The 55,797-nt window shown below is 47.9% G+C and carries 61 protein-coding genes, 2 pseudogenes and 2 riboswitches (2 of these 65 only partly in view); of the genes and pseudogenes, 44 read left to right on the top strand and 19 right to left on the bottom strand.

Annotation, left to right across the window (positions count from 1 at the left end):
- The 6 genes from C7R92_RS07495 to C7R92_RS07470 form a co-directional block, all read left to right on the top strand.
- Positions 1–1,293, top strand: partial view of an ABC transporter ATP-binding protein gene (locus tag C7R92_RS07495; protein WP_106833760.1) — the 3' portion only. 765 nt of this gene lie to the left of the window's left edge; 1,293 of the gene's 2,058 nt are visible here — the last part of the coding sequence; the start codon falls outside the window, past its left edge; it ends in the stop codon at positions 1,291–1,293.
- A 79-nt stretch (positions 1,294–1,372) separates the two neighbouring features.
- Positions 1,373–1,699 (top strand): DUF1904 family protein, encoded by a 327-nt coding sequence (locus tag C7R92_RS07490; RefSeq protein WP_106833759.1) that lies wholly within the window; start codon positions 1,373–1,375, stop codon positions 1,697–1,699.
- Between the two features lie 249 nt (positions 1,700–1,948).
- Positions 1,949–2,521, top strand: coding sequence for an RNA polymerase sigma factor (locus C7R92_RS07485; RefSeq protein ID WP_106833758.1), 573 nt, complete (start codon positions 1,949–1,951; stop codon positions 2,519–2,521).
- Positions 2,499–3,476: a DUF4367 domain-containing protein gene (locus C7R92_RS07480; protein ID WP_106833757.1), complete on the top strand. Its 978-nt coding sequence runs from the start codon at positions 2,499–2,501 to the stop codon at positions 3,474–3,476. The genes C7R92_RS07485 and C7R92_RS07480 overlap by 23 nt, the downstream gene beginning before the upstream one ends.
- A gap of 131 nt (positions 3,477–3,607) precedes the next feature.
- Positions 3,608–4,174, top strand: a complete 567-nt coding sequence (locus tag C7R92_RS07475) for an RNA polymerase sigma factor (protein ID WP_106833756.1) — start codon at positions 3,608–3,610, stop codon at positions 4,172–4,174.
- Entirely contained in the window at positions 4,155–5,135 is a 981-nt protein-coding gene (locus tag C7R92_RS07470) for a hypothetical protein (RefSeq protein ID WP_106833755.1), read from the top strand. The genes C7R92_RS07475 and C7R92_RS07470 overlap by 20 nt, the downstream gene beginning before the upstream one ends.
- 61 nt (positions 5,136–5,196) lie before the next feature.
- Here the strand turns inward: C7R92_RS07470 and C7R92_RS07465 are convergent, their stop codons facing one another.
- Positions 5,197–6,123: a DMT family transporter gene (locus C7R92_RS07465; protein ID WP_106833754.1), complete on the bottom strand. Its 927-nt coding sequence runs from the start codon at positions 6,121–6,123 to the stop codon at positions 5,197–5,199.
- A gap of 111 nt (positions 6,124–6,234) precedes the next feature.
- Here C7R92_RS07465 and C7R92_RS07460 point away from each other — a divergent pair, with 111 nt between their 5' ends.
- On the top strand, positions 6,235–7,662 hold the full coding sequence (locus C7R92_RS07460) for an aminotransferase-like domain-containing protein (protein WP_106833753.1): 1,428 nt from the start codon (positions 6,235–6,237) through the stop codon (positions 7,660–7,662).
- A gap of 45 nt (positions 7,663–7,707) precedes the next feature.
- Here C7R92_RS07460 and C7R92_RS07455 read toward each other — a convergent pair.
- Positions 7,708–8,421: pseudogene (locus tag C7R92_RS07455) on the bottom strand (alpha/beta fold hydrolase).
- Positions 8,422–8,599: 178 nt separating this feature from the next.
- Here C7R92_RS07455 and C7R92_RS07450 point away from each other — a divergent pair.
- On the top strand, positions 8,600–9,259 hold the full coding sequence (locus C7R92_RS07450) for a Crp/Fnr family transcriptional regulator (RefSeq protein ID WP_106833752.1): 660 nt from the start codon (positions 8,600–8,602) through the stop codon (positions 9,257–9,259).
- Between the two features lie 179 nt (positions 9,260–9,438).
- Here the strand turns inward: C7R92_RS07450 and C7R92_RS07445 are convergent, their stop codons facing one another.
- The 4 genes from C7R92_RS07445 to C7R92_RS07430 all read right to left on the bottom strand — a co-directional run bounded on the left by C7R92_RS07445 (position 9,439) and on the right by C7R92_RS07430 (position 12,637).
- Entirely contained in the window at positions 9,439–9,639 is a 201-nt protein-coding gene (locus tag C7R92_RS07445) for a cold-shock protein (RefSeq protein WP_007721941.1), read from the bottom strand.
- Positions 9,640–9,826: 187 nt separating this feature from the next.
- Positions 9,827–11,095: a threonine synthase gene (gene thrC, locus C7R92_RS07440; protein WP_106833751.1), complete on the bottom strand. Its 1,269-nt coding sequence runs from the start codon at positions 11,093–11,095 to the stop codon at positions 9,827–9,829.
- Between the two features lie 189 nt (positions 11,096–11,284).
- Positions 11,285–11,971 (bottom strand): 23S rRNA pseudouridine(2604) synthase RluF, encoded by a 687-nt coding sequence (rluF, locus tag C7R92_RS07435; protein ID WP_017249969.1) that lies wholly within the window; start codon positions 11,969–11,971, stop codon positions 11,285–11,287.
- A gap of 24 nt (positions 11,972–11,995) precedes the next feature.
- Positions 11,996–12,637 (bottom strand): MOSC domain-containing protein, encoded by a 642-nt coding sequence (locus C7R92_RS07430; RefSeq protein ID WP_106833845.1) that lies wholly within the window; start codon positions 12,635–12,637, stop codon positions 11,996–11,998.
- 145 nt (positions 12,638–12,782) lie between these two features.
- Here C7R92_RS07430 and C7R92_RS07425 point away from each other — a divergent pair, with 145 nt between their 5' ends.
- The 10 genes from C7R92_RS07425 (at position 12,783) to C7R92_RS07375 (ending at position 23,744) form a co-directional block, all read left to right on the top strand.
- Positions 12,783–14,231 carry a nicotinate phosphoribosyltransferase gene (locus tag C7R92_RS07425; protein WP_106833750.1) on the top strand — a complete coding sequence of 483 codons (1,449 nt, stop codon included), beginning with the start codon at positions 12,783–12,785 and terminating at the stop codon, positions 14,229–14,231.
- 198 nt (positions 14,232–14,429) lie between these two features.
- Positions 14,430–15,689, top strand: coding sequence for a Glu/Leu/Phe/Val family dehydrogenase (locus tag C7R92_RS07420; protein ID WP_106833749.1), 1,260 nt, complete (start codon positions 14,430–14,432; stop codon positions 15,687–15,689).
- Between the two features lie 142 nt (positions 15,690–15,831).
- Entirely contained in the window at positions 15,832–16,749 is a 918-nt protein-coding gene (gene metA / locus C7R92_RS07415; protein WP_106833748.1) for a homoserine O-acetyltransferase MetA, read from the top strand.
- A 138-nt stretch (positions 16,750–16,887) separates the two neighbouring features.
- Positions 16,888–18,075, top strand: coding sequence for an ROK family transcriptional regulator (locus C7R92_RS07410; protein WP_106833747.1), 1,188 nt, complete (start codon positions 16,888–16,890; stop codon positions 18,073–18,075).
- Between the two features lie 93 nt (positions 18,076–18,168).
- Positions 18,169–19,281, top strand: a complete 1,113-nt coding sequence (locus C7R92_RS07405; protein WP_069846922.1) for an Ig-like domain-containing protein — start codon at positions 18,169–18,171, stop codon at positions 19,279–19,281.
- Between the two features lie 111 nt (positions 19,282–19,392).
- The gene (locus C7R92_RS07400; protein WP_017249976.1) at positions 19,393–20,289 is read left to right on the top strand and encodes a LysR family transcriptional regulator; all 897 of its coding nucleotides are present in this window, start codon (positions 19,393–19,395) and stop codon (positions 20,287–20,289) included.
- Between the two features lie 114 nt (positions 20,290–20,403).
- Positions 20,404–20,793 (top strand): CidA/LrgA family protein, encoded by a 390-nt coding sequence (locus C7R92_RS07395; protein ID WP_017249977.1) that lies wholly within the window; start codon positions 20,404–20,406, stop codon positions 20,791–20,793.
- Positions 20,771–21,469: an LrgB family protein gene (locus tag C7R92_RS07390; RefSeq protein WP_106833746.1), complete on the top strand. Its 699-nt coding sequence runs from the start codon at positions 20,771–20,773 to the stop codon at positions 21,467–21,469. The genes C7R92_RS07395 and C7R92_RS07390 overlap by 23 nt, the downstream gene beginning before the upstream one ends.
- 147 nt (positions 21,470–21,616) lie before the next feature.
- A complete protein-coding gene (locus C7R92_RS07385) occupies positions 21,617–22,528 on the top strand; it encodes a DMT family transporter (RefSeq protein WP_167403192.1) in 912 nt (303 codons plus the stop codon).
- Between the two features lie 385 nt (positions 22,529–22,913).
- Complete coding sequence (locus tag C7R92_RS07375) at positions 22,914–23,744, top strand: protein-glutamine gamma-glutamyltransferase (RefSeq protein ID WP_069846911.1); 831 nt, start codon at positions 22,914–22,916, stop codon at positions 23,742–23,744.
- 63 nt (positions 23,745–23,807) lie between these two features.
- Here the strand turns inward: C7R92_RS07375 and solA are convergent, their stop codons facing one another.
- Complete coding sequence (gene solA, locus C7R92_RS07370; protein ID WP_106833743.1) at positions 23,808–24,941, bottom strand: N-methyl-L-tryptophan oxidase; 1,134 nt, start codon at positions 24,939–24,941, stop codon at positions 23,808–23,810.
- Positions 24,942–25,118: 177 nt separating this feature from the next.
- Here solA and C7R92_RS07365 point away from each other — a divergent pair, with 177 nt between their 5' ends.
- The 9 genes from C7R92_RS07365 (at position 25,119) to motB (ending at position 32,674) form a co-directional block, all read left to right on the top strand.
- Positions 25,119–26,846, top strand: a complete 1,728-nt coding sequence (locus C7R92_RS07365) for a methyl-accepting chemotaxis protein (RefSeq protein ID WP_106833742.1) — start codon at positions 25,119–25,121, stop codon at positions 26,844–26,846.
- A gap of 304 nt (positions 26,847–27,150) precedes the next feature.
- Positions 27,151–27,705: a hypothetical protein gene (locus C7R92_RS07360; protein ID WP_244195680.1), complete on the top strand. Its 555-nt coding sequence runs from the start codon at positions 27,151–27,153 to the stop codon at positions 27,703–27,705.
- Between the two features lie 49 nt (positions 27,706–27,754).
- Positions 27,755–28,528, top strand: coding sequence for an ankyrin repeat domain-containing protein (locus C7R92_RS07355; RefSeq protein ID WP_106833741.1), 774 nt, complete (start codon positions 27,755–27,757; stop codon positions 28,526–28,528).
- Between the two features lie 103 nt (positions 28,529–28,631).
- Positions 28,632–29,234, top strand: a complete 603-nt coding sequence (locus C7R92_RS07350; protein WP_106833740.1) for a flavin reductase family protein — start codon at positions 28,632–28,634, stop codon at positions 29,232–29,234.
- Between the two features lie 111 nt (positions 29,235–29,345).
- Positions 29,346–29,588 carry a helix-turn-helix domain-containing protein gene (locus C7R92_RS07345; protein WP_106833739.1) on the top strand — a complete coding sequence of 81 codons (243 nt, stop codon included), beginning with the start codon at positions 29,346–29,348 and terminating at the stop codon, positions 29,586–29,588.
- 4 nt (positions 29,589–29,592) lie between these two features.
- Entirely contained in the window at positions 29,593–30,108 is a 516-nt protein-coding gene (gene def / locus C7R92_RS07340) for a peptide deformylase (RefSeq protein ID WP_106833738.1), read from the top strand.
- Between the two features lie 125 nt (positions 30,109–30,233).
- A complete protein-coding gene (locus C7R92_RS07335; RefSeq protein ID WP_017249988.1) occupies positions 30,234–30,965 on the top strand; it encodes a ZIP family metal transporter in 732 nt (243 codons plus the stop codon).
- Between the two features lie 91 nt (positions 30,966–31,056).
- On the top strand, positions 31,057–31,872 hold the full coding sequence (gene motA / locus C7R92_RS07330) for a flagellar motor stator protein MotA (protein WP_017249989.1): 816 nt from the start codon (positions 31,057–31,059) through the stop codon (positions 31,870–31,872).
- Positions 31,865–32,674 (top strand): flagellar motor protein MotB, encoded by an 810-nt coding sequence (gene motB / locus C7R92_RS07325; protein WP_017249990.1) that lies wholly within the window; start codon positions 31,865–31,867, stop codon positions 32,672–32,674. The genes motA and motB overlap by 8 nt, the downstream gene beginning before the upstream one ends.
- 573 nt (positions 32,675–33,247) lie before the next feature.
- Here motB and C7R92_RS07315 read toward each other — a convergent pair.
- Positions 33,248–33,640 (bottom strand): winged helix-turn-helix transcriptional regulator, encoded by a 393-nt coding sequence (locus C7R92_RS07315; protein ID WP_106833736.1) that lies wholly within the window; start codon positions 33,638–33,640, stop codon positions 33,248–33,250.
- A 203-nt stretch (positions 33,641–33,843) separates the two neighbouring features.
- Between C7R92_RS07315 and C7R92_RS07310 the strand changes: the two genes are divergently transcribed.
- Complete coding sequence (locus C7R92_RS07310) at positions 33,844–34,662, top strand: alpha/beta hydrolase family protein (protein WP_106833735.1); 819 nt, start codon at positions 33,844–33,846, stop codon at positions 34,660–34,662.
- 26 nt (positions 34,663–34,688) lie between these two features.
- Here C7R92_RS07310 and C7R92_RS07305 read toward each other — a convergent pair whose 3' ends face one another.
- Positions 34,689–35,159: a low molecular weight protein-tyrosine-phosphatase gene (locus C7R92_RS07305; protein WP_106833734.1), complete on the bottom strand. Its 471-nt coding sequence runs from the start codon at positions 35,157–35,159 to the stop codon at positions 34,689–34,691.
- Between the two features lie 147 nt (positions 35,160–35,306).
- Positions 35,307–35,410: riboswitch (guanidine-I (ykkC/yxkD leader) on the top strand.
- A 143-nt stretch (positions 35,411–35,553) separates the two neighbouring features.
- Here C7R92_RS07305 and C7R92_RS07300 point away from each other — a divergent pair.
- The 3 genes from C7R92_RS07300 (at position 35,554) to C7R92_RS07290 (ending at position 37,328) form a co-directional block, all read left to right on the top strand.
- Complete coding sequence (locus tag C7R92_RS07300) at positions 35,554–35,907, top strand: DMT family transporter (protein WP_106833733.1); 354 nt, start codon at positions 35,554–35,556, stop codon at positions 35,905–35,907.
- Positions 35,904–36,218, top strand: coding sequence for a DMT family transporter (locus C7R92_RS07295; protein WP_017249996.1), 315 nt, complete (start codon positions 35,904–35,906; stop codon positions 36,216–36,218). The genes C7R92_RS07300 and C7R92_RS07295 overlap by 4 nt, the downstream gene beginning before the upstream one ends.
- 132 nt (positions 36,219–36,350) lie before the next feature.
- On the top strand, positions 36,351–37,328 hold the full coding sequence (locus C7R92_RS07290; RefSeq protein ID WP_106833732.1) for a cation diffusion facilitator family transporter: 978 nt from the start codon (positions 36,351–36,353) through the stop codon (positions 37,326–37,328).
- Between the two features lie 97 nt (positions 37,329–37,425).
- Here C7R92_RS07290 and C7R92_RS07285 read toward each other — a convergent pair whose 3' ends face one another.
- From C7R92_RS07285 to sspK, 6 genes are all read right to left on the bottom strand, one after another.
- Positions 37,426–38,763 carry a hemolysin family protein gene (locus tag C7R92_RS07285; RefSeq protein WP_017249998.1) on the bottom strand — a complete coding sequence of 446 codons (1,338 nt, stop codon included), beginning with the start codon at positions 38,761–38,763 and terminating at the stop codon, positions 37,426–37,428.
- Positions 38,764–38,980: 217 nt separating this feature from the next.
- Positions 38,981–40,093 carry a site-2 protease family protein gene (locus C7R92_RS07280; RefSeq protein WP_106833731.1) on the bottom strand — a complete coding sequence of 371 codons (1,113 nt, stop codon included), beginning with the start codon at positions 40,091–40,093 and terminating at the stop codon, positions 38,981–38,983.
- Positions 40,094–40,166: 73 nt separating this feature from the next.
- On the bottom strand, positions 40,167–40,463 hold the full coding sequence (locus C7R92_RS07275) for an iron-sulfur cluster assembly accessory protein (protein WP_106833730.1): 297 nt from the start codon (positions 40,461–40,463) through the stop codon (positions 40,167–40,169).
- 142 nt (positions 40,464–40,605) lie between these two features.
- Positions 40,606–40,962 carry a DUF3905 domain-containing protein gene (locus C7R92_RS07270; RefSeq protein WP_069847490.1) on the bottom strand — a complete coding sequence of 119 codons (357 nt, stop codon included), beginning with the start codon at positions 40,960–40,962 and terminating at the stop codon, positions 40,606–40,608.
- 426 nt (positions 40,963–41,388) lie between these two features.
- A complete protein-coding gene (locus tag C7R92_RS07265; protein WP_007724734.1) occupies positions 41,389–41,568 on the bottom strand; it encodes a hypothetical protein in 180 nt (59 codons plus the stop codon).
- Positions 41,569–41,939: 371 nt separating this feature from the next.
- Positions 41,940–42,071, bottom strand: coding sequence for a small acid-soluble spore protein K (gene sspK, locus C7R92_RS07260; RefSeq protein ID WP_007724732.1), 132 nt, complete (start codon positions 42,069–42,071; stop codon positions 41,940–41,942).
- Between the two features lie 98 nt (positions 42,072–42,169).
- Here sspK and C7R92_RS07255 point away from each other — a divergent pair, with 98 nt between their 5' ends.
- The 3 genes from C7R92_RS07255 to C7R92_RS32275 are packed head-to-tail and all read left to right on the top strand — an operon-like array spanning position 42,170 to position 42,813.
- Positions 42,170–42,442 carry a DUF3886 domain-containing protein gene (locus tag C7R92_RS07255; protein ID WP_106833729.1) on the top strand — a complete coding sequence of 91 codons (273 nt, stop codon included), beginning with the start codon at positions 42,170–42,172 and terminating at the stop codon, positions 42,440–42,442.
- Positions 42,442–42,588 carry a hypothetical protein gene (locus C7R92_RS32280; protein ID WP_007724729.1) on the top strand — a complete coding sequence of 49 codons (147 nt, stop codon included), beginning with the start codon at positions 42,442–42,444 and terminating at the stop codon, positions 42,586–42,588. Before C7R92_RS07255 ends, C7R92_RS32280 begins: the two co-directional genes overlap by 1 nt.
- 48 nt (positions 42,589–42,636) lie before the next feature.
- On the top strand, positions 42,637–42,813 hold the full coding sequence (locus tag C7R92_RS32275) for a hypothetical protein (protein ID WP_007724726.1): 177 nt from the start codon (positions 42,637–42,639) through the stop codon (positions 42,811–42,813).
- A 44-nt stretch (positions 42,814–42,857) separates the two neighbouring features.
- On the opposite strand, the gene C7R92_RS07250 is transcribed toward C7R92_RS32275, so the two are convergent.
- From C7R92_RS07250 to C7R92_RS07240, 3 genes are read right to left on the bottom strand one after another with little or no spacing between them, the layout of a single operon-like run.
- Positions 42,858–44,045, bottom strand: a complete 1,188-nt coding sequence (locus C7R92_RS07250) for an ABC transporter permease (RefSeq protein ID WP_106833728.1) — start codon at positions 44,043–44,045, stop codon at positions 42,858–42,860.
- Entirely contained in the window at positions 44,042–44,761 is a 720-nt protein-coding gene (locus C7R92_RS07245) for an ABC transporter ATP-binding protein (RefSeq protein WP_007724719.1), read from the bottom strand. The genes C7R92_RS07250 and C7R92_RS07245 overlap by 4 nt, the downstream gene beginning before the upstream one ends.
- Before the next feature lie 26 nt (positions 44,762–44,787).
- Positions 44,788–46,065, bottom strand: coding sequence for an efflux RND transporter periplasmic adaptor subunit (locus C7R92_RS07240; protein ID WP_106833727.1), 1,278 nt, complete (start codon positions 46,063–46,065; stop codon positions 44,788–44,790).
- Positions 46,066–46,275: 210 nt separating this feature from the next.
- Here C7R92_RS07240 and C7R92_RS07235 point away from each other — a divergent pair.
- From C7R92_RS07235 to C7R92_RS07190, 10 genes and pseudogenes are all read left to right on the top strand, one after another.
- Positions 46,276–47,625 (top strand): annotated as a pseudogene (locus C7R92_RS07235) (glucose-6-phosphate isomerase); the annotation flags it as partial.
- Positions 47,620–47,865, top strand: coding sequence for an excisionase family DNA-binding protein (locus C7R92_RS33260; RefSeq protein WP_318533228.1), 246 nt, complete (start codon positions 47,620–47,622; stop codon positions 47,863–47,865). The pseudogene C7R92_RS07235 and the gene C7R92_RS33260, both read left to right, overlap by 6 nt.
- A gap of 64 nt (positions 47,866–47,929) precedes the next feature.
- A riboswitch (TPP riboswitch) is annotated at positions 47,930–48,046 on the top strand.
- Between the two features lie 636 nt (positions 48,047–48,682).
- The gene (gene thiO, locus C7R92_RS07225) at positions 48,683–49,786 is read left to right on the top strand and encodes a glycine oxidase ThiO (protein WP_106833724.1); all 1,104 of its coding nucleotides are present in this window, start codon (positions 48,683–48,685) and stop codon (positions 49,784–49,786) included.
- A gap of 88 nt (positions 49,787–49,874) precedes the next feature.
- Positions 49,875–50,666: an LSm family protein gene (locus C7R92_RS07220; RefSeq protein WP_106833723.1), complete on the top strand. Its 792-nt coding sequence runs from the start codon at positions 49,875–49,877 to the stop codon at positions 50,664–50,666.
- Between the two features lie 151 nt (positions 50,667–50,817).
- Positions 50,818–51,216 carry a YugN-like family protein gene (locus C7R92_RS07215; RefSeq protein WP_106833722.1) on the top strand — a complete coding sequence of 133 codons (399 nt, stop codon included), beginning with the start codon at positions 50,818–50,820 and terminating at the stop codon, positions 51,214–51,216.
- A 96-nt stretch (positions 51,217–51,312) separates the two neighbouring features.
- Positions 51,313–51,762 (top strand): NUDIX domain-containing protein, encoded by a 450-nt coding sequence (locus tag C7R92_RS07210; RefSeq protein ID WP_106833721.1) that lies wholly within the window; start codon positions 51,313–51,315, stop codon positions 51,760–51,762.
- A gap of 102 nt (positions 51,763–51,864) precedes the next feature.
- Complete coding sequence (locus C7R92_RS07205) at positions 51,865–52,662, top strand: NAD kinase (protein ID WP_106833720.1); 798 nt, start codon at positions 51,865–51,867, stop codon at positions 52,660–52,662.
- A 25-nt stretch (positions 52,663–52,687) separates the two neighbouring features.
- Positions 52,688–53,425, top strand: a complete 738-nt coding sequence (locus C7R92_RS07200) for an MOSC domain-containing protein (RefSeq protein WP_106833719.1) — start codon at positions 52,688–52,690, stop codon at positions 53,423–53,425.
- On the top strand, positions 53,422–53,910 hold the full coding sequence (locus C7R92_RS07195; RefSeq protein ID WP_106833718.1) for a YbaK/EbsC family protein: 489 nt from the start codon (positions 53,422–53,424) through the stop codon (positions 53,908–53,910). Before C7R92_RS07200 ends, C7R92_RS07195 begins: the two co-directional genes overlap by 4 nt.
- Entirely contained in the window at positions 53,907–54,494 is a 588-nt protein-coding gene (locus C7R92_RS07190; protein WP_106833717.1) for a hypothetical protein, read from the top strand. Before C7R92_RS07195 ends, C7R92_RS07190 begins: the two co-directional genes overlap by 4 nt.
- Positions 54,495–54,562: 68 nt before the next feature.
- On the opposite strand, the gene C7R92_RS07185 is transcribed toward C7R92_RS07190, so the two are convergent.
- A protein-coding gene (locus tag C7R92_RS07185) for an MDR family MFS transporter (protein ID WP_106833716.1) crosses the window boundary here: on the bottom strand, positions 54,563–55,797 show its 3' portion. The gene runs 19 nt beyond the window's last position; 1,235 of the gene's 1,254 nt are visible here — the last part of the coding sequence; its start codon lies off the right edge, out of view; the stop codon is at positions 54,563–54,565.

Below are 55,797 nucleotides of genomic sequence, written 5' to 3'. Positions count from 1 at the left end.
CTGGTCATTCTGCCAATCATGGTCGTGTGGATTTACTTATACCGCAAGTACGCTTCTGCATTTAACCATGTCATTCGGGCACGCATCAGCGACATCAACGGGATGATTAACGAGTCGATCCAAGGGATGCCGATCATTCAGGCATTTCGCAGGGAAAAGGAAACGATGCGGGAATTCGGCGAACTGAACGAAGAGTTATTCACCTATCAAAATAAAATGCTACGGCTCAATGCGACCGCTTCGTTTAACCTCGTTCAGTTCATCCGCAATATCGCGTTTGTTTTATTCATCTGGTATTTCGGTGGTGCCTCCCTCGGGATAGGTACACTGCTATCGCTTGGTGTCCTCTATGCATTCGTCGATTATCTCAATCGCTTGTTCCAGCCGATGACACAGATCGTCAACCAACTGGCGAACCTGGAGCAATCTCTCGTCGCGGCGTCGCGCGTGTTTGAACTGCTCGATGAAGAGGGCATTGACGTTGATCCAGCAAAAGTTCCCTGCTATCAGGGGAATGTCCGCTTTGACGATGTTTCTTTTGCCTACAAAGACGATCAATACGTGCTGAAAAACATCTCATTCGAAGCATGGCCCGGAGAGACAGTGGCACTGGTTGGTCACACGGGATCGGGAAAAAGCTCGATTATCAATCTGTTACTCCGCTTCTATGATGTAAACAGTGGAGCGATTATGATTGATGGGCGCAATGTGCAGGCGTTTTCCAAACAGCAGCTTCGTCAGCATATGGCGATTGTTTTACAGGACCCGTTTTTATTTACAGGAACGATTCGTTCGAATGTGAGTCTGGATGATCCGTCGATTTCGCCTGAAAAAGTAGAGAAAGCTCTGTGTGATGTAGGGGCAGACCAACTGTTCCGCAGTCTTCCGCAAGGATTCGATGAACCTGTTATCGAGAAGGGGAGCACGCTTTCACTCGGGCAGCGTCAATTGATTTCGTTTGCGCGTGCTCTCGCGTTTGACCCGGCTATCCTCATTCTGGATGAAGCGACTGCCAGCATCGACACGGAAACAGAGGGCATTATTCAAAATGCTCTTGAGGTGTTGAAAAAAGGGAGAACGACCTTCATCATTGCTCACCGCCTGTCTACGATCAAAAATGCAGATCAAATTCTCGTACTGGATCGAGGCAGAATCGTAGAGCGAGGAAAGCATGAAGACTTGATGGAGAAGCAAGGCAGGTACTATCAGATGTATCAATTGCAGCAAGGGAAAAAAGAAGCGCAGAAACAAGAGGTAGTAATCCAACAAGGAAGTACCGCAGCATTGACCTAAGCGTGAGATTGGTCTACTCATTTTGTCTTCAGAACGGTAAGATAGATCATAGAAGAACGGACAAACAGGAGGAGTTACTATGCCACATCTTATCGTTCGAGGCATCCAAGCTGAACAAATGGCCACGATTAGCGAACCACTTGCAGTCGAGCTTGCTGCACTATGCCAATGCGGTACGGACAATTTCACGATCGAATGCTTGCAGACGACAGGCGTTTTTGGTGGGAAGATCGTGGAGACGTTTCCTTTTATTGAAGTAGCATGGTTCGAGCGGGGGCAAGAAGTTCGTGACCAGTTTGCCCAGATCGTAACCAAGCATGTCTTGTCGCTCGGTATCCCAGAAGTAGAAATGGCATTTGTCGCTTATCAAAAAGAAAGCTATTATGCCAACGGAGAGCATTTCTAAAGCACAGCCGACAGGTGCTGTCGATTTCCCGGGAAAGAATCAAGACATTCGACAAGAGCACGGATAAACAAATGAATACAAGCGTGGAATAAGGGTGTTCCTTCTGTAAGTACGAGATTTTTCGTGCGAGACGGGTGGAGCACCTTTTTTATTTTGAGCGAATTTTTACTCGTGCAACCAAAAATTTCTAAAATAGGTGTCACAAATGAAAGTTCTCAATTGTTATTCATAGTGAGAGGAGGGCAAACAGTGGAAAAAACAGAAATAGAGCGCCTGTTGAACGAAATAAAAGCAGGTTCTCTTGAGCAATACGAAATCATTATCGATCACTATCAACAACCGATCTTTACATACTGCTACCACATGCTCGGTCATCGCCAAGATGCAGAAGACGCTGTCCAGGAAGTCCTGTTTCGTGCCTACGAGCATCTGGGACAGTATACGTACTCGCTGTCATTTTCTGCATGGCTGTACCGAATCGCTTTCAACCATTGTGCGAATGTGCTAAAGCGCAGGAAATTAAGCCGCGTGTTGCCCTTTTTGTACAACCGGGATCAAGACGGACGCAATTATGTCGAGGAGAGCATTGACAGCAACCATTTTGGGGAGCCGCTTGAACGCATCTGGAAACGACTGTCCGCCGAAGAACGAACACTCATGTTCCTGCGGGTGCTAGAGGAAAGAGAGTACGAGGAAATTGCAGAACTGATGGACAAAAAGCCTGCGACTCTCCGCAAACAATTCGAACGCGTTTTGAAAAAATGCAAACGTTATTTGCCAACGACGGGAGGGGTGCGAAATGATGGACAAAAATCCGTTTAAGCACATGCGAGACATGCTGGCAGCGAAGCCCGTCCCGAAAGTCGATGTCAAACATAAAGTTATGGCCGCAATTCGTGCCAAGGAAAACAAGGAGGAGAAAGTCGTGAAAAAGAAAATAGGTTTGCTCGTCACTGTAGGTATGCTGGTCGGAGCGTCGTCCGTATGGGCGGGGATGGAAATGATCCAGTTGAAAAATGAGAAGGGGGAAGTGGTGTTAGAGCTTGAACAAATGAGTATGCAAGAACAGCAACAAATGATGCAGCAGCTATCCCCTGACACCAAGGATCAGATCAAGAATGAAAGTGCAGAGATTTTTAAACAGTTGGATACGGGGGAACAAATCGTCAATGGATTAAAACCAGGAGAAGCGGTTGCCATTTATTGGCCGCTGACAAAGCTTCAGTTGGAATCAAATCCAAACAGCAAGCCTTTTGTAGATGTACGCTCCAAGCCTTTTACCTATACAACGTGGAAGGACATGGAACAAAAGGTTGGCCATCTGTTCAAGGTCCCGGCAGAGATGGGGACGGACTTCAAATTTGCAGCAGGCGAAGCGATCTATCTCCCAAGTGACAAGTATGATGAGAGAGCGATGAAAGAGGAACAAGAAAGAACGAAAAAAGAATACGTGGTACAACCAGTTCCGTTATCGGACAAGCTTCGTAATGCAGAGATTGAGTACAAGGGCCAAAAAGGGAGTGCTTTCTTAGAAGTGTCCATCCTGGATGACAAGAATAAAAGTGGAGGTACACTTGCGGAGAATCTGGAGAAGGTCATGATTGGCGACAATGAAGCCGTGTACTCCACTTTCGCACCTGAAAATGGGGAAACTGTGCACTCTTTGCAATGGGTGAAAAATGGGACAAAGGTGGACTATAGCCTGAGAGCCAATATGAGTGTGAGCACGAAAGAAGAGCTGCTGAAAATGGCGGAACAAATCAATCAAGCGAAATAATGAGAAATTCCCTCATCGTGGGTGCTAAACCATGATGGGGGTTTTGTTAGGAAATAGTTTTTAAATAATTTTTAAAAAATGTCACATTAAGGAAACTTTGATTGTTATTCACAGTGAAAGGAGGGCAAAGCGTGGAAAAAAAGGAGATAGAGCTTTTGCTGCAAGCAATAAAAAACGGCTCTCTCGAACAGTTCGAAATCATCATCGATCACTATCAGAAACCGATCTTTACATACTGCTACCATATGCTCTCCCATCACCAAGAAGCAGAAGTGGCTGTACAGGAAGTTCTGCTTCACGCCTACGAGCATCTGGAACAATATACGACCGCCCTATCTTTCTCGACATGGCTCTATCGAATTGCTCACAACTATTGTGTGAATGTGCTAAAGCGCAGAAAGCTAAGCAGATGGTTGCCCTTTTTGTACAAACAGGATCACGGTGGAAGTGTGAAGGAGCACAGCGATCGCCCTAATAGAGAAGAGTCTTTGGAGCGGATCTGGAATCGGCTGTCGGCTGAGGAACGGACACTCGTTTTTTGGAGGGTGCTGGAGGAAAAAGAGTACGAGGAAATTGCAGAGCTCCTGGATAAACCACCTGAGGCCCTGCGCAATCAATTCGAACGTGTCTTGAAAAAGTGCAAACGTTATTTGCCAACGATGGAAGGGGTGGCCGCTAATGGACAAAAATCCGTTTAATCGCATGCGAGACATGTTGAGAGCGAAGCCAGTCCCGAAAGTCGATGTCAAACATAAAGTCATGGCAGCGATACGTGCCAAGGAAAACAAGGAGGAGAAAATCGTGAAAAAGAAAATAGGTTTGCTCGTCACTGTAGGTATGCTGGTCGGAGCGTCGTCCGTATGGGCGGGAGTAGAAATGATCCAATTGAAAAATGAGAAGGGTGAGGTGATCTATGAAATAACGCAGCATACGGATCAAGAACAACAGCAATTGTTTAAGCAAATGCCTCCAGAGGAACAAAAGAAAAGGGAGGAGTTGAATAAAAGGTATGAGTATCAGGATGAAGTGGTTAATGAAATTATAGATGGCTTGAAGCCTGGAACCTCAGTTGCTATATACTTCAAGCCGACAAAAGAAGAGGAAGAAAGACAAAAAAACATTACCTGGTCAAGATACAAACAACCGTATATTACGATGGTGTCTACACCGTTAACGTATAAATCCTGGAAAGAGATGGAGCCGGTTGTAGGGAAGATGTTCACACTTCCAACTGAGCTTGCTGGAGGATTCCGTTACGATGAAGGTGACGTACACTATGAGGAAAACTACGAGTACGAAGTGGATCTTGAAGCACTGAAGGCAAAAGCCATCAAAGAAAACAAAGATTACGCCTTTACAGAAATCCCGTCAAGCAACAAGTACGATTTTACCAGTGTCGCCTATAAGTCTGAGAAAGGCAAAGTAAGGGTAGAGGTACGCATAGCTGACGGAGGCAAAGCGGGAACAAACGCAGAGGCAATGGAAAAAATCATGATTGGCAACAATGAAGCGGTTCTCACGACGCACACTTCTAATTTCCATTGGATCACCTGGGTAAAAAATGGGACCAAACTGAAATACTCTGTGCGTGCAGGCGAGGATGTTGTATCAAAAGACGAGCTGATCAATATCGCCAAGCAGATCAACGAAATCAAATAATCGTAGATAAAATAGAGGAGTACCACAAAGCGCTAAGCTTTCTTGTGGTACTCCTTCTTTTTCATGAATGGCTTACGTCTCGTAGCTTGTTTGCCTTTTTACCCATCAACTGCTTCAAGCCATCCCTATTAATCAGGATAATGCCGACAATAATCGTAATTCCCCCTACCAACGACAGGAGATAAAGCGGCTCATTGTACACAATGACGCCCAAGCTTAAGGCAATCAACGGAGAGATATAGAGCCACGTGGATGGAAACACAGGGTTGGTCTTGGCCACGAGCCAATAGAAAATGGTGTGCCCCATCATGGAACCAACGACGATCAAGTACAGGAGCGAGAGGATCGCATTAGCCGTGAGCATCGATTCGATATGCACTTGCTCTGTAAATAACGATAAGACAAGTAGCATGGCTCCTCCATACATCATCTGTGCCGCATTCAAAGCGATGGGTGAGGTATCTTGAAACCGTTGGATGACGCTACGGGAGTAAACTGCACCAGCAGAATAAAAGATTTGCCCGAATATGACTGCCATGCACCCTGTAAGCCAAAGGAGACTGAATGAGATGGTCACACCCGGTAAAATCAGCAAAAAGACACCGACAAAGGCAACCAAGCAACCCGCCCACGCAATACCGGGGAGCTTTTGCCGAGTAATAATTGTCTGAAGCAGCATGACCATGAGAGGTGCTGTTGCCGATAGAATCGCTGCAATTCCTGAACTTACATACTGCTCCGCCCAATACAAGGGAGCAAATGTCCCAAACGTTAAACCAATTCCGGTAAGAAACATCTCTTTATGAAGCAGCAGCGATAGTTGCGCCTGTTTTTTCCAGAGCATAAATGAAAACAAAATGACACCTGCCAGAAAGAACCGAAGTCCTCCTGAGAAAAACGGCGGCGCTCCGGCATCAATCCCGACTTTGATTGCCAGAAAAGTCGTTCCGAATATCAAGCACATGACCACATAGTTGAGTAGTACCATTATGATTCCTCCCTTTTCCTCATCATAAAGGGTAGGGAATAGAACAGATGAAGTGGAATAGAACAGATACGAAGATCAATCCATTATTATGGGGGAAAGGGGGGAGCTTGCATGAAAAGGGAGGCTCTTTCAAACAGTCATTCTGATAAGCTGTTCGAGCAAGTGTATGAATTTCTGTTGGACCGGATCAGACGCGAAGAATGGAGGGCACATGAAAAGCTTCCTTCTATTCGAACGTTGGCGTTGGAATTGAAGGTGCATCGCCTGACGGTTTTTAAAGCATTTCAATTATTAAAGCAAAACCGCCATGTGTATGTGAAGGATAAGTCGGGGTATTATGTACAACCGAGCAGCCTGCTACCAGTAGAGTCGATGGATGATCCAATCGTTTCTGCTTATGTACACAAGAGTCACCTTTCGGAAATACATCAGGTGCAGGCGACTTATCAATTTTCCAAAGCATTAATCGATCCGAATTTATTGCCCAATCTTTATTTTTCCGAGTACGTGAAGAAAGTGTTTGATTTGTATCCAAAGGTACTGGGTACCTACTCAACCACACAGGGAGATCAGGAGCTACGGGAAGCACTGTGCAGTTATTATATCAGCCGTTATCATTTTCACCTGTCACCTGATGAGCTGATGATTACATCTGGTTCGCAGGAAGCGATTGATTTGGTTGCCAGAGTCCTTGTAAAGCCGCGTGATGTCGTGTTGATTGAGAGACCTACTTACAGTCCTGCCATTGATGTATTCAGAAGACAGGGCGCCAATATGATTCCCATCGAGATTACGCCGCATGGATATGATTTGGAGCAGGTTGAACGGTTGATGCAAAAAGAAAAACCGCGCCTGTTTTATCTCAATCCGACCTTTCATAATCCAACGGGTTATACAGTTCCGGCTGAACAACGGAAGAGACTGGTGGAGCTGGCTGCGAAGTATCAGTGTCTAATCGTAGAGGATGATCCGTGCCGCGATATTTACTTCGGCGATGAGCCTCCACTGCCGTTTTTTTCTTACGACACGGCGGGCTATGTCATCTATCTGCGCAGCTTTAGCAAGTACATCGCACCGGGGCTAAGCATTGCAACTGTGGCATGTCGGCCATCTATTATGAAGTATTTGATTCAAGCGAAATCACTGTCTGACAGTGGAGCGCCTCTGTTGAATCAAAAGATTTTTTTGCATTATTTCTTCTCCGAACGGATGCAGCAGCATTTGGCGAAGCTGCGGATTGCACTGGCCATTCGCCGGGAAATCATGGAGGAAGAACTGTCTATGACCGACTGGGAGTGGACCAGCCCACCAGGGGGCTTTAATTTATGGGTGAAGCTTCCTGATTCCGTCCCGATAGAAAGTCTTTTGGGCAAATGCATAGAGCAATCCATTACGTTTGTACCCGGTGCGATCTGTGACCCGCTGCGAGAGTTAAGCTCTTGGATACGCATCAGTTATTCTTATTTGAATGAACAACAGCTGCGGGATGGATTGCAAAGGCTCGTCCGTACGGTTCGCCTGTTGGATAGAAAGGAATGAAGAAAGGCTGCCGACATGATGGTCGACAGCCTTGTTTTCCTTACCTTATGATTTGCTTACTTGATCGAGATGATTCACCAGTTCTTCTGGTTTGGACAAGAAAGGCGCATGATCGGCTTCCAGTGTAATGACTTTGCTGCAAGGTGTTTCTGTGTTCATTCTGCGTTGGAAATCGATTGGGATCGCGTTGTCTAAAGTTGTTTCAATATAGACGCGATCAACGCTTCCGAATTTCTCCTCGGTAATTTGCACTGGTTGTGTAAACGGAGCCAGCGCTTGCGGACGGCAACGCTTCATCGACGCCAGCCTCAGTGCCTCATCTTCAACCGCGTTGAAAAATGTCCCTTCCACAGTCTCGAGCTTCGGAGCCAGCGTCATGTCGGCTTCATTCAATTCGAATTCCGGGCCTTTTTCTCCTTCAGACTTGCTTATGAGACTTTCCCCGTTTTTCGGCAAGAATGCGCAAAGGTAGACGAGCTTATCAATTTTGTCATGTACTTTTTCAGCTGTTTGCGTAATGACGACGCCACCCATGCTGTGTCCGACAAGGATTACTTTATCGTTTTGTTGCTTGATCAGGTCAGATACTTTCTCGACGTAGATATCCAGTGTTACCTGCTGAGGAGGTGTCATGTCTTGTCCACTTCCAGGCAAGTCCAACGTCGCGACCTTGTGTCCCAATGCTTCCAGCGCAGGTTTTACTTTTTCCCATACCCATTCACCTTGGCAAGCTCCATGAACCTATACAAAAGTACTCATTTACATACATCTCCTTCGTTTCATGATGATCGTTCGGTAGTGTTAACGAAGCGATTTCTGATTAAACAGGGTGTTCTTGTGTTCGTGCCTCTTGAGTGCAATAATAATAAAAATCTGTATCGGTAATCTGTGACTTTGTCACCAAGTTATTTTTTTCACAAGGAGGTTCTTCGTCCATATGCAAAAGGAGCAGATTGCGGAAGTCCTTGCACGTTTTCCAAGTCTGGCAGCACTTACTCTAGAAGAGTGGCAAGAGGAGGGAATCTCCATCACTACGGTTCCAGCCAACTTTACCATTGATGAAGGCGAGTTTTTGGAGAATGCGCCATTAATCTTGGATGGGCTGGTTCGCATTTTCAAACTGAGCAGCGATGGAAGAGAGGTTACGTTGTACAGGCTATCGACTGGCGAGTGCTGCCCACTCATCGCGTCTAGTATATTGGGAGAAACGGTGTATGAAGCTTCGGCCTGCGTGGAGAAGCCGAGTATGGTCTTGAACGTCCCGACGAAGATTTATAAGAAATGGATCGAGAAGCATCAAGGCTTTCGCCAGTATATTTTTCAATCATTTGCGCGGCGATTGATTATCATGTCGAACTTGATTGACGATATTCATTTTAAATCCATTCGGGTTCGGATTTCCGAATATTTGATCGAGCATACAAGTGCGGAGGATGATTCGCTCGCCATTACACATGATCAGTTGGCAATTGAGCTGGGGACTGCTCGTGAGGTGATTAGCCGGACACTAAAGAAAATGGAAAAAGAAGGGCTGCTGCGTGTAGCACGGGGGCAAATTACAGATATTCAACGTTCTAGACTGCCTGCGGTTCAATAATCTATATTTGAAAATATAAAAATTTTAGGAAGCGATAGGTACTGTGTTATACTGAGTCTACCATTTACTGTTCTGTAGCATTCCCTACTCCGTTTACGTGAGTAGGGTTTTTTATTTGTGTTTCAAACAACCAAAAAACAGACCCCCTTACAGGAGTCTGTTTTTTGTGTATGGCTATATTAAACTTTTTGAACGTTAGTAGCTTGTGGTCCGCGTTGGCCTTGTTCTACGTCAAAAGTAACTTTTTGACCTTCGTCAAGGGATTTGAAACCGTCGCCTTGGATAGCAGAGAAGTGTACAAATACGTCTTCTTTACCTTCGCGCTCAATAAAACCAAAACCTTTTTCTGCGTTAAACCATTTTACTGTACCTTGTTCCATTGTTATTGCCTCCTAGTGTGTAACACACATGTATTACTATCCTTGCTCGCAGGATCATCTAGACGAAAATTTGTTATCTACGCTATCCGTTGCTTCGAACAAAAATAATTCTCTACTAGCATAACAGGATATTGAAAGGATAGCAAATAATTCGCGTATGTTGACGAAAGAAAATACAGATGAGCTGTTACGAAAGCATGGCGCCAATCTCTTTCAACGTAAGCTGTGACGAGATAATTTTATTTGGATAGCTCGCTTGTGCCGATTCCCCCAAATGATACTCTTGCAGTGCATCAGTGTCCTTCAGCATGTTTCCTGTCAAAATACACACGGCTGTTTCGTCCTTGTCGATTACTTGTCCTGCGATGAGCTTGCGCAATCCGGCGACCGTAGCAGCAGAGGCAGGCTCGCAGCCGATCCCGCTCTTATCCACCCATGCTTTGGCGTCGAGAATCTCTCGATCAGTCACGGAGCAGGTAACACCATTTGTTTCTTCTAAAGTACGTAGTGCCTTTTTCCAGCTGGGTGGATTGCCGATGTTGAGCGCAGAGGCACGTGTATATGGATTCGGTTCAGGTGTCAGCTCGGTGTGTCCGCCTGCGACCATGCGATGGAATGGACTAGCACCTTCCGCTTGTACGAGCGCCACCCGAGGAACTTTTTCGATAAAGCCGAGGTTTTTCAAATCCTGCAAGCCCTTTCCGAGAGCCGTCACATTGCTCAATGCTCCTCCAGGGATGACCACCCAATCGGGAAGGTTCCAGTTGAGGTACTGCGCAATTTCGTACACGATACTCTTCTGCCCTTCAATGCGGAATGGATTGATCGAATTGCAGATGTAGAGGCCGAGCTCTTTGCTGTATTGCTCATAAAAACGGATGCCATCATCGTAGGTACCATCAAAGCTGATGACCTTTGCTCCGTAGGCCAGTGTTTGCATGACTTTATTCAAGGAAATGTTTTTGTTCGGGACAAACACGTACGATTCGTGATGGGCGAGTGCAGCATACATGGCGAGAGAGGAAGAGGTATTGCCAGTCGATGTGCAGGTGAAGCGTTGATAGCCTAGTGAACGCCCGTGTGACACGGCGACAGTCATCCCGTTGTCTTTGAATGAACCACTCGGATTCTCGCTTTGTGCCTTCAGCCATACCTTGCTGTTGCTTCCTACATAGGATTGGATGAGTGCAGATGCGTATAGCCCTGTATTTCCTTCGTACTTAGTCGTGATGTACTCTTCAGGAAGCTCGGGGAAAATCAGCTCTTTATAGCGCCATACTCCGCTCGCATAAGGGGTAATGCGCTCGGAAAGCCGCTCATGAAAGACGCGCTTCAGCTGTTCGGCATCGATGGCTGACGTATCGTGAATGATGTCAAACAAGCCACCGCACGTGCATTGGTAGTCAAATAAATGGGCGGGCACTTCCTTGCTGCAATCGACACAAACCAGTTTCATCCTCGCAAGATTCACCCCAAAAAGTGTTCGGGGAGAATCTCTCCACCTCTTTTCTCTCGTATGGTTTTTTTATATGGTAAACGGAGACGGGGAGCGTGTAAACGAGAGTTTTCAGTAAAAACCAAAGATTCACATACAAATACAAAAGACGGGAAGGAGCCACTATACAGACTCCAACCCGTCCCTATTTCACAAGCTTTTATTCAGATCAGTTAATTCCTTGGCCGTCAGATTGCGCCATTGCCCCAACTTCAAATTCCCCAGCATAATGTTCATGATACGTACCCGTTCAAGCTTTCGCACCTGATAACCAAAAGCCTGGCACATCCGTCTGATTTGCCGATTCAGCCCTTGCGTCAGCACGATATTGAAGACGCGGTCGCTGACTTTGGTTACTTTGCAAGGCTTTGTAGTTGTTCCGAGAATACGTACGCCGTTTGCCATTCCGTGTAAGAAATTCGCCGTGATGGGCTTGTCTACGGTGACGATGTACTCTTTGTCATGATTGTTCTCAGCACGCAAAACTTTGTTTACGATATCCCCGTCATTAGTTAACAGGATGAGACCTTGCGAATCCTTATCCAGTCGCCCGATAGGAAAAATACGTTCCGGGTGATTGACGAAATCAATGATGTTGCCTTTGACGTGCAGTTCAGTGGTACACGTAATTCCGACAGGCTTGTTCAAGGCGATGTAGACATCTTTCTTTTTGGAACCGAGCGGCTGTCCATCGATGCGCACATCATCTCCTGATGCAACCGTACTTCCCAGCTCCGCGACTTGGCCATTGATCGTCACACGCTTGGCCTCGATTAATTTATCGGCTTCTCTTCGTGAGCAAATGCCGGTTTCACTGATGAACTTATTAATTCGCATGAGACGTTCCTTTCGCTATTACTGCTACTTATCCAGTTTTTCCAGTAGTTTTTTTCGCCAAGGTTGCGCCAATTCCTCCACCTCAAGCATACGCTGAATCGTCTCTTGGGATGGTGACTTGTCGTGGAAGTATAAGTGGTGAATCGACGCTACCGTTACTTGTTTTGGATGTGCAGTGATGAGGGTAATCTTGGAGTCTGGCTTGATCGTCCCTTCCTGCAAGACGCGGAAGAAATAGCCCGTATAGCCCATTTCTACCACCGCTTTGAGCAGCTGGTTATTGTTGTTGCGCTTGTTGATGGTCGCGCAAGGAAATCTGCCTTGGGTCACTTGCAGGATGGTATCACCGAATTGATATACATCCCCGATGCAGACCTGCTCCTCGGTCATGCCAGCCAGCGTGAGATTTTCTCCGAATGCCGCATTGGTCAGTGGTTGGCCGAATAACTTCTCCCAATGGGCATAATGTTCAAAAGGATACGCACAGACGACGCGGTCTGGGCCGCCGTGGTACTTTGGATTCGCGATATCATCGTCATCAATTTTCTCGGAACGGACAACGAGCTCATTGGCTTCTTCCTTCCAAATGCCGGAGAGATATTCCTTACCGTTGTACATATTACTTTTAGGCAAACCTTTACTAATCGTAACGACTTTTCTGTTCAACTTATACTCACTCCCAGCCTGCACGATTGCTTCTCTTTTTATCCCCATACTATACCACATTCCCTCATATCCTCCACAGCGGATGGGCACCAGCGGACGCTTCTGGTATGATGATAGAAAGGAATACACAGGAGGCCTCAGTGACATGCAATCATTTGGTGTGGCACTACACACAGATAAATATCAGATCAACATGATGTACGCCCATTGGGTGAACGGAACGCACAATCAGAAGGTCGTTTTCGAAGCATTTTTCCGAAAGCTACCTTTTGGAAACGGATACGCCGTATCTGCCGGATTGGAACGCATTGTTTCTTATATAAAAAATTTGAGCTTTGAAGAAAGCGATCTCAAGTATTTGAGTGAGCAGGAGGAGAACTACGATCCAAAGTTTTTGGAAGAGCTGCGCCAGCTTCGTTTTAAGGGCTCGCTCTATTCCGTGAAGGAAGGTACCGTGGTTTTCCCGAACGAGCCGCTGATTCGCGTAGAGGGGCGTGTCATGGAGGCACAGCTGGTTGAGACGGCCCTGTTGAACTACATGAACTACCAGACGTTGATTGCGACCAAAGCTTCGCGGATTAAAAACGTGGCGGGCAATGATGTTCTTATGGAGTTCGGAACAAGAAGGGCGCAGGAGGCAGATGCTGCGTTGTGGGGGACGCGGGCAGCGTATTTGGCGGGTTTCGACGCGACCTCGAATATGCTGGCAGGGAAAATGTTTGGCATTCCGACAAAAGGGACGCACGCTCACTCATGGGTACAGAGCTTTGAGAGTGAGGAAGAAGCATTTGAGCGCTTCGCAGCAGCTCTACCAGGACAGGTAACCTTGCTGGTCGATACGTATGATACGCTCAAAAGCGGCGTGCCTAATGCAATTAAGGTCGGAAAACGCCTGGAGAAACAAGGCAAAAAGCTGACTGCGGTGCGCTTGGACAGTGGCGACTTGACGTACTTGTCCTGCAAGACTCGCGAAATGCTTGATAAGGCAGGCATGACCGATGTGCAAATTGTCGCTTCCAACGATCTCGATGAGCACACGATTATGAACCTGAAGGTACAAGGGGCACGCGTAAATAGCTGGGGAGTAGGAACGCAGCTCATCACGGCAGCGGATCAGCCGACACTCGGAGGCGTATACAAGCTGGTGGCGCGTGAAGGAGCGGACGGAGAATATCAGCCGACCATCAAAATCTCCGGGAATCCGGAAAAAGTCACAACGCCAGGTATCAAAGATATGTACCGATTGATTGATCCGGAAACAGGCAAAGCGATTGCTGACTATATGTGCTTCCCACATGAAACAACAGTCGATGATGGAGGACCTCTCCATTTGTTCCATCCGAGCCATACGTATTTGAGCAAGCATTTGGAGAACTACCAGGCAGAGTCGTTGCTAATTCCGGTATTTGTGGATGGGGAACTGGTCTATGAACTGCCGACCCTCCAAGATATTCGCAACTACCATCGTGAGCAACTCAAGCTGTTCTGGCCTGAATACTTGCGCATGCTGAATCCGGAGCATTACCGTCTGCACATCAGCGAAGAGATGTGGGAGACGAAAACAAAGCTGATGAAGACGTATTTGAAAAAATAAGAGAAAAACGTCTGATGTGTCGAGAGGATGCATCGGGCGTTTTTTATTTGTTTCCCAAAAATAACACAATAATGTGAAAACAAAGAAAATAAATTGTCTGAATTTACTTGCATCGTATATAATTACTCCATTCATCCTTTAGCTCTGCGCCAAGGTGATGTGGAAAATGCGTGTGAAAAGTATTGGGGAGGAAGAGAGATGCTAAATACTGTAGAGAAAGAAAACCTGAATCCATACGAGATTGTGCAGAAACAGATTGATGCTGCAGCGGCACTGTTGGGATTGCGAAGCGATGCTGTAGAAATTTTAAAGCGACCCAAACGAGTATTGGCTGTCAGTTTTCCTGTCAAGATGGACGATGGTAGCGTGCGTGTCTTTGAAGGCTACCGATCTCAGCATAATGATGCAGTAGGGCCGACCAAGGGAGGGATTCGCTTTCATCCGGATGTGACGATGGATGAAGTCAAGGCGCTCTCCATGTGGATGTCATTCAAATGTGGCGTGGTTGGTCTTCCTTATGGCGGTGGAAAAGGTGGCGTCATATGTGATCCTCACGAATTCAGCAAAAACGAGCTGGAACGAGTCAGCCGCGGCTTCATGGAAGCTATCGCTGATATTGTCGGACCGGAGACAGACATACCTGCACCCGATGTGTATACGACCCCACAAATCATGGGGTGGATGATGGATACGTACAGTCGATTAAAAGGCACCTATTCTCCGGGAGTGATCACGGGAAAACCGCTGAGTGTCGGCGGTTCCAAAGGAAGAAACGAAGCGACTGCCCGCGGATGTGTCTTTACCATACTAGAGGCGCTTAAAGATTCTGGACGCAAGCCAGAACAAGCAACCGTCGCGATTCAAGGATTCGGCAACGCGGGAAGAATTGCTGCCAGACTTTTGACAGAGCTGGGCTTCAAAATCGTGGCGGTCAGTGACTCACGTGGAGGTATTTATGATGCTGCTGGCTTGGACATCGAACAGGTAGGGCAGTTAAAAGACAACGCCACCATTTTGGAGTATGCAGGTGGTACGGTCATCTCCAATGAACAGCTATTAGAGCTGGAAGTGGATATTCTGATCCCGGCCGCATTGGAAAATGTCATCACAGCAGCGAATGCCCACAGCATTCAGGCCAAGTGGATTGCAGAAGCAGCAAATGGACCTACTACACCGGATGCGGATGCCATTTTGCGGGAAAAAGGGATTACCGTGATCCCAGATATTCTCGCCAACGCAGGTGGCGTAACGGTTTCTTATTTTGAATGGGTGCAAAACTTGATGAATTACTACTGGTCCGAGGTTGAGGTAAACGAAAAGCTGCAAACGACAATGATTAACGCTTATCGTGCTGTGAAAGAACTCTCTGATCAATACAAGGTAGACTTGCGCACGGGAGCCTATATGATCTCGCTATTGCGAATTACGGAGGCGATGGAAGGGCGCGGCTGGATTTAAGGAAAGAGACCTCTTGCAACTTGCTTGCAAGGGGATCTTTTCGTTTTCCCCTGTGGGATTGGCAGGAAGTCTAGTATTTTTGTCGAATTTGTCGGATTATTGTTTTTCTACCTGTGTTCAAAGGATGGAAAGGGGGATCTTTATGCCAATCAAATTGCCCGACGATTTGCCTGCAACGGAAATACTCGCCCAAGAAAATATTTTTGTGATGAAGGATAGCCGTGCCTTCACACAGGACATACGACCGCTCAGGATCGTCATTCTCAACCTCATGCCCGTGAAGGAAACAACGGAAACACAGTTGCTCCGCCTCCTGGGGAATACACCGCTACAGGTGGAAATCGTGCTTTTGCACATGTCCAGTCATACGTCCAAAAATACGTCGGAAGAACATTTATCGATGTTTTATAAAACGTTTGAGGAGATCTGTGACCAGCGATTTGATGGCATGATCATCACCGGAGCACCAGTGGAACAGCTCGAGTTTACAGACGTCACGTATTGGCAGGAGCTGACAAAAATCCTCGATTGGAAAATGGAGAACGTCACTTCGACCCTGCATATTTGTTGGGGAGCACAAGCGGGCCTTTACCACCACTTTGGCGTTCCGAAGCATCCTTTGCCAGAAAAAATGTTCGGAATCTTCCCTCATACACTCAATAAGCAAAAGGTGAAGTTGTTCCGCGGATTTGATAACTACTTCTACATTCCGCATTCCAGGCATACCGAAAATCGCAGGGAAGACATCGAGCAAGTGCCTGAATTGGAGATATTGTCCGAGTCTGATGAATCAGGGGTTTACATCGTAGCGACGAGGGATGGTCGACAAATTTTTGTGACAGGACATTCCGAGTATGATCCGACCACCCTGCAAGATGAGTACCAGCGGGATGTGAACAAAGGCTTGGATATTGCTGTTCCGCGTAATTACTATCCAAAGGACGACCCAAATCGCGAGCCTATTGTCACTTGGCGCGCACATGCGAATTTGATGTTTTCCAACTGGTTAAACTATTACGTTTACCAAGAGACACCGTATGATTTGAACAACAACAAGTGATAGCAACGTAGAAACCATCCGAGGTGATTCGGATGGTTTTTGTTTGGCCCAGTTGACGTAATAAATGGCGACAGGTAGTGTGAGAATAATCGCGCAGGAATACTACCGGGAATTCAAGCAAGATGGGAGTTTTGTAAGATGAAAAAAATCATGAAGCAAGATCAGGACGTGACCAAGCAGCATAACAAGCAAATGATCCTCGACATTATCAAAAAGCAGAGACCGATATCGCGTGCAGAAATCGCCAAAATTACGCGGATGAGCGCCACCTCGATTGGCAGATTTGTAAATGAACTGTGCGAAGAAGGACTGATTCGAGAGACAGAGCTAACCTCATCAGGTGTAGGCAGGAAGGCAATTATGCTCGACATCGAGCCGGGGGCCATTTATACAATCGGCGTGGACATGGCAAAAAAGCGCATCAGCTTTGGGATCATGGACTTTAGCGAAGCAATTATTGCACAGCACCGGATGGATCATAAAACACAGGATTCTACACCGGAAGAGACGGCTGAACTGATTTGTAACGAGATTGAAGGGATACTCAACCAGACAGGCATTCCGTTAGAAAAAGTGGTCGGGATCGGCATTGGGATGCCAGGGGTGATTAATTATGAGCGAGGGATTGTTCAGCTATCCACTACGCTGGACTGGAAGGACGTAGCGTTTGCTAGCTTGATTGAAAAAAGGCTGAAAATCAAAACCGTTATCGACAACGATTTGAAGGTGAAAATCCTATCGGAGTACTTGTACGGATCTGCCAAAGGCTCGAACAAGACAGCCTTGATCGGCATTGGCACGGGTATCGGCTCTGCGTTAATTATCAATGGCGAAGTGTTTCGCGGAGGCTCCAATAGCGCAGGAGAGCTGGGGCATACGACGCTCGATCCGAATGGAAATCTGTGTGAATGTGGAAAGCGCGGATGCCTGCAAACATACATAGACGAAAATTCTTTGATCATGGAAGCGCGTCGGGTGAAGGATGTCAGTGATGTCCGTCAGGTGTTCGCGGCAGCGAGAAACGAAGAGCGCTGGGCGAAGGAAATCGTCTCCCGTACCGCGTTGTACCTCGGAATCACGATTAACAATATTGTATGCATGTACAATCCAGATACCGTGATTGTAAGCGGTGATTTGGTGGAGAATTATCGCGAAATCATTGATTTGGTCGAGGAGCATAGCGATCAAGTGATCTGGGAGCCATTCAAGGGGAAATTTCGCGTCATTCCTTCCGATTTGAAGGGGGAGGCAATCGTGATGGGGGCAGGAGCTTTGGCGATGCAGCACTTTGCTCCTTTGGCAGGGACATGGGCAGAAGAATCATGACTTTCTTTGCCATTTTGTATTCAACAAGTACGGCAGTTTAGCCGATATAGAAAATGGTGGAAAAGTAGAGAGGAAAAGGAGTGGGATGTGAGCATGAGAAACTGGCAAAAAGGTATGCTCGCTACGGCTGTTACCGTTGGGCTGATCTTTTCCAGTGTCGGCCAAGTACCGGCATTGGCAAATTCTGCGACGACAAGTACGCAGAAGAAGATTTCCAAGCTTGTGGTTGATACAAAGACAATAAAATTGAAAAAAGCGGGGACGCAGCAGTTGAACGTCCGCGTGCAATACACGGATAAAACAACGGAAGACGTCACACAGCAAGCAGAGTGGACTTCCTCTGACAGTGACATCGCACGCGTTGAAAAAGGCTTGGTAACCGCTGTTAGTTCCGGTAAAACAAGAGTGAAAGCAAGCTTCGGGGGCAAAAGTGTGAGTGTCCCTGTTGAGATCGATGTGATTTCCAAGCTCACTGCTGACCAGAAGAAACTGGTTCTCAACGTGGGAGGCACGAAGCAGGTAAACGCAACAGCAACCTTCTCAGACAAGTCTACCTCTGATGTAACCGCCAATGCAGAGTGGGAAAGCGATGATACGGAAATCGTAACGGTCACGAATGGTTTGGTTACAGCAGTAAGTTCGGGCACAGCGAAACTCAAAGTGAAGTACGGTGGAAAAAACGTATCCATTCCAGTAGAGGTGGATGTCGTCTCTAAGCTGGACAGCGATAAGAAAAAGCTGTATCTGCGTCCAGGCACTACCCAGTCGGTTACGCTGCTGGCTATCTTGTCTAGCAAAGAAAAGGTCGATGTAACAAGCAAAGCCAAGTGGACATCCGACGATGAAAAAGTCGCCACAGTTGAAAACGGAGTCGTGACAACTGTAGGTTCTGGCAAAGCGAGAATCAAAGCAACTTACGGTGGAAAGACAATCTCGATCCCTGTAGAGTCTGCTATTATCTCCAAGCTAGAATTTGACACGAAAAAGGCAGATCTCAAAGTCGGCGAATCAAAAGACTTGAAGGTATCTGCTGTCTATACCGACAAAACCAAGGTCGATGTCACAGTCGATGCAGACTGGATCTCCACGAACAGCTCCGTTGTGACTGTAGCGGATGGCAAGCTCACGGCTGTGAAAGCAGGTCGCGCAACGATTGCCGCTACGTATAATGGAAAAGTCGTAAAAATACAGGTAACCGTGAAGTAACTCAAGCTGGAGGAAAAGCCAGGGCGCGACTGCGTACCTGGCTTTTTTGCATACTCTCGCCTGTGGTAATCTGTAGCTAACGCTTTTGATTGGACGAAGACGGAGGGCACCATGGATATTCGACAGCTGCATTACTTTGTGGAAGTAGTCAAACATAAAAACTTTACGAAGGCCGCGCAATCCCTCCACGTCTCCCAGCCTTCTATCAGCAAAATGATCAAGGCATTGGAAGAAGAGCTAGAGGTAGTTCTGCTGGATCGGACGGAGCGGAAAATGGATCTGACAGACGCAGGGGAAATGGTCTACAGCTATGCGACCAAAGTGTTGCAGCTGATGGAAGGTATGTCGTCATCGATTGCAGAATTGCGAAATGTCGAGCGTGGTCGGGTCAAGCTGGGTATGATGCCGACCGTGGGTTCTTTTCTCTTGCCGAATGTGATTGCCTTGTTTAAAAAGCAGTATCCAGGCATCGATATCGAGATGAAGGAATACAGCGCCAAGCTGCTTGAAATCCAAATGGAGCAAGGAAGCATTGAGGTGGCATTAACCGTTCTACCAACGGATCAGGAGAAATTTGTGGCGGTTCCCTTGCTCGCAGAGGACCTCGTCGCGATCGTTCATCGGGATCATTGGCTGGCGGGAGCCGATGAGGTGAGCTTGGAACAGCTTAAGGACGAGGCTTTCATTTTGTTTACCGAAGAGTACGCGATGCACGATGTAGTGCGCCAAGCGTGCAAGCTGTCCGGCTTTGAACCGAAAGTCGCTTACATGAGCTCTTTATGGGATTTTGTCGGAGAGATGGTGGCTACTCAACTAGGGATATCACTCATTCCACGCTCCATCGTGAGACGCTTGAATAACGGGAATTTGCACACCGTCAACATTTCCTACCCAGTGATTGACTGGCAGTATGCTTTGATTTATCGAAAAGAAGGGTATTTATCGCATGCGACAAAGGCTTTCATATCGTTTGTAGAGAAAATGTACAGCCATAACCAAATGGAATAGAAATGATGATTTTTATGTATTGTACGAATGGAATCGAGACGGCTTAGAATGAAGGTAACTCGTTCAAAAGGTGACTTTTTGAACAACCTTTGTAGAGCAACTGGGGTGGTCTCGATGAAAAGATGGTTCTCCATCATTGCACAAGTTTTGCTATTGTTCGGTTTCACCTGGCTCGGGAAATGGGTGAGCTCGTTTTTTCACCTTCCTGTTCCCGGCAGTCTGATCGGACTCGCGCTTTTGTTCATTTGTCTATATACCGGCTTGATTCGTCTACAGTGGGTGGAAGCAGGGGCGACTCTGTTATTCTCGCAGATGATCCTGTTTTTCGTACCATCGCTGGTCGGGATGATGCAATATCCATGGTTATTAGGAATAAAAGGATTACTGGTCCTTGTGGTAGTCGTAAGCGGTTGTGCGCTTGTGATGATTTCGACAGGTGTTATTGCTGAGCGTATGTTCAATCGTGGAGAGGTGAAACAGCATGATCCTGTGGAAAACGTCTAGCGTGCTCCTGACACTCGTTTTCTTCTATGCAGCAAAACGGTTCAACAAGAAAAGACCGTCTCTGCTGTTTTCTCCGGCCATATTGGCGCCGATCGGTTTGATTCTGTTTTTGCTTTTCGCAGGTATTCCTTATCAGGTGTACAGTGAAGCGACCTCGCTCATTAGTGAGATGATGAGCGTAGTCACAGTGGCGTTTGCGATTCCGCTGTACCGAAATTGGTCGGTGTTAATGGCGCATCGCCGGATGATTTTGACGAGTCTTGCTACGGGTTCCCTCATCGCTATCATTGCAGGTGTCTCCACGACGATGTTAGTCGGATTGGGAAAAGAAGCGGCGCTTAGCGTCATTCCTCGCTCGATTACCTTGCCAATTGCGGTGAGCGTAACGGAGGCGATTGGCGGTTTGCCTACGATGACGGCCGTTTTCGGGATGCTGACCAGCTTTACAGGCGTTTTTTTAGCTCCTAAAATCATCAAGAGAATGAGGCTCCGTCATCCTGTGTCCATCGGCTTGATGTACGGAATGGGTGCACATGCGTTGGGGATGGTCAAAGCTTTTGAACGTGGGGAAACAGAAGGAAGCAGTGCGACTTTGGCTGTGATCGCCGGAGCGATGATTACGGTGGTGTGGGCGTTTACCTTGCTGCCGGTGATCATGTCGTGGCTGGCTGTGTGAAGGAAGGGGGCTGTTAGATAGCCCCTTTTTTTATTTACAAAAGGATAAAAATGGAAAGTGCAACATGACCGCCCAAATGCTGGCGAAAGGTGTATGATAGAGGACAAATAAAAGCTCCATAACTCTTTCATCTTGGCAGGAGGCAACATGAGACCGCTATATATCGTCCTATTACTCTGTACCAGCTTCCTTTGGGGAGGAAATTTTGTTGTTGGTAAATTCCTTGTCGGGCACGCGTCTTCCTTGACGCTGACCAATTTGCGCTGGCTCATTGCTGTTGTTTGCTTGTTGCCGGTTGTTTGGATACGCGAAAAACGGATTTTTCCAACGCGAGAGGCACTTCTTCCTTTGATAGTGATGGGAGTGACAGGCGTAGCACTTTTTAATTTATTCATGTTCTGGGCACTTGAGCGGACAGACGCGACCAATGTCGGTCTATTGTCCACGCTGAATCCGGTTTCGATCGCGATTTTCTCCTTTTTGCTGGTGGGTGAAAAGATTCGACCGTTGCAGATTGTCGCGATGCTTGTCTCGTTTGCAGGCATCCTTGTGGTGATGACAAAAGGAGACTTCGCACACTTGTCCCAATTGCACTTTAACACGGGTGATTTGTGGATGCTCGCCGCTGTCGCCATGTGGGGGATTTACTCCGTATGCGGGCGTTGGGCGATGAAGACGGTCTCGCCGATGATGTCCACACTGTACTCGGGGATTTTCGGTGTCGCGCTGATGCTGCCCTTTAATGTCACCACATTTACGATTAGCAACACAGACTGGACGTTCTGGCTGTCGTTGTTCTACGTTGGTGTAATGGCGACTGTCGTCAGCATGGTGTTGTGGAATATCGGTGTGCAAAAGGTAGGCGCAACCTCAGCCGGTATGTTCCTCAATTTCAATCCTATTTTTACAGCCATTCTCGCCTTTCTTTTGCTCGGGGAACGTATGACCATCATCCAATTACTCGGCAGTGTAATCGTCATTGTCGGCTGCTATATGTTCTCGCGTTTAAAGCATGTCACGACTCCGAAAGCACATGCAATCAAGCAAGCACAAGGCTAAAAAGGGATCCCTCGTCTGGTCAAACAGGTGGGGGATTTTTTTATTAGAAGGTACCAATCAACGCACAAGGCTAGTGAGGAAGAAAAAGCACAGGGCTCGTAGACCTTGACAACGCCTACCCAGTCGGAACTACAAAAAGGGGACCACGCTTGTCGAACACTTCTCCCTTGAGAATCTTCCGCCCGTAGGGTGGCTTTGGCTCGACGGTCCCCTTTTTGTAGTGGAGACGTCCAGTGAATCCCCCATGCTGGCGTGTCAGAGTCGTAGAGAACTGTGCTTTTTCTTCTCCTCCACTATGTTGACTCATGGTTTTTCTTAGTCGATCACTTGGACATGGGCATTCGCATACAAATAAGAAGGACAGTGTGTGAAGGGGAGGTTGTATATGATCGTCATAGCGGGGAGACCAGCTAATCCCGCCTCGTTGGCAGCGGAATGGGGATTAAATCCGGTACAGCGTGAAACGGTAGCGATTATGGCACGAAGTGATGAAGTATTTGAATATCCGACTCCTGAGCTCCTGCAATTTGAACTGAAAATGCGCGATCATCTGGTGAGGTCTGCCTTGGCACTGAACGAAAGCGGCCTGGCCTTTTCTACTTTTGAAGAATCTCGTGCCAATCCAGCTTACTGGATTCGAACAGACCAGGGCGGATTCCGCTTGCGACCGGGAGTGTTGCCATCCAGCGGGATTATTAATATTTTTCGTGAGGGCCAGAAATACGCTACAGAGTGCGCAACCGCGATGGTCGTTATTATTTATCATGCAGTCCTACAGTCCATTCGTTTACCCGATTTTGAGAGAATGTTTGCGGACATCTTACTATATGACTGGCGGTACGATCAGGATCTAGACTTGCAAACATTGCGGACAAATACCTTCTTGCCTGGTGATGTGATTTATTTTGCCAATCCTGATTACGATCGCGCGACACCTCAGTGGCAAGGAGAAAATGCAGTCGTGCTCGGCAATGGCTTGTATTACGGACATGGTGCGGGGATCAAACGAGCGAGTGAGATGGTAGCATTTTTGAATGAACAACGAAGAGCGGGAGCAATGAGGTCTGCCTATCTGGTCAATCAGGCGACTCGGCCTGGTTTCGCCTACCTGTTTCCCTACGACAACGGTCGTTCCACCATGCGAGCTTCTGGACTTCCCATACAAGTGAGCAGTCGAATTTCAGCGCAGATCGGATCTTTGTCTTGGGAGTGGTAAAACGAACAAAAGCCTCCTGCCATAAAATGCGGCGAGAGGCTTTTTTCGCTCATTTGTGTGTGTTCAGGAGAATCGCTTCCAAGAAAACATAGACAAGTCAAGGGAAGATGCTCCCTCTACCAGCAGTTGGCTGGTCGCTTCTCCGATCGCACTGGCGAATTTAAAACCGTGCCCGGAAAAGCCTGCTGCAAATACAAGCTGTGGATGTTCAGGATGACGGTCAATGACGAAATGCTCATCAGGCGTCATGGTGTAGATGCATACCTTGCCTTGTCGCAATGGTCCGGCGGCCCCAGGCATATACGCTTCCAAAAAGGAACGAACATCCCCTTCGTCCGACAAATAGGTGCCAAAGGTACGTTCTAGTTTATCAGGATCGATGGCTAGTCCTCCGTCATGGCGTCCGATTTTTACACCACTACCATCAAAGCTGGGAAATCCGTAGAACATGGAGTCATAAAGGCGAAAGATGAAAGCGGGAAATTCATCCGCGCTGTACTGGCTCTCATCTGCACCAAACCAGGCGACCGTTTTGCGTGTAGGGGTGAGCGGGATGGACAAGCCCAACGAGTCAAGGAGAGAACCATTCCAAGCACCGGCGGATAGAAGGACTTTATCCCCGTGGTAGCTGGCAGATTCCGTATGCACGATGAACCCATTTCCTGCTGGCTCCAACTGCGTGACTGGCGTGTTGGTCAACAGTGTAGCTCCTGCGGCAAGGGCGAGCTCTCGATAGGCACGAATGCCGTTTTCAGAATAAAGCACACCTGAAGTAGGCTCCAGGCAGCCGTAGTAATCAGCAGGCAGATTGATTCCTGGCCAGCGTTGCATGACCTCATTGGCACTAAGTACTTCTAAGGGAAGGGAGTACTGCTCGGCGCTCTCCCGAATTTCATTCAGGAAAGGACAATGCAAGGGTCCAGCGTTCAAAACACCTGTTTTGGCGAAGAGCGGCATGCCGGATGCTAGTTCCAATTCTGACCACAACTGTTGCGCTCGCAACGCAAGCGGGACGTACTGTTTTCCTTCTCCATACGCATGACGAATGATACGGGTATCCCCATGATGACTGCCCAGCGTGTGTGGGGGATCAAAGGCATCGATCATGAGTGTATGCACACCCTGTTTCGCCAGATAGTAGCCAGCTGCCATTCCCATCGATCCTGCTCCAACAATAATGACATCGTAGTTTTGCATCAACCGTCCTCCATTCCGCTTTATTTTCATCTATCTTACAGGAGTTTTCTGAATTGTGGATTTAAATTTTTGTGTAAAGATCAATTTTTTTGTGCGCAATAAGGTTTATTCCATCAGTTGGGCGGGAAAAGGAGATTACGCTATCATCATTACGTTAAGAAAAGTGGTGTTTACGAAATGAAATGGACGATCGGAAAAAAACTGGGCGGTGCATTCGCATTTGTCCTGGTCATCATTATCTTTACGGGAATAACAAGTATTGTAAAGATGCAGGAAATGAACCAGAAGATGGTGGAAATGAATACAAGCTGGCGCCCGGGATTAGAAGACATTCTGAAGATCAACATGACGCTGGAAACCATTTACGGAGTTACTCAAACCATGCTCACAACAGAGAACATGGATGACAAGAACAAGTACGTAAAAACAGTGGATGACCAATTTGCCTATATTGACGGGCTATTGGCCAGCTATGAAAAAACGATTGTCGGTGAAGAGGACCGCCAAAATTATGAGGGATTGAAGCAGGCTCTGAAAAAATACGAAGAATTCAACCCTCAGTTCGTCGAAATCGGCAAAAGAGTGGATATCAGAAAGGCTGCTAGCGATGCAGACATGGCTGAGCTGGAGCTCATCAAGAAAAAAAGCAGTGAACTGTTTCTTGAACGCAAAAAATACTTGGATGCACTGATTACGTATAACAGCGAAGGAGCCCAACGCGTTGGCACGGAAAGCGCAGAAATGTACGCATCCGTAAAACGGGACATGCTCATCGTCATGGTTGTCTCTGTGATTGCAGGTATATCACTGGCTATCTGGCTGACCGTAAATATCCGTCAACCGATCCAGCGTTTGATGGAAGAGATGAAGAAAGTCGCTGATGGAGATTTGAGAGCAGAGCCATTGGTTGTCAAAACTCGTGACGAAATTTTGGATCTGACGAATTCGTTTAATGAAATGGCGACCAGTTTAACTTCTGTCATTCGTCAGGTAGGTGGGACATCGGAGCTGGTAGCCGCATCGGCAGAGCAACTGACGGCAAGCGCAGATCAGACGAGCCGGGCAACCGAACAGATTGCTGTTACTGTTCAAGAAGTGGCAGCAGGAGTTGATCGTCAGGTAGCGAGTGTAGAGAATGGGGCGAAATCCATTGATGATATGTCACGAGGAATTCGTCAAATCGCAAACAACGCACAGCAAACATCCAATTTGGTGAGCGAAGTAGCCAATATGGCAGGAGAAGGGAACCAGTCGATTCAGGCAGCGGTTCAACAAATGAATGCGATCCATACCTCCATGCGTGAGCTCTCATCCGTGGTAGATGGTCTGGGCAATCATTCTCAAGCAATCGGAGAAATCATCGAAGTCATTACAGGCATTGCGGATCAGACCAATCTGCTCGCCCTCAATGCAGCGATTGAAGCAGCACGCGCAGGAGAGCACGGCCGTGGATTTGCGGTTGTAGCAGATGAGGTACGGAAGCTGGCAGAGCAATCGGCACAGTCCGCCCAAAAAATCGCGCAGTTGATCAGTACGATTCAGACAGATACAAAAGTCGCCGTCGAATCGATGGAAACAGGCACCCGGGAAGTACAAGAAGGAATTCGCGTCGTTCATCGTGCGGGCGAAACGTTCGGTCATATTCAGAACTCGATTGGCACAGTAGCCGACCAGATTCACGACGTGTCTGCATCCGCCCAGGAAGTATCTGCCCATTCCGAACAGGTCGTACAGGCGATGGAGCTGGTCAGCGAAGTTTCCGATTTGACTGCTGATGGCACGCAAAACGTTTCCGCTGCTACACAGCAGCAGCTCGCTTCCATGGAGGAAATCGCTTCGTCAGCGACAGCTCTTTCCAATATGGCAGAAGAGCTGCAACACATGATTCGCCGATTTAAGGTGTAGGCATAATCGAATAAACGAACGCAAAAACGCCAAAGTGATTGGCGTTTTTTTTTCTTCTTTCCCCTGTCATTTTTTTAGAAAAAGTTAATCTTTAGGAAATAGTTCATTAAGAACAGGTTTAGTAGGAGTTTATCTCTTCCGACTACGATAGATTCTGAGGGTTGATCCCCCATCGTAGACAAGGAGATGATCGTATGAAGAAAATGAAAAAGCACCTCTCACTACTTTTACTCGCGTCGATGCTTGGAACAGGGGTAGCGGTTCCTTTTAACGTTCTGAAGATGGATAGCGAGAAGCGCGTCAAGTGTCCAATGATACGTTTGAGCTCGAGTCTCGTCTAGGTGACCGCGTAACCGATTACGGAAATGTGATCGAAGCATATGCAGGTAAACGAGGCGGCCTTGATTTTGAATTGGATGAGGACAACCGTTACAGAGGGAGAGAATACCAAATCATCTCATCCTTGCGCGGTACACAAGTAACCTTGACACCACAAAACGGTGAGCCGATCCTTGCCACATACGTTCCGTTTACCCAAAATACAGATGGTCGTCAGGAACCAAAATTCCGTTTGCCAGAAGGTGAGACACTGATTCCAGGTGTAGAGTACACCGTTACAACGGATTGGGCTGATATCAAAGATTCCAAGTTTACAGCGAAAGCGATCAAGCCACTGACGATTCGCTCCGTAAATGAAGTAAACCCAACTACACTGGAAGTAAGATTGAGCAGTGATCCGCATGATGAACTGTTTGCTTCCAACCAAATCAACGCCTGTAGGGCAATGGGCAGGTCTTACCTTCACGACAAAGTAACAACGAACAAAACCTTTAACAGGCAATCTAAGCTCGGTGTTTAACCGGGCTTAGACCTTTATCACAATGACGAACCGAGGAGGAATGTACCATATGTATCGACTCATTCTCACTGCGATCCCATTCGGCATGCTGTTGACTGGCTGCATGGATGAACCGACAACAACATCTCCGACAGTCACGACAGCACAGCAACAACAGCAGCAATCAACACAAACACCTACACCACCGCCGCCGCAAAAGCCGTCTCTGTCTAAAGAGGAAATAAAAGCATGGAACAATAAAATGCTCGCAGCCGCAGCTGAGGGCAAAACCGATGAAGTCAAGGCTAGCTTGGCAGCAGGGGCTGAGATAAACGCACAGGATGATCGTGGAAGAACAGCGGCGATGGCATCTACACACGGCAACCATGTGGAAACCGTGAAAGTCCTCATTGAAGCAGGAGCTGACATCAACATTCAGGACGACCGGCAAGATAATCCGTTTTTGTATGCGGGAGCAGAAGGATACCTAGAAATCTTAAAGCTGGTTATCGATGCAGGTCCAGATACGAAGATTTACAACCGTTTCGGAGGAACTCCTTTGATTCCAGCGGCAGAACATGGGTATGTAGAAGTAGCAAAGGAACTTCTTACCCGGACGGATGTAGACGTCAACCATGTGAACAATCCGGGATGGACAGCATTGATGGAAGCCATCGTATTGAATGATGGTGGAAAAAAACAACAAGAGATGGTCCAACTGTTAATCGACCACGGTGCTGATGTGAACATCCCGGATAGCGAAGGAAAAACGCCACTGTATCGTGCAAAAGAACGTGGCTATGACGAGATTGTACAAATCCTGCAAAAAGCTGGAGCACGCTAATTTGCGGAAGTAAGCATACATTCATACTTCGAGCGCGATGGAAATAATCCTCGACTAGAATAAGTCGTAGCAAGAGTGATTCTAGTCAAAGGAGGCTATGTTCATGACTAGCCATACGACCATCCAACCGAAGATTTTGTATTACGGAACTCCCGTCGTCCTGTTGACGACTGAAAATGAAGATGGAACAACGAATATCAGCCCCATTTCATCGTCATGGGCGTTGGGGAATTATGTTATTCTGGGACTCGGGTTTGGTTCGCATGGATTGGACAATTTGCGTCAGCGGCCCGAGTGTGTTATCAATTTGCCAGATGCCTCCATGTGGCAGCAAGTGGAAGCGCTGGCTCCGCTAACAGGCCGCAATCCCGTACCCGCTTATAAAAAAGAACTGGGCTTCCGCTATGAAGCAGATAAGTTTCAGGCAGCCAAGCTGACTCCTGTTGACTCTGATATCGTTCGTCCAAAGCGAGTGGGAGAATGCCCGCTTCAACTCGAAGCAGTTGTCCGCACAATCCGTTTTCCGGAATATGCCGACATGTTTGCGATTGTGGAGACAGAAGTGCGTCACGTCCATGCAGACAAACAGATTGTCCAAAGTGCTCATCACGTGAACCCTCAAGCATGGAATCCGCTGATCTACAACTTCCGCCATTATTTTGGTCTGAGTGATCAGTTAGGAAAAACATATCGATCGGAAACGTAGAACGTCAAAAACGCCAAGCATTTGGCGTTTTTTTATTTCCGTAGGAAAATATGGTATATTAGGTGTTGCCTAATAAAGTTAGCTAACACCTAAAGGTCGAGGGGTGAAAAGATGCTTATCTGGATGTTGCGAAAAGTAATGGCAGAAAGAGGAGTTTGGACGGGAGCCGCTTTAGCGAGGTTGTTGAAAGAGAAAGCAAATTATAGTCTGTCTCCAGCCTCCATCAGTGCTTTACTAACCAGTCAACCCAAACAAATGAAAGCCGAGACACTTGATGCACTCTGTACAGCTCTGGAGTGTACACCAAATGACTTGTGGGCATATACACCGCCTAATAGAGTGAAGGGAGCATAAGAAGATGGCAGTGAAACAGATTTTGCCTTTTGGAGACCCGATCTTGCGCAAAGTAGCCAAGCCAGTGGATGACCTGAATACAAGAACATTCAAGCTACTGGATGAGATGGCTGAAACCTTATATGCCACGGACGGCCGTGCTGGCCTTGCCGCACCCCAAGTAGGAATTCTTCGCAGAGTGATTGTCATGGATTGCGGAGATGGATTAATGGAGCTAATCAATCCGGAAATCATAGAAAAGAGTGGCGAACAAATCGGAATGGAAGCTTGCTTATCTTTTCCGGGTTACTACGGCAATGTAAAGAGAGCCGAGCATGTAAAGGTAAAGACGTTGAACAGAAAAGGCGAGGAAATGATCCTTGCAGCAGACGGATTCCTTGCTGTTTGTATGCAGCATGAAATCGACCATTTAGACGGAATTTTATTTGTGGATCATGTTCAGGAAAAATGGCTGTATCATGAAAAAACAAGACAAAAAATCGATTTGCTGGATGTGATCCGCTTAACAAAAAAGGCCTAACAAAAAGGCGTACCGTCTCCATTCGGGAAATATGAATAGTAGAAGGCCGTTTGTTCCGGATATCTTTTTACGTGAACCTAAATGGTATCATCTGAAGAGCGGCATTATTACGTGGAGGAACACACATGGAACAACTACTGATAGGTAGCTTTCTTTCTGCCATGGCTACTGGAGTGGGCGCCTTGCCTATCCTTTTTTTCAAGTCGGTATCCCATCGATGGCGGGATATATTGCTGGCGTTTACGGCTGGAATTATGGTGGCTGCCTCGACTTTCAGTCTGATCCCACAGGCACTTCATAGCGCGCCATTTATTATCGTCTGTTTGGGAGTGCTTACTGGAACATTGTTGCTTACGGTGTTGGAAAGCATCGTCCCGCATATCGATCTGGAGCATACGAGAATCAACATTTCGATGGATTCGCAATCGCTGCTGATTTTGTCCGCGATTACCTTGCACAATATTCCGGAGGGCTTGTCCGTTGGCGTGAGTTATTCGAGTGAACAGTCGGGCTTGGGTGGCCTGATTTCTTTTGCGATCGGTCTGCAAAATGCACCAGAAGGCTTCCTGGTCGCTCTCTTCCTGATCAATCAAAGGGTTAGTCGTCTCAAGGCGTTTATTTTGGCTACGATGACCGGAGCAGTCGAAATCGTCTCTGGGATTTGTGGCTATTACCTGACCTCTGTGGTACAAGGGCTGGTGCCATATGGACTTTCCTTTGCCGCAGGCGCGATGTTATTCATCGTTTACAAGGAGCTCATCCCCGAAAGCCATGGAGATGGTCATGCTCGTTCCGCGACTTTTTCGTTCATTCTAGGACTTTTGGTCATGATTGGACTAGTTCAGTCGTTCGGATGAGCGGTTTTTTTCAAAAAGCCTCACAAGTGAGAGCAAAAATTCCGAAACCATATATAGATAGATTTCGATTATGGAAGTAGGGAGTGTCACGATGGAAAAGTCTACCTTGATAGGTATAGTTTTAGGTATTATCGCAGTAGTGGTCGGAATGATCTTGAAGCATGCGAGTCCGATGGCATTACTGAATCCAGCAGCGTTTATGATCATCATCGTAGGTACGGTTGCTGCTATCTGTAACGCATTTCCTATGTCGGAAATCAAACGTATTCCTGCTCTTTTCAAGATAATTTTTAAAGAAGAAAAGCTCCCTGAAAAAAAAGAATTGATCGGTCAGTTTATGAACTGGGCTTCCATCGCTCGTCGCGAAGGATTGCTTGCACTGGAAAACACTTCTGATGAGATTGAAGATCCATTTCTGCGTAACGGCATGAAGATGATCATTGATGGTGGGGAACCGGATTTTGTTCGCGATGTTCTGAATGAAGAAATTCACGCCATTGAAGAGCGCCATCAGGCAGGGGCACTCGTCTTTAGCCAAGCGGGAAGCTACGCTCCGACTCTCGGGGTATTGGGTGCCGTTGTCGGTCTGATTGCCGCCTTGGGTAACTTGAGTGACATCGATGCATTGGGTATATCGATTGCGGCGGCGTTCGTAGCTACCTTGCTCGGTATTTTCACGGGTTACGTATTATGGCACCCGTTCGCAACCAAGCTCAAACGGAAATCAAAGGCAGAAATCGAAATCAAAAAAATCATGGTCGAAGGATTGCTTTCCATTCAAGCGGGTGTATCTCCGACTGCGATTGAACAAAAGCTGCTGGTATACATCCCATACCAAGAGCGTGCAGAAATGAAAGAAGAAATGAAGGAAGAGAAGAGGGAGGAAGGAGCTGCGGTAAATGGCTAAGCGACCAAAGAGACATGCTCATCATGAAGAGCATATGGACGAGTCTTGGCTAATTCCATACGCGGACTTGCTCACCCTTCTGCTCGCTTTGTTTATCGTGTTGTTCGCCTCTAGCGAGATGGATGCGAAGAAGTTCGACCAAATGGTTCGGTCCTTCAACGTTGCAATCAACGGCGGTGTGGGTGTCATGAACTACCCGAGTCCGGTGCCGCTAGACCCGGAACTTCAGCAGCAGACCTTGCACAAAGGCGCACAGGAAGCAGAAAAACAGAAGACAGAAGAAGAGAAGCGTCTGGAAGAAGCGGTCCGCAAAGAAACAGAGGACTTGAAAAAGCTGCAGACAAAGCTGGACGGATACATTCAGCAAAACAAGCTGCAGGACAAGCTCCAGACCAAGCTGACCGAAGAAGGACTGCTGATCACCATTTTGGACAATGCGTTGTTTGACTCTGGTAAAGCTGATCTGAAACCGGAAGCGAGAAAGCTTGCCTCTGAAATGGCAGCGATGCTGGTGCCTCACCCGAAAAAAGTGACTGTAACTGGTCATACGGACAATGTGCCGATTCGCCGTGCAGAGTTCCCATCCAACTGGGATCTCAGTGCCAAACGTTCGGTGAACTTCTTGAAGGTGCTTCTGGAAAACAAGAACCTAGACCCGACGAAGTTCAGCGCAACAGGCTTGGGAGAATACCATCCGGTAGCGCCGAATACAACGGCAGAAGGCAGAGCGAAAAACAGACGGGTAGAGGTAGCGATCCTGCGTGATCTGGCTTCTCCTCCGAAAAATAGTGTGAATCCGTAACAAAGAAAAAGGATGGCGCCTTGGGTGCTATCCTTTTTCTTTGTTAATAGTAGCTGTAGTGGAGGGGAAGAAGCCCATTTCCAGTCTACGCTTCGGCCTACGCCCTACTGAGGGTAGGGACTGTCTGCTCCGAAATGAATGTCGGGAGCGCTTCAAAACAGAAAACGTGACATCATTTTTGTATGTGATAAAAGCTGAAAACCCCCGCCATTCATTTCGGAGCTTGGTCGGGCTCCAGAGGTGCTAGGACTGGAAATGTGCTTCTTCCCACATGGCTATTGTATTCATCTTGAAAGCAGCATTCATGTGGTCTATTTCTTTTTTATAAAAAGAAGGTGGAATCACAATAGTTCGTAGAGGAAACAGGAGAAATAAGCGAAGATCTTTGGACACACCTACCGAGGCGCAGTGAAAAAAAGAGAAACTGCCTTTAGCGTCCACCTCTGAGAAGCCTCCTGAACAGTCGACTTTGGACGCGGTTTCTCTTTTTTTCACGGAGCCGGGCAGCCCAGCTTCCCCGCAGGTGTTCCTAGAAGCTGAGCGTTTTCTCCTGTTTCCTCCCCACCACAACAGCTAGACAGAACTTGATTCTGTGTCCTCCCCCAACGCCAGCTTCAATTGCCCCATCCGCAGTTCGCCCCACTCATACATCATTTCCACAATGGGCAACAAAGTCATCCCCAGCTCCGTCATAGAATACTCTACGCGCGGTGGAACCTCAGGGTATACTTCCCGGTGAACAATCCCGTCTTCGATTAACTCTTTTAACTGATTCGTCAGCATTTTATGTGTGATTTTTGGAAACAGCCGTTGCAGCTCGCTAAAGCGATGCGGGCCTTCTACCCCTAAATGCCACAGGATCACGACTTTCCATTTTCCGCTGAACATAGACAAGGTCAGCTCCTTGGAACATGTGAAATCACCGTTTTTTATTTTTTCCAAGGTTTCTTTTCGCAAGTCGGACATAGTTTTCTCCTCACAATTCTATCTTCGGTGCAACAGCTCCAGCAAAGCAAGCATTCTTATGTTGCGCCTCGTTCCCTTCCATCATAAACGGTGCGGGATGATTTTTCATTGAGTTTTCTGGTTCATCTTGACAGCGTTCATGAAAATGAAGATAATAAGCATAATAACTAAGTAAACAACTCGGAATACTAAAAATAAAAGAGGTGAGTTCTTTGGAACGGATTTTGCAAATACCTAGCGAAACGATTTCGTTGACGGCTACCCTGCATGAACCTACATGTACCACAGGCAAGACCAGAGTGAAATACCCGTTGGTTGTCATTTGCCATGGCTTTATCGGCAGTCGGATTGGAGTGAACCGCTTGTTTGTAAAAGCTGCCAGAGAACTGGCTTCACACGGTTTTGGCGTATTGCGCTTCGATTACGGAGGCTGCGGGGAAAGTGACGGCGTTTATGGTGCAGGTGGTTTGGATGTCCTGCTTGCGCAAACACGTGATGTCCTCGACCATGTTTTCACGCTGGAACAGGTAGATCAGGAGCGCGTGTGCCTGTTAGGGCATAGTTTGGGTGGTGCAGTCAGTGTACTGACAGCGAGCCAGGATAAACGCATACACTCGCTCATCCTATGGGCACCGGTAGCGCGACCCTTCGATGATATCGTTCGGATCGTGGGGGAGAAGGAATACAAGGAAGCACTTTCGTATGGCAAAACGGATCATTTGGGCTACGGATTGGAGAAGCGCTTTTTCCAGTCGTTGGGCACCGCTCTTCCGCTGCGTCAAGCCAAGCAGTTTGAGGGAGATGTGTTAATCCTGCATGGTAATCGGGATGACGTCATTGCTGTGGATGCCATGTTCCACTATGAGCGAGAGCTACACCTTCGGAGACGGGGGAGCTGCGAAACAGAAGTAGTAGTCGGCGGAGACCATACCTTTTCCTCAGGGGACAGCTACAAACGCTTGATTGCGAGTACGAAGAGCTGGTTGGCAAGATTGCAGGAGAAGGAGACGGTTGCCGTATAAGAAAAAGGGATGGCCCAGATGACGGGCTATCCCTTTTTGGCGATATTGGCTTTGATTTCGTTCAGCAGCCCTCGGCAACCCGCATTCACCAAGTCATACACATAGGTGAATCGCCCCGTATAATAAGGGTCCTCCACATTTTGTTCCTGGGCAGAATCGGCAAAGTCGAGCAGGCGGTCCACCTTTTTCCCTGACGGCGCCATCTGCTTGAGTGCGGACAAATTTTCCTCATCCATGCAGACGATATAGTCGTACGCCGAGAAGTCCTGTGTGATAATTTGGCGAGCACGCAGTGTATCATGCGCAATCCCATTCTCGGTCAATACCTTTTGTGTACCTTTGTGTGGAGGTTCCCCAGCGTGCCAACCACCGATCCCCGTTGAATCGATGGAGATTTCCCCTGCCAATCCCTCCGCCTCTACGAGATGTCGAAATACGGCTTCGGCCATGGGCGAGCGACAAATATTGCCCAAACAAACAAACAACACTTTCGTCATACGTACGTTCCTCTCTTCCCTTGTATCATGCTTCTCTTTGTAGAATACCATAAGGTGGTCCTTTGCCGAAGTGTCGCACGTTCATTGCCAAACGCGGCGTTTTTTGATATGATAAGGACAGTTACCCCAAGAAAAGAACTGCATATGTACTGAGTTTTCTAGGGTTCCGCGGTCAGTCATCTGGCCGGTCAGGACCGAGAGAAAACCCACGACCACGGTCGTGTACACGGAGGGATAAAAGCCCGGGAGGAATATCTGTGATGGTATTCACCCGAGGCTTTTTTTGCATTCGGAAAAAGCCTGAGCCATCTTGGATGAGTATGTATTTTGGGGAACGATAAAAACGGATACGTCCGTTACCATGAGCGTAAAAGAAAGAGGAGGGAGCCAGAGCATGGGGAAATATTGGTTGATGGTTGTCGTCGCAGCAGTATTTGAAGTCATGTGGGTAGCGGGCTTGAAGCACGCCGATAGCTTTTGGTCGTGGGCATTGACCGTCTTAGCGATTATTATCAGCTTTGGTGTTTTGATCTATTCAGGGAAAAAGCTGCCGACGAGTACGGTTTATGCGATCTTCGTCGGTTTGGGTACGGCCGGTACGGTTATTAGCGAAATGGTCCTGTTTGGAGAACCGTTCAGCTGGACAAAAGTAGGCTTGATCGGGCTTCTTCTGGGGGGAATCCTTGGTTTGAAGCTGGTTACACCGGATCATGAAGAAAAGCCGCGAAAGGAAGGTGAAGTGGCATGACATGGGTAGCCTTAATTTTTGCAGGGTTGTTTGAGGTCGTAGGCGTGATGGGGATTACACAGGTCAACACGAAGCCTTCTTTCCGTTCTTTTACGGTACTAATCGGCGGTTTTTCGATCAGCTTTCTTCTTCTGTCTCTTGCAATGAGAGAAATCCCTATGGGAACGGCCTATGCGGTTTGGACAGGGATTGGTACGGTAGGTAGCGCTCTTGTCGGGATGATGTTTTATGGAGAAGCAAAAGACAAGCTGCGGATCTTGTGCATCGCTGTGGTGATTATAGCAGTAGCAGGATTGAAATTAGTAGCATAAGGTAGCGGTAACAAGGAAAGGCAGATAATCCACTTCGGATGTCTGTCTTTTCTTTTTTCTCATTAGAAACACTCCTTACGAATAGGGAATAGTAAAGGAAATCGTCTCGTTCAAGGAGGGAATGGCAACACCATGGGCTCTTTTTGGGCAACGCTAAAAAAGGGAAATATGTCCTCGGCGACAGCGGCTTTGGGGAACACGGGGCTTGCTATCGCAAAAGGGTTTGGGGCTGTCTATAGTGGGAGTGGAGCCATGTTTGCGTCGGCGATGCATTCGGTAGCCGATGCGGTCAACCAGTTCTTCGTTTTCTTTGGCAGCGTACTCGCAGAGAAAAAACCGACACCGAGGTTCCCTACAGGCTTTGGTCGTGTCATTAACATTTTCTGTATGGTCGCGGTGATCGTCGTAACCATCATGGCCTACGAAACCATTATCAAAGGCTTCCATCTCATTTCCGAGCCAGCAGAATCCAGCCATTTTTGGTTGAATTTCATCATTTTGTCTCTGGCAGTCATCGTGGATGGATACGTGCTGGTAAAAGTGATGTTTGAAATCGTTCATGAAGCTAGGGTGGAAGCGAAAGGCTTTGCTGTCATCCCGGCAGCCTTTCGGAATGTAGGACGTGCAGCTCCACCGACACGACTTGTCTTTTACGAAGACATCGTGGCAACCCTCGGTGCGTTATTGGCGCTGATTGCCGTTATCGTCACTACATTTACTTCCTTTGCCTTGCTGGACGGGATTGCCACCATTCTGATTGGGATTCTCATGGTGGGTGTGGCATTCAAGGTAGGGTACGACAACATGGTCGGTTTGATTGGTATTGCCGCTCCCAAAGAAATCGAGGAACGGGTAGCCAAAGTCATTTTTGCTGACCCGGATGTGACGGACATCAACCGGATGCGGATTGTACAGGAAGGGCGTTTTTACCATGTGGATTGCTATGTAGAGTTGCGGACAGGACTGAGTCTTGCAGTGGCAGACGATATTAAATTCCGCATTCGCGACAGCTTGCTCACCGACCCGGATATTAGCGATGTGACGATGGGAATTTTGGAGGACAACGGCGAGGACGACTGGAAGCCACTCACGGGCCAGGAGACCACGTAGACGAACGAGAACGACGAAACTCACCTGCGAAATAAAAAAGCCCCGCACCAGCCAAGTAAGCAGGTGTGGGGCTTTGGTTTGTACTGAGGTGTGATGATTAGGAGACGGTCAACAGTTCTTGTTGCTCCGATTCATCTTTTTCCAAACGCGTAATCAGGACGCGTGTGACACGGTGATGATCCATCTGTTTGACGGTGAACAGGTGGTTTTCCCATTCTACTATCGCGCCAACAGCGATGTCTTCTTCGAGCTGGCTGTACAACCAACCGCCGATTGTGTCTACATCTTCGGATTCGAGTTCGAACGGAAGATGGTCATTCAGGTCAGCTAACACGAGCATACCGGATACGGAGAGGCCATTGTCCAGCTTCTCAATCTCTGGTCTTTCCTCGTCAAACTCGTCTTGGATATCCCCAACGATTTCTTCCAGAATATCCTCCATCGTCACGAGACCGGCTGTTCCGCCGTATTCGTCGATGACAATCGCGAGCTGTGAACGGTTTTTCTGCATCAGGCGCAATACCGTGCTGATTTCCATGGTTTCCGGTACGGTCAGGACAGGGCGGAGCAACGAATCCAGCTCCACGCTTCCGTCTTGTAACGCAGAAAGGTAGAAGTCTGTCGCATGGACAAAACCAATGATGTTGTCCTTGTCTTCAGCTGCAACTGGAAAACGCGTGTGGCGTTGCGAGCGGATAATCTCCAGGTTTTCTTCAAAGGTATTCGTCGTATATAAGCAAACCATATCAATGCGCGGGATCATCGTTTCCCGAGCAACGGTTTCGGAGAAGTCAAAAACTTGTTCCACAAGAGCCAATTCGGTTTGGTCGATATGGCCACTTTGGTGACTTTGGTTGACCAACAGGCGAATTTCTTCTTCGGTATGTGCCGCTTCATGTTCCGAGATGGCTTCGAGTCCGAGTCGTCTCATGAGAGCGTTGGCTGTTCCGTTCAAGAACCAGATAGCCGGGTAAAGCAATTTATAGAAAAACATCAATGGCGCGGCAACCCACAACGAGGTCATTTCTGCTTTTTGAATGGCCAATGATTTCGGAGCCAACTCACCCAAGACAATGTGGAGGAATGTAATAATCGCAAAGGCTACACCAAAAGAAATCGCGGAGATTGCATATTCAGGCAATCCTGAAGATCCAAGCAAAGGCTCCACAATCATATGGGCAATGGCCGGTTCTCCGACCCAACCCAGTCCCAGCGAGGCGAGAGTAATCCCGACCTGGCAGGCAGATAGGTAGGCGTCTAGCTTATGCGTTACTTTTTGGGCATAGACTGCACGTCTGTTACCCTCATTCACCATCTGTGTCAGGCGCGTTTGCCGCACCTTCACGAGTGAGAACTCTGCGGCTACGAAAAAGCCGTTAAGAAAAACAAGAAATATAACAAGCAGTAGGTTGAGCACTATCGGGACGGTGTCCAAGTAAAAAGTCATCCTCTCTGGAATTTTATGAAAGTACTATTTTCTATTTTACTCTGATTGGGTGGAACGCACAAAAGCGATATACCACCGTAGGGGGCGTTTTACGCCCTTTGGGTCGGGAAGAGCGACCCTCAGATAACCGTAGCGCACGTTTTTGCGCTCGGAGAAGGCCGCAGATAGGCATCCATTTCTGTCAAGCAACGCAAAGTGCAAGCGGTTACCTGTGCAGAATTTGTTGGGCGTAGACGAAAAACGCTGACAGTACAGCAGCTAGGCTGAGATAGGCAACTAACACTTTCCACTTCGTAGAGGCAGGTGCATCGTAATACGTAGTGAGCTGGTGCATTTGCTCATCCAGTTCGGCTAATCTCTCTTGCGCCGCACGTTCCCCATCCCGAAGCGCATCCGATGGGATCGGTCGGTTCGGGTCCGAATCGTAAAACAAAACAGGCTCTCGTTCCCACAGTCTGAACAGTTCCCATTTTCTGTTCACATACACTTTATCGAGTCGCTTGAAGTCACGCTGAAGGCGTTGTTTGTCCTGCAAAAACGGAACATAAAATTTCTTCAAATCTTCCTGATTGATTGCATTTACCTCGGCATTCATTTGCGTGCGGATATCCCATGTCGATTCCAACGCGGGCCATTTGGCTATGCTTTGCTGGAAGTCTGCAATTCTTTCGCGCTCATATTGCAGGAGCTTTTGTTGATAGCCGCCACGTAGGCGGTTGTACCACGTGATCAAGCCGATGATGAAAATAAACACGGTAATCGGTCCTGGGTTGGCGAACAGCATAACGCCCAGACCGACTAACCCGATAAACCAAATTTTCGTCGACAATACCGAAACGATGCGGCCTCCATCTAGCGGGGAGATGGGCAGTAGGTTAAATAAATTAAGCATGGCACCCAAGTAGATAACCAACCCCCAGAAAGGGTCCTGCGTATACCAATACAACGGAAGGGCAGGCAAGAAAGCAATCATTCCTGCCAAGGGTCCGCCGTAGGCTAAATATGCCTCGGTCTTTGCATCACGCGGCATGTCTTTCATGGCGATGAAGGCTCCGGCAAAAGGAATAAAGACAGCGGGTGAGGTCGCGATTCCTTTTCGTTTGGCGGCAATCACATGCCCCATTTCGTGGACGAAGATCAGATAGACGAGAGCCACGGCGAATTTCCATCCGTAAAAAACGGCATACGCCCACAAAGTAATCCCCATGGATATAATGGTGGTCCCGAATTTTGAAAACTTCAGTATGCTAAGTATCCATTTTAAATTGGCAAGTAAGAAAGCACCGATCGCCAAAAGGACTGAACGGCTTTTTTTCATCGTTTTTCCTCCCAGAAGATATAGGCAGATATTCCTTCTTACGAATCAAGCCAAAAGAAGTTTCTGTCTAGTGCTAATCCAGACGAGTGTTGGTGAAGTGAAAGCCGTACTCGCCATAGAGCGGATTGTAGCTCAGATGTCCCCCGTCGAAATACCAGAAATCCGTTGGACGAATGACAAATCGCAACCCCTCTACTTCAAATACAGCATCATCGGTGAGGACCTCATCTTTTTCAATCGCATAAAACATACCACCGGTCCCTGGGCCGCTTGTTCGTACATACAATCGAAGTGTATCCCCCGGTACAAAGCCGGCATAACGTTGATAGGCAAGGGAAAACACTGGCTCTATCGCAAGTGTGATACTCATGGACTAGCTCCTTTCTGCTACTTGTCTTCCATTGTAACACAAGTCAGAGTAGTGTCCCGAAGCTCCAGGTGCAAGCGCAATCCAAAAACACCCGTCCGGCCAGAAGTGCTTCTGCCGAACGGGCTGCATGAAAAAGCTGGCATTAGTCCTTGCCTTTGCTCACATCAAAGGTCGGGTGCATAAAACGCGCTCCATCTTGTTCTTCTTGATCCTCAAGAAGCTCACGATTTTCTATCGAGTTCCAGCCAATGTCGTTGGTCGGATGTACCCACTGGTCCCCTGCCATGATGGAGGGATCGGTTTCCGTGCTCCAGTTGTGTAAGGGAGATTCCTGGGACTCGTACAAGCTGTCACCGATGACGACTCCGAACTCATTGACGAATGGCTTTTGAATCGTACGGGACGAGTTTTTGAAGTCAGGAGCACTGATTTGGTGCGGCAGCGTCCCATCGAGGGAAATATCCTTCGTCTTGTCGTTCTTTTGCTTATCGTTATCCATCATCTGGACCTCCTTTTTTCCCATAGCATGCATCAGTCACTAACCCCTTATTCGGTTTTGGAGGGGAGATCGCGCTCAGCCCAAATGAGACCCAGCTGCATATGCTAAAAAAGGGGGAAGATCTGATGGTAACGAGTGTGATCATTCCCGTGAGAGATGCAGCTCATCAGCTACTGTATACCTTGTTTAGCCTGAACTGATGGTCTGATTCAAGGTCTGGGAATCTCTGAAGAGGAATATTGGACTGACTATGTCGTTAAAGGATACAAGAAGCAAAACACGATCAGTAAGCTCCGTAGTGAGGTTTTAGAAGGCATTGAGGATCAGGCTAAGTGAAACGAAGCTTGGGAAGAATTTGTAAAAACATTAACAAAGTCATATTCAATCGATCTAAAATCGATTGAATAAATGAAAGTGGCAACCCGTCTAGTTTTCCTTATTTGTTTCACGGGTTTCATCCGAGCGTACTTTTCCAGACATTACATCATCGTAAGGGGTATAGTTAGGCGGATTTGGAAGTCTTTTCTCCTTGATTGATCGGAATACAATTCGGGCAATCAGGGCAACAAAAGTAAATATAATCAGAACTACAATCACTTGTGTCATGGTACAATCCACCACCTATGAGTTTTTAGTCTTAACGACACGCGCAGAGTTTCTCTCAGCCGATTGTTTTTGCAATCGGCTTTTTGTATACAGTAACGCAGCCAGCCAGTGAGTGGCAAACCCTCATCTTCGTCTGTCACAATATTATGCAAACAAACGCCCGAATCCTCAATTTGTAGGCTTATAGGACTCGATTAATTTGATGATTCTTTCCTGCTGTATAATTTCTTCGCGTAGCTCTCCAATGAACTGTTTCCGCTTTTCCAAATTGATTTAGTTTCATTCTCATGAGATTACACTCACCCTAGACTCATCAAACTTTAGAAAGAATAAAAATCGCCGAGCATAATGGCTGCCCGGCGGTTTTTTTGTTAGCGGTTTTCTTTTAGCCTTTCTTGTGGTTCACTATTAATGGAGCCGTCAGAGCGGACAGCCTCGGATTGGGCTTTGGGTCCTCGGATTTCAGCAGTTTTTCCAAAATCTTTTTCTTTGTTGCGAACCATGTGATGTCCTCCTCTTTGTGAAAGATGAAGATAGTATGACCCGGATGGGGCCAGAGAATGAGGACAGAATGAGGATAGGGAAAGGGTGGCAAATTTCAATGGCGAAAAAACAACGAAAACCACAGCGTCAAGCAGAGACAACAACTACGGTAGACGTGAAAAGTGGATTGAACAGTTTGAAGGATATGCTGAATGCAGATGCGCTCGGAGCACTCAAGCAGCTTGAAAAAGACATGAAGACAGAAGGCGAGCGCAAAGAGAAGGAAGCAGCCGAACAAAAGCGCCGGGAGCAGGAAGAACGCGAGCGCAACAAGGGCTTTGCTGAGCTTTTGGACGATTACGAGAAAAAAAGCGGAGGCAAGTACAGCTAATGCGAGATGGACGGCAAACGGACCGACCGGATACTTCCAAAAACGGTTTGATGAAAAAGCGTCAACAAGATATCAAGGACGAGTCCATCAAGGAACGGGGCCGAATGGTCCTCGGTCGATTGGGCAAAAAGGATCCGAAGAAGTGATTTTTTCCCTCTCATCCCCATATAGCTAGGAGTGAGGGGAGGGAGGTCATGGGGACAATCCTGCTCCTGTTTAGCCTCTTGTGCGTGGCGGTGGGTACCTGGAAGTTAATCGGGATCTACAAGGCAGAAAAGGCTGACAGCAAGCCGCTCTGGTGGACAGTCGCGAGCGTGGGGATTGCGCTTTTTTTTCTTTTGAAGCTGGTAACAGATACGTTGCCAACATAAACAAGCACCTGTAGCTAGAGAGCTTACAGGTGCTTGTTTTTTCCTTATTCGTAACGCAGTGCTTCGATTGGATCGAGCTTGGCTGCCTTATTGGCCGGATAAAGGCCGAAGAATATACCGATGGCACTGGAGAAGCCGAATGCGATAAACACGCTGTTCCAGGACATAAGCGGCGGCAACTGTGCAAAATAGGCGATGATCGAAGCAATACCAAGGCCAAACAACACCCCGATTAATCCACCGATCAAGCAGACGATGACCGATTCAATCAAAAACTGAATCAAAATATCTCGACGGCGTGCCCCTAATGCTTTGCGAATCCCGATTTCGCGAGTACGCTCTGTCACGGATACGAGCATGATGTTCATAACGCCGACGCCGCCAACCACGAGGGAGATTCCTGCGATGATACTGAAGATCAGCGTCAAGGTGCCCGTCATTTGATTAAACTGATCCATTGATTCTTGCATGCTGCGAACGCTGTAATGGTCTTCCTTTTGATGCTTGCGGCTCAAGTACTGTTTGACCTGCTGCATGGCTGGTTCGACAGAGGCTTTGTCGATCGCTTTTCCCATGATCATTTGGACAGAAGGCTCTTCCTGCAGACTCATTTCGTAACGGATGGGAATAATTGCTCCATAGCTCGTTGCCATATCGAACTTGAACTTCTCTTCCGTGTACGTCCCAATTACGACGAGAGATTGATTCCCCCAGCGAACACGCTGACCAATCGGGCTCATTTGACCGAACAGCTTTTGGGCAAGAGCCTCCTCTAGGACGATGACGGCGCGTTGCTCTTTGTCATCGACCTCGGTGAAAAGTCGCCCTTTTGCCACCTTCAATGTTGATTGCATCGAAAAATAATCAGCAGTGGAGGCAGTGAGGTTGACGCGCTCTTCTTTTTTCGGACCTTTCAAATCAATCGTACTGGAGTTGGAAGGCACGATGTATTCGATGGCGGGACTAATCCTGCCGAGCACCTCGGTATCTTCTACGGTCATATCTTCTGAGGCTATCTCTTCTTTTGTCTCCCAATTGATGAAGACGTTAAACGTGTTCTGCCCGAACTTTTCCATCTCTTCGTTGATGGCTCTCTGTCCACCTTCACCGAGTGCCGTGACGACAATGACGGAGGTAATCCCGATGATGATCCCGAGCATGGTCAAGATCGAGCGCATTTTATTCGCCCAGATACCCTCCACGGCGGTGTTAAAGCTTTCCATAAAATTCATGTGACAATCACCTCGTCAGACGGCTTGGAGAATATCCGCTCCGTAACCTTTTCATCGCGAATGATCACGCCATCCTTGAAAGTCACAATCCGCTCAGCGTGCTGGGCGATATCCAATTCGTGGGTAACGAGAATGATCGTAACGCCCTGCGCATGCAGTTCCTGAAACATGGCCATGATTTCGACCCCGGAGCGGCTGTCCAGATTTCCCGTCGGTTCGTCTGCCAACAGGATGGCTGGTTTATTGACTAGTGCTCTGGCAATCGCTACACGCTGTTTTTGACCACCGGATAGCTGGGTTGGTTTATGGTCCATGCGTTCAGCCAACCCCACCCGTTTGAGCGCTTCTGTAGCCCGTTTGCGCCGTTCTGAGCGGCTGACATTCGCGTACATCATCGGCAGCTCTACATTGTGCAAGGAGCTAGAGCGGGCGAGTAGATTAAACGATTGGAACACAAAGCCGATCTTTTGGTTGCGAACGACGGCGAGCTCCGTATCCTTCAGACTGCTAACCTCAATGCCGTCTAGCATGTACGAACCCGAATCTGGACGATCCAGGCAGCCCAGCATGTTCATAAACGTCGATTTCCCTGATCCTGATGGCCCCATGATGGCAACGAATTCGCCTTGTTCCACCAGCAGGGAGACACCTTTTAAGATGGGCAGTACGGTATCACCCGTCTTGTATGCTTTCGTCAAGCCTTCTACATGAAGCATCGTCGGCTGACCTCCTTCTTTACGTGTTACATACCCATTGGTGCGCCGCCGCCACTCATTGGCATGATAGGAGCTCCTTCAGTCAGGGATTCGACAGGGCCTAAAATCACTTGCTCATCACCGTTAAGTCCAGACTTGACGTGAGTGAACAACTCATTTTCCATACCAGTTTCGACCTTTTGCTTTTTCGCAACACCATTAGCAGATACCCAGACAAAGGTACTGCCGTCAGCATCTTGCTGTATAGCTTCGATTGGCACTTGCATGGCATTATCGATTTTTTCCACGGAGATGTTGATGTCAACATGGAAGCCCGGCTTCAAAGCAGATAGATCTCCAGCTGGCTTGAGGGTGACTTTGACGCGTGTTTTTTCACCTTGCCCCGACTTGGTGGCAGTAGTGGTCGCTGTTGGAGAGATGCGAGCTACTGCCGCATTCAGCTTTTTCTTTCCGAGTGTCACGCCTTCAATCGTGGCAGATTGACCCATTTTGAGCTTGTTGACATCGGATTCGTTGATGTCTGCTTCAATCAACAGATTGTTTAGATTGGCAAGGGTCAAGATTTCCGTTCCCTTGTTGACGTATTGACCGTTATCAGCTGCAACGCCAATGACGGTTCCATCCATAGGTGCCACGACGACACTTTGGACTCGTTCTTTATTCAGCTGAGCTTTTTCTACATTCAGCTTGTTGATTTGGGCTTGCTGAGCGGCAATGTCTTCCTTACGTGGCCCCTTTTGCTTGAGAGCGAGCTGTTGCTTGGCGACATTCAGCGTAGATAGAGCGCTATCCATTTGTGATTTCAACTTGTCCAGCTCTTGCTGGGTGGAAGCCCCAGAAGTGAATAATTGATTCATCCGATCATATTCTCGCTTTGCCGCATCGTATTCACGCTGGGCTTGGGAGACACGTTCTTGGTCCTGTGCGACTTCTTCCGGCTCGTTGCCGATTTGTGCCTTGGCGAGGTTGGCTTTGGCCAATTCCATTTGCGCGTCCATCTCGAGGATTCGGCTATCGACATCGGACGTGTCGATTTTCGCGATCACTTGTCCCTTTTTCACCTTGTCGCCTTCTTTGACGACAAACTCGCGTAAGGTTCCGGTGACGTTGGCGTACTGTTTGAGCTTGTCTTCTACGGTGACGAGCCCTGATGTCAAAACCTTGCTTTCCAAAGCTGATTTCGTAGGTGCGCCGATGTTGACAGGCATTCCCATAGCTTGTTGCGATCCCATCATAGAAAACGCAACACCCCCGATGCCCAGGAGGACTACGACGGAACCGATGATCCACCATCGTTTTTTCATGTTCATTCTCCTTGCTTTGGTAAGAACCATATTATTTCATTGCTCGAAAGGTTTTTACGGTAGTACTGGAAAAAGGTAACATGAAATGACGAATGTTCACATTTTGGACATAATTAAACGCATTTTGATACGTTTTGTCGGAAAGTTCTTTGCCGCCATTTGCCGTGATATCATAGATAAAGATGAGATGACGTTCCTCGGAGGGGAGCTATGAACAAAACGATTCGTTTTGATTACGCCAACGCTCGAGTCTTTGTCAAACAGCATGAGTGGGAGCAGCTTTCTCCAGCGATCGAAATTGCGCATCAAATGCTTCATGCAAGGACTGGACCTGGAAAAGATTATCTTGGGTGGGTCGATTGGCCGGAACAATACGACCGGGACGAGTATGAACGAATTCGCCAAGCGTCAGCCCGGATTCAATCGAATTCGGATGTGCTTTTGGTGATTGGCATCGGAGGCTCGTATCTAGGCGCAAAAGCGGTGCTTGACATTTTGGGCCACAGCTTCTACAATTTGCTGCCGAAGTCCAAGCGACGTTCTCCAGAGATTTATTTTGTGGGCAACAATATTAGTCCGATTTATATCTCTCATCTGATGGACGTATTAGAAGGAAAAAATGTGTCTATCAACGTCATCTCAAAATCGGGCACGACGACAGAGCCAGCTATCGCATTTCGACTTTTTCGGGAATGGCTGGAAAAGAAATATGGACGTGAAGAGGCCAAAAAACGAATTTACATTACGACCGATAAACAGCGGGGAGCCCTGAAAAAGCTGGCGGGTGACGAAGGCTATGAATGCTTTGTCATTCCAGATGATATCGGAGGGCGATATTCAGTCCTGACCGCGGTTGGATTGTTGCCGATCGCTGTAAGCGGGGCGAACATGGATGCACTCATGCAAGGGGCAAAGGATGCACGCGAACGGTACATGGTCATGGATTTGCGCGATAATCCGTGCTATCAGTATGCGGCGATTCGCAATGCACTCTATCGAAAAGGCAAGACAGTGGAGCTGTTGGTTAGCTATGAGCCGCAGTTTCGCTACTTTGCGGAGTGGTGGAAGCAGCTCTTCGGGGAATCGGAGGGTAAGGATGGCAAAGGGATTTTTCCGGCTTCTGCCGAGTTTTCAACGGACTTGCATTCGTTGGGCCAATACATACAGGACGGCATGAGGCATTTGTTTGAGACCGTTGTGTCTGTGACGAAGCCTGCTGTGGATTTGACAGTCCAGGAGGACCCCGCTGACGTCGATGGGTTGAATTTTTTGACTGGCAAACGAATGGGGTATGTCAATAAAAAAGCTTTCGAGGGAACGGTGCTGGCCCATGTGGACGGCGGTGTACCGAATCTGCTTGTGGAAATACCGGAGGCGACAGCTTACTATCTCGGTGGACTGATTTACTTTTTTGAAAAGGCATGCGGAATCAGCGGCTATTTGCTGGGCGTCAATCCGTTTGATCAGCCAGGGGTGGAGGCGTACAAAGCCAATATGTTTGCCTTGCTGGGCAAGCCAGGCTACGAGCGGCAGAAAGCGGAACTGGAGGCTAGATTGCGAGAGAATAAGACGTATTTGACCGTCGAGGAGACAGCTGCTTATTTGGAGCTTCCCGAGACGTTTATTATGGAAAAAATCAAGCAGGGTCGCATCCGTGCTGTCCATGACGGCAATGAGTACATCATCAACAAAGAGCAATTCAATCATCATCTGGAGGAAATTCGCAAGCTCCGGGAGTTCGAGGATGCCGCGCGTCATGACCCGATTCCAGAGAGCTACGATGTGAAGGATGAGGATTAACCAGCGGACGTGCTTGTCAGATGGTTGTAAAGAGGACTATACTTACAAAGGAATATCATAATAAACAAGCAACTTGGGGAGTCCTTCATGCGGGGCTGAGAGGATGGAAGCAATCGACCATCGACCCATTGCACCTGATCCGGATCATGCCGGCGCAGGGATACGGTTGCCGGCAGACTGCGCTTTTTGCTTATTGTTACCTATGCGTATGTAGCCCACCTTTTCCTGCTCAGGAACGGGTGGGCTTTTTGTTATGGAGTTATGCGTGGCTGTAGTGGAGAGAAGAATATTTCCAGTCTAGGCTCCAGGCTCCGTCCTGCTGGGGGTCAAGACTGCCCGCTCCGAAGGGATTCGCGGGGAAACGCAAAAGTGGTAGCCGCTTCGTAGTCCGGGCACGTTGCGTTTCTTTTGCCCGCTCATCCCTTCTCCGCTCAGTAGGACTCCACAAGTCGCTACGTCTGGAAATATTCTTCTCTGGCGTAACTGATTGCGTTCTTCATTAATTAAAAATCTTTAAAAAATCGGATAACACGAAAAGCTCGTAGAGGAAACAGGAGAAATAAGCGAAGATCTTAGGGACACCGACCGAGACGGAATGCAAAAAGCGAAACACGCTCTTAAGCGTCCACCTCTGAAATGCATCCTGAAGAGACCACTTTGGACGCGGTTTCGCTTTTTGCATGGAGTCGTGCCGTCAATCCCGCAGGGGGTGGCCCTAGAAGCTGAGCGTTTTCTCCTGTTTCCTCCACACCACAACAGCAACATACAAGACGTTTTTTATTAGAAGTAATCGCAACTTAGTGAGGAGAGAAAAAAGATGAGTGATTGTCTGGTAGTGGGTGGAGGAATTATCGGATTGAGCTTGGCATACGAGCTGTCACGGCGCGGGGTGAGCGTTACCTTGGTCGAGCAGGGAGAATGGGGAGGTCAGGCTTCTTCTGCTGCGGCCGGAATGCTTGCTCCTTTGAAGGAATTCACGGCACCTGGACCGATGCTCGATTTGGGCATGGAATCACTTGCGCTATACCCGGAATGGGCAGCGGAGCTGGAGGAATTGACTGGTGGAAACGTACAGCTAAGCCTGGAGGGGTTGCTGACCGTCGCGTTAAATGAGGAGGAAGTCCAACAGCTCGCCGACAAGTACCGTTGGCAAAAAGAAGCGGGACATGCTGTGCATTGGCTCTCGAATACAGCGCAAGTGAAAGAGGTAGAGCCACTTCTGACCGATCAAGTGCAAGCGGCCATCTATTCGCCGTACGAAGGACACATTAACAATCGAATGCTTCTTCGCGCCTTGGCTACTGCTTGCCAATTGCAAGGAGTGAAGCTGTTATCTGGCTGCGTGGTGAGCGGCATTGCGGTAAAAGGTGGAAAAGTGATCGGAATCGAGACTTCTGCAGGGTCACTGCGTGCCGCACAGACGGTGATTTCCTCGGGAGCATGGGTTGGAATGATGCTTGCGATGCTGGGTATTTCCGTGCCGATTCGCCCTGTACGCGGACAGATTGCGGCCGTCTCGTCCGTGGGCATCCCATTGCGAACGGTGATTTTCGGAACGACAGGCTACATCACTCCGAAAAAGGATGGAAAAATTGTCATTGGTGCGACTGAGGATGAGAGTGGCTTCCAGCGTGACGTCACAATGGCGGGGTTAGCTAGTATCCTGCAAGGGACCATGCCGTATGTTCCTGCGTTACACTCTGCTACCTTTTTGGAGGCTTGGGGCGGACTTCGACCTGCGACACAAGATGGCAAGCCGCTCTTGGGCCCCGTTCCTGGCTGGGAAGGTCTGTCGATCGCAGGTGGACATTTTCGCAATGGTATCCTGCTTTCCCCCGTCACGGCTAAATCGATGGCGGACTTTGTGGAAAAAGGGGAGACGGAGCGCCTTTTGCCATTTTTACCTGCCCGCTTTCTGTAAATTGGGCTAGTCTCGCCTAGATTCCGGTAACCTCCCCATGGGCACTTGTATATGGTAATAAAGAAACACCAGAAGGGGAGGAGTTACCATGCAGTCTGATTCTGATAAAAACCTGTATCAGGCTGACATTCAGTTTGTCAGCCTGTTAAAGGATATGCGAGAAAATGTGCACAACATCTGCAAGGAGCACGTGGAGAAAAAAGTGCGCATCGAAGCAATAGACGGGCAAGTGTTTGAAGGCGTCATTGTCGATTATGATGATCAAAACGTATACGTAGAAGTTGTAGATCAGGATGCGGAGGAAGAAGAAGTTTTCGAAGAGTATGATTATGAGGACTATGAGGACTACAATCCTTATCAAGTAATGGAAGTGGCCAATCGGCAGCCGTATGGAGGATGGGGGCACTATCCTGATTATTACTTTCAGTATGTGAGCTATAATCCGTATGCAGGTTATCCTCCCTATGGCGATCTCAGTCCTTATGGAGGTAATCCATATTTTTCGCAGGCAAGTCCCTACGGCGATGAGTACAATCCATACAGTCAGGTCAGTCCTTTCGGCAGTTCCAACAACTCGCGGGTCAGCCCGTATAGCAGCAGTAATCGTCCCGCCCCCCAAGTCAGCCCGTATAGCACCAGCAATCGTCCACCCCAAGTCAGTCCGTATAGCGAGCAGAAGCCACAGGTGAGTCCTTGGGAGCAAAATATTTCGCCATTTCCACCATTCCCGCCGTATCCGCCCTTTTTTTGTCCGCCGCCGCCACCTCCACCGCCCTATGTTTTGCCAAAAGTTCAAGGGAGAAGACGGAAAAGATGCCGGAACGGACGTAAAATCATTCCATTGGCGCTCTTTACGCTCCTGACAATTGTCTTGATTTAATGGTGGGGAATTTACAAGCCTCTCAAGGCCATCACGGCTTAGGAGGCTTGCTGCTTTTTGTAGATGTGAGAGTACAACCTCGCCTTTTGTCACACACTACGAACAAAACGGTGAACGTTTCTCACAGAATAAATAAAGGCAGGGATCGACGATGAAACAAATAAACAGCAGCTTGCCAGGCACGCGGGCGACATTTGGCTATTTTCGTGAAGCGCTTCAGCCGCACTTTACATTATCCAACTGGGATTATGAGCAAGGGTACTTCGACCGGGCGTTGGATGACAAAAACACGGTCTTTTTGCGCTTGCCTGTCAAAGTATTGCAAGGTGAGCTCGACAGCCCGGATGCATGGCTGGAACTCGGACGGCCGTTTGTGATCAGGCATGTGTACCAGACTGGGGTAGAGGAAGATATCGGCTACATGGAGCCGCTTGCTTCGGGTTTGATGAATCAGTTTCAGGAGCCGGTAGACAAGGACGCAGAGATGGATTCGAGATGGATTCGAAAAGCAGAGGCAATTGTCAAAGAGCTGGAGAATCGCCTCGCGTGAGACAGGCCGTCGAAAGGCCTGTTTTTTTCTTGACCATAGCAGGGAAAATATAGGTCGCCAAAGAATGGTAGCACATGGAAAAAGCGAGGTGGAAATATGGCCTGGTACCATGCAGTGGTGAAATGGTATTGGAAAATCCGCAAGCCGCTCACCTTAGGTGTCCGTGTCATTGTAACGGATGTAGAAAAGGGAGTCTTGTTAATTCGGCATACGTATGTCCATGGCTGGTATTTGCCGGGAGGAGGAGTAGAGCGAGGAGAGTCGTTTGGGGATGCTGCTCGCAGGGAGTTGTGGGAGGAGTGCGGAATACGAGCGGACGGATTTACCCTCTGCCATCTTTTTTACAGTGAGCGGGAAGGGAAACGAGACCACATTGCCTTGTATCATTTTGACCTCACGTCCGGTCAAGAATTGAGTAAGGATGACAAAGAAGTAGCGGAAATGCGCTTTTTTGCTTGGGATGAGCTTCCTCGGGAAATATCACCAGCTACAGAGAGGCGTTTATCTCAATTTCGCAAGCAGTCTTTTCAGAGTGACCGCTGGTGACAAGTGGGATTTTATGCAAGTCGATTTTTCCTATGGTATAGTGAAGACAAACAACAGAGCGTGCAAGACCGCTTGTAAGGATAAAAGTGAGGGCAGACCAGCATGAAGATTGCGACTGTACTGCGAAATGATGATTACACACGAGAAGTGGAACATGCCTTGAAAGAAAAGCTGCAAGCAGCCAATAGCCCGTTTACCTTCGTCAAGGGGCCGGCTGAACAACCGGATATGGTGTTGTCCATCGGGGGAGATGGGACGCTTTTGGAGGCCGTCCATCAATACGGAATCGAGCCGTCCTATGTAGGGATTCACACGGGACATCTTGGCTTTTATGCGGACTGGCGTCCCGAGGAGCTGGACGAATTCGTTGAGCGACTGTTAAACGAAGAGCCTCTGATCGCGGAATATCCAACGGTCCAATGCAGGATCAGCACAAGGGAAGGTAAGCAGTACGAAAAGTGGGCGCTGAATGAAATGGTTTTGCGCAACGCGAACTTGTCTACATTGGTGACATGTGTCTATATAAACGGCGATGAGCTGGAGACATTTCGTGGTGATGGCTTGATTGTATCGTCACCGTCAGGAAGTACAGCTTATAACAAAGCCGTGGATGGAGCGATTGTTCATCCGTCCATTGAGGCGATTCAATTGTCCGAGATCGCTTCGATCAATAACCAAGCGTATCGGACCATCAACAGCTCGCTCGTCTTGCCGAAGCATCATGAAGTAGAGCTGATTGTCATGAATCCCGAGATTATGATTGGATTGGACCGCGAGCAGGCGGTATGGAGAGATGTGCGTTCCATTCGGTGCCGAGTGGGACAGGACAAAGTAAAATTCGCTCGCTACAAACGATTGACGTTTTGGGGGCGGGTTCGCAATTCGTTTATTTCCGGATAGAGAAAGCGTTGGGGAGGGAAACCAAATGAAAAAAGTAGGAACACTGCAAACCATTTTCCGTCATCCTGTCAAAGCAATGCGGGGGGAAGAGCTAGCATCAAGTACGGTCGATGAATTTGGCTTGTATGGAGACCGTGCCTATTATTTTTGGGACAATGCCCGGCAAGGTAAGTATCTCAGTGCGGATGTCGTGCCCGCTCTCATAGGGTATCATGCCAGCATGACCGAAGGGACAGGAAAAGAAGCGTATCCGCCGATTCGGATCGAAGCCCGGGATGGCAGTGTACATACGTGGGATGATGCTTTATTTGCTCATGTCGCAGAGACGGCGAAGCGCTCCATTACGCCTATGATTAGTAGTCCGCAAGAAGGCGGTGTGAACTGGGAAGACCACATTCTCCTGGTTACGGATGCGTCTCTTAGAGAGATCGCGCGGCAGATTGGCGCAGAGCAGGTAGATCCACGACGCTTTCGGGGGAATTTGGTCGTTGTCTTGGAGGATGATGAGCCGTTCGCGGAAGACAAATGGTTGGGCAAACAGATCAAAATCAATGATGTGACCTTGCAAGTCAACAAGCACTGCGAGCGCTGTGTTTATGTCAATATCGACCCAGATACGCTGACGATGACTCCTGCCGTATTGAAGGCATGCGTCAAGCGTCACAATAATCACTTCGGCGTGTATGCTTCAGTTGTCAAGACAGGCAGTGTGTCGCAAGGCGATGACGTTTTTTTAGTTGAGATTGGGAGTGAAGGAGAATGATCGCAAGCCCTCTGGAAAAGGTTCGTAGCTACGTACAACGCTATGACTCGAGCATCGAGCCGATATTGTTTGAACAGCCGTTGCCTACGTCCGAAGTGGCTGCACAGGCATTAGGTGTCGAGATCGGCCAAATCGCAAAGTCGATCTTGTTTCGGGTGGATGAGCAGTTCGCCTTGTTCGTGGCAGCAGGAGATGTACGAGTCCATCCCAAGCAAGTGAAGGCGGCGTTTGGTCAAGGAAAGCCAAAGATGGCTACGCCGGAAGAGGTAGAAAAAATGACGGGCTTCCGTGTCGGAGCAGTTTGTCCGTTTGCTTTGCAGGAGGAAGTGCCTGTCTATGTGGATCGCTCCTTGAAGCGCTTTTCTGTGATTTATACGGCGGCTGGTATCGCAGAATCACTTTTGCCAGTCACTTATGAGGCCTTGCTAAAAATGACAGGGGCGAAGGAAATCGATGCGGCTTCGCCAGAAGGGAACCCAGAATGAAAAAATATGCAGTCTCTATCTCAGTAGCAGCAATAGTCGTAGTCGCGGGTCTTACCGTATTCGGAGGTTCTAACCAAACGACTGCAATTGAAAACAGCATTTCACATGAGAAAGAACAAAAAATGAACCATTCTGATTCTGCGTTTAAAAATATGACAACCAAAACGTACCTGAGTAATTACAACAGCATAAGAGACGAATTAGCTGAAAAGGGTATTCACACGTTGCCATTTGCGCTTGAACTAGAGAAGAAAACAAACTTCTACCGCTTTTATTATCCAAAGCAAGAAAATTCGGCAAACGAAAAAGCGATATGGGTAAGCGTTATGCTGAGCGGTGATCAAAAAACAATAGACGGTATCATGTATGAAGGGGTTCCTGACGTTCATACAGTGAAGGCGATGATTCAAGCGACTGGACTTATCTGGAGTCCGGAGTTGGATCAGTTCATTGCAAATACCAACGTTGCAAAAACACCAAAAGAAATGATTGTTTCCGGTGTGAAAGTAACGATCGAAGGAACGCCAGCACAAATAAAAGTAATGGTTGACCCCGTGAAATTAGAAGCTCCGAAAAAATTATAATCTTGAACGAAAAAAGTGGTTGGCAGGAGGTTATCGCTGCTCAACCACTTCTTGTTTTCGGCTATAGCTTATCCGTAATGAACTGACTCGCGTTTCTGAACGATTTGGAATAGCTTCATATAAAAAACGGCACTCAACAGAGAGCATAGCAAGATGAACGCGAAAACACCAATAGGCATGATCCACTCCGAAAGAATGACGGTTACGGGAGCGAGGAAGCGGCCGAGCGAGTACTGCAGGTTAGAGGCGCCCATGTACTGTCCTCGTGCATGTTCTGGTGCGTATTTGCTGACGAAGCTCTGCTCGACCGGCGTTCGCATCACTTCCCCTACTGTAAAAATGACCACGCATCCGAACAATAGCCATGCATTCGTCGTGAATCCCACCAAAAACATGCCCATGCCAAACAGCAGGGAGGACAAGAGGAAGACATTCCGGTCGCTCCAGTTCTCAAACCATTTGGTAACAGGCAGGGCGCACAGAACAAACAGAAGGCCGCTTATTCCCAGCATCCATCCGAAAATTTCCGTACTGCTAAGCGAGAGCGACCATGCTTTCCACGATAGCAGTGTCTGCGCTGGGACGAATTCTTTTACATAGACTGCCAAAAATAAATCGAGCTGCACGATTGCGATCGTAATCAGCATGCCTGCGAAAATATAAATAGCAAAGGCTTTGTCGCGTAGAATGACGGTGTAGCTCTGCCATTGCTCCTTCATAACAGAAGGGAAATGGATGGAGGCGACAGAGCTTTTTACGGACTGTGGCAGTGTCTCTCTCACATGGAGCCAGATCGCAATCGAATACAAAAAAGTGACAAGCGCACAAGTCCATAGCAGCTCACTGCGGTATTGAAAGAAAAAGATGGCCCCCAACGCGGGTCCCAATACGGCGCCAATGTTCATAGCTGTAACGAAGGTAGCGAATATTCTGCGTCTGTCTTTTTCGGAGGTGAGATCAGCGACCATCGCAGAACTCGCCGGGCTGTATACCGCTTTGCCAAGCCCGATTCCAATAAACGCAAGATAATCGATCCAAGAAGAGAGGGAGAAGGCAAACAGGATAAACATGCCTGCCTGCAAAAACGCTCCTGACAACATGACATATCGACGACCAAATCGGTCAGCCAAATAGCCGCCAAAAAGATTGCCGATCATACTCATAATCGGTGGCACTGTCATGAGTAACCCGGCAACATTTTTGCCAAAGGTATCACTAAAGTGGAGGGTAAGGAAGGGAAAGTACATCCAAAACAATAGGTTGAAAAGCGTCTCGCCGATCAATCTGGTCTTCAGGTTCAGAT

It is taken from the genome of Brevibacillus porteri (genome assembly GCF_003013475.1).
Classification (GTDB): Bacteria; Bacillota; Bacilli; order Brevibacillales; family Brevibacillaceae; genus Brevibacillus; species Brevibacillus porteri.
Note: the sequence above shows the minus strand (reverse complement) of the source record. Positions and strands in the feature narration are given on the sequence as shown.

Excerpts from the sequence above, each read along its gene's own strand:
- thrC (WP_106833751.1), bottom strand. The coding sequence starts at position 11,095 with ATGAAACTGGTTTGTGTCGATTGCAGCAAGGAAGTGCCCGCCCATTTA.
- C7R92_RS07445 (WP_007721941.1), bottom strand. The coding sequence starts at position 9,639 with ATGGAACAAGGTACAGTAAAATGGTTTAACGCAGAAAAAGGTTTTGGT.
- metA (WP_106833748.1), top strand. The coding sequence starts at position 15,832 with ATGCCAATCAAATTGCCCGACGATTTGCCTGCAACGGAAATACTCGCC.
- C7R92_RS07305 (WP_106833734.1), bottom strand. The coding sequence starts at position 35,159 with ATGACGAAAGTGTTGTTTGTTTGTTTGGGCAATATTTGTCGCTCGCCC.
- C7R92_RS07200 (WP_106833719.1), top strand. The coding sequence starts at position 52,688 with ATGAAAAAAGTAGGAACACTGCAAACCATTTTCCGTCATCCTGTCAAA.
- C7R92_RS07425 (WP_106833750.1), top strand. The coding sequence starts at position 12,783 with ATGCAATCATTTGGTGTGGCACTACACACAGATAAATATCAGATCAAC.
- C7R92_RS07290 (WP_106833732.1), top strand. The coding sequence starts at position 36,351 with ATGGGCTCTTTTTGGGCAACGCTAAAAAAGGGAAATATGTCCTCGGCG.
- C7R92_RS07420 (WP_106833749.1), top strand. The coding sequence starts at position 14,430 with ATGCTAAATACTGTAGAGAAAGAAAACCTGAATCCATACGAGATTGTG.
- C7R92_RS07245 (WP_007724719.1), bottom strand. The coding sequence starts at position 44,761 with ATGCTTCATGTAGAAGGCTTGACGAAAGCATACAAGACGGGTGATACC.
- C7R92_RS07355 (WP_106833741.1), top strand. The coding sequence starts at position 27,755 with ATGTATCGACTCATTCTCACTGCGATCCCATTCGGCATGCTGTTGACT.
- C7R92_RS07205 (WP_106833720.1), top strand. The coding sequence starts at position 51,865 with ATGAAGATTGCGACTGTACTGCGAAATGATGATTACACACGAGAAGTG.
- C7R92_RS07315 (WP_106833736.1), bottom strand. The coding sequence starts at position 33,640 with ATGTCCGACTTGCGAAAAGAAACCTTGGAAAAAATAAAAAACGGTGAT.
- motA (WP_017249989.1), top strand. The coding sequence starts at position 31,057 with ATGGAAAAGTCTACCTTGATAGGTATAGTTTTAGGTATTATCGCAGTA.
- C7R92_RS07465 (WP_106833754.1), bottom strand. The coding sequence starts at position 6,123 with ATGGTACTACTCAACTATGTGGTCATGTGCTTGATATTCGGAACGACT.
- C7R92_RS07210 (WP_106833721.1), top strand. The coding sequence starts at position 51,313 with ATGGCCTGGTACCATGCAGTGGTGAAATGGTATTGGAAAATCCGCAAG.
- C7R92_RS07480 (WP_106833757.1), top strand. The coding sequence starts at position 2,499 with ATGATGGACAAAAATCCGTTTAAGCACATGCGAGACATGCTGGCAGCG.
- C7R92_RS07345 (WP_106833739.1), top strand. The coding sequence starts at position 29,346 with ATGCTTATCTGGATGTTGCGAAAAGTAATGGCAGAAAGAGGAGTTTGG.
- C7R92_RS07395 (WP_017249977.1), top strand. The coding sequence starts at position 20,404 with ATGAAAAGATGGTTCTCCATCATTGCACAAGTTTTGCTATTGTTCGGT.
- C7R92_RS32280 (WP_007724729.1), top strand. The coding sequence starts at position 42,442 with ATGCGAGATGGACGGCAAACGGACCGACCGGATACTTCCAAAAACGGT.
- C7R92_RS07300 (WP_106833733.1), top strand. The coding sequence starts at position 35,554 with ATGGGGAAATATTGGTTGATGGTTGTCGTCGCAGCAGTATTTGAAGTC.
- C7R92_RS07190 (WP_106833717.1), top strand. The coding sequence starts at position 53,907 with ATGAAAAAATATGCAGTCTCTATCTCAGTAGCAGCAATAGTCGTAGTC.
- C7R92_RS07270 (WP_069847490.1), bottom strand. The coding sequence starts at position 40,962 with ATGGATAACGATAAGCAAAAGAACGACAAGACGAAGGATATTTCCCTC.
- C7R92_RS07365 (WP_106833742.1), top strand. The coding sequence starts at position 25,119 with ATGAAATGGACGATCGGAAAAAAACTGGGCGGTGCATTCGCATTTGTC.
- motB (WP_017249990.1), top strand. The coding sequence starts at position 31,865 with ATGGCTAAGCGACCAAAGAGACATGCTCATCATGAAGAGCATATGGAC.
- C7R92_RS07280 (WP_106833731.1), bottom strand. The coding sequence starts at position 40,093 with ATGAAAAAAAGCCGTTCAGTCCTTTTGGCGATCGGTGCTTTCTTACTT.
- sspK (WP_007724732.1), bottom strand. The coding sequence starts at position 42,071 with ATGGTTCGCAACAAAGAAAAAGATTTTGGAAAAACTGCTGAAATCCGA.
- thiO (WP_106833724.1), top strand. The coding sequence starts at position 48,683 with ATGAGTGATTGTCTGGTAGTGGGTGGAGGAATTATCGGATTGAGCTTG.
- C7R92_RS07250 (WP_106833728.1), bottom strand. The coding sequence starts at position 44,045 with ATGAATTTTATGGAAAGCTTTAACACCGCCGTGGAGGGTATCTGGGCG.
- C7R92_RS07350 (WP_106833740.1), top strand. The coding sequence starts at position 28,632 with ATGACTAGCCATACGACCATCCAACCGAAGATTTTGTATTACGGAACT.
- C7R92_RS07410 (WP_106833747.1), top strand. The coding sequence starts at position 16,888 with ATGAAAAAAATCATGAAGCAAGATCAGGACGTGACCAAGCAGCATAAC.
- C7R92_RS07295 (WP_017249996.1), top strand. The coding sequence starts at position 35,904 with ATGACATGGGTAGCCTTAATTTTTGCAGGGTTGTTTGAGGTCGTAGGC.
- solA (WP_106833743.1), bottom strand. The coding sequence starts at position 24,941 with ATGCAAAACTACGATGTCATTATTGTTGGAGCAGGATCGATGGGAATG.
- C7R92_RS32275 (WP_007724726.1), top strand. The coding sequence starts at position 42,637 with ATGGGGACAATCCTGCTCCTGTTTAGCCTCTTGTGCGTGGCGGTGGGT.
- C7R92_RS07215 (WP_106833722.1), top strand. The coding sequence starts at position 50,818 with ATGAAACAAATAAACAGCAGCTTGCCAGGCACGCGGGCGACATTTGGC.
- C7R92_RS07400 (WP_017249976.1), top strand. The coding sequence starts at position 19,393 with ATGGATATTCGACAGCTGCATTACTTTGTGGAAGTAGTCAAACATAAA.
- C7R92_RS07195 (WP_106833718.1), top strand. The coding sequence starts at position 53,422 with ATGATCGCAAGCCCTCTGGAAAAGGTTCGTAGCTACGTACAACGCTAT.
- C7R92_RS07275 (WP_106833730.1), bottom strand. The coding sequence starts at position 40,463 with ATGAGTATCACACTTGCGATAGAGCCAGTGTTTTCCCTTGCCTATCAA.
- C7R92_RS07490 (WP_106833759.1), top strand. The coding sequence starts at position 1,373 with ATGCCACATCTTATCGTTCGAGGCATCCAAGCTGAACAAATGGCCACG.
- C7R92_RS07470 (WP_106833755.1), top strand. The coding sequence starts at position 4,155 with ATGGACAAAAATCCGTTTAATCGCATGCGAGACATGTTGAGAGCGAAG.
- C7R92_RS07265 (WP_007724734.1), bottom strand. The coding sequence starts at position 41,568 with ATGACACAAGTGATTGTAGTTCTGATTATATTTACTTTTGTTGCCCTG.
- C7R92_RS07405 (WP_069846922.1), top strand. The coding sequence starts at position 18,169 with ATGAGAAACTGGCAAAAAGGTATGCTCGCTACGGCTGTTACCGTTGGG.
- C7R92_RS07375 (WP_069846911.1), top strand. The coding sequence starts at position 22,914 with ATGATCGTCATAGCGGGGAGACCAGCTAATCCCGCCTCGTTGGCAGCG.
- C7R92_RS07450 (WP_106833752.1), top strand. The coding sequence starts at position 8,600 with ATGCAAAAGGAGCAGATTGCGGAAGTCCTTGCACGTTTTCCAAGTCTG.
- C7R92_RS07390 (WP_106833746.1), top strand. The coding sequence starts at position 20,771 with ATGATCCTGTGGAAAACGTCTAGCGTGCTCCTGACACTCGTTTTCTTC.
- rluF (WP_017249969.1), bottom strand. The coding sequence starts at position 11,971 with ATGCGAATTAATAAGTTCATCAGTGAAACCGGCATTTGCTCACGAAGA.
- C7R92_RS07385 (WP_167403192.1), top strand. The coding sequence starts at position 21,617 with ATGAGACCGCTATATATCGTCCTATTACTCTGTACCAGCTTCCTTTGG.
- C7R92_RS07220 (WP_106833723.1), top strand. The coding sequence starts at position 49,875 with ATGCAGTCTGATTCTGATAAAAACCTGTATCAGGCTGACATTCAGTTT.
- C7R92_RS07240 (WP_106833727.1), bottom strand. The coding sequence starts at position 46,065 with ATGAAAAAACGATGGTGGATCATCGGTTCCGTCGTAGTCCTCCTGGGC.
- C7R92_RS07255 (WP_106833729.1), top strand. The coding sequence starts at position 42,170 with ATGGCGAAAAAACAACGAAAACCACAGCGTCAAGCAGAGACAACAACT.
- C7R92_RS07460 (WP_106833753.1), top strand. The coding sequence starts at position 6,235 with ATGAAAAGGGAGGCTCTTTCAAACAGTCATTCTGATAAGCTGTTCGAG.
- C7R92_RS07335 (WP_017249988.1), top strand. The coding sequence starts at position 30,234 with ATGGAACAACTACTGATAGGTAGCTTTCTTTCTGCCATGGCTACTGGA.
- def (WP_106833738.1), top strand. The coding sequence starts at position 29,593 with ATGGCAGTGAAACAGATTTTGCCTTTTGGAGACCCGATCTTGCGCAAA.